We start from the raw sequence: 56,772 nt of genomic DNA, 5'->3' as shown, positions 1-56,772 counted from the left end.
CCGGCCCCCCGCCGGCACGGCCCCGACGATTTCCGAGCGGCCACTGACATGACCGTCGGGGAAGGTGACAACTGTCGAGTTCATCCGCCCATTCTGGCAGGGACGGGCTTGTTCACCGGCAGGGACTCGTCCTCGAGATACCGGTTGCGTCCCGCGTACAGCCCGGTGAGAAGCTGCACGACCAGCACCGCGAACATCAGCGCGTACGGCAGCGTCCACCCACCGGTCATCTGGTGCAGCACCCCCACGAGCAGCGGCCCCGCACCCGCGATCAGGTAGCCGGCGCTCTGCCCGAACGCCGACAGCGCGGCGGTGGTCTCCGGCGTACGCGTACGCAGGGCGAGCATCATCAGCGCCAGCGGGAACGACCCCATGCCGATCGCCACGAACGTCACCCAGACCGCCGCCGTCGAGATCGGCGCGAGCCACAGCCCGGCGAACCCGATGGCGTAGCAGGCGACGAGCCCGACGACGACCGGCCGCTGGTCGCGGAAGCGGGAGGCGAGGACGGGCACCAGGATCGAGACCGGGATGCTCAACGCGGTGAACACGCCGAGCAGGAGCCCGGCCTGGCCGGTGGTGTAGCCGCCGTCGGTGAGGATGGTGGCGAGCCAGCCGAACATGATGTAAGCGATCATGGACTGGGTGCCGAAGTAGATCGCGACCATCCAGGCCAGCTTGCTCCTGACGAGCCGGCGGATGCCCGCGTCCTCCTGGCCGATGCGCCGCTCCGGCTCACTGCGCAGGAGCGCAAGCCACGGAATGACGGCGACGGCGGCCAGGGCCGCCCACACGCCGAGCGCGATGTGCCAGTCACCTGACGCGCGCTCGATCGGCACGGTGGCCGCGGCGGCGAGCATGGTGCCGACGGCCAGCGCCACGGTGTAGACGGTGGTCATGACCCCGGTACGACCCGGGAAGTGACGCTTGATCAGCGTCGGGATGAGCACGTTGCCGACGGCCCCGCCCGACAGCGCGACCGCGCTGCTCAGCAGGAACACCGGCGCGGAGTCGACCAGCGAGCGTACGAGCAGGCCCACGCCGAGCGTGACGAGCGCGAGCAGCAGCAGCCGGTGCTCGCCGACGCGCCTGGCCAGCGTGGGCGTGACGGCGCCGACCGTCGCGAAGGCCAGCACGGGTAGCGTGGTGAGCAGTCCGGTGCCGACGCTCGACATGCCGAGCGCGCCGGCGAGCTGGTCGAGCAGTGGGCCCACGCTGGTGACGGCGGTACGCAGGTTGAGCGCCGCGAGAACGATTCCCAGCACGAGGAGCCAGACAAGGGATCTGCCTTTGGACTCTTGGTCGGTCTCTTGGACGAGCACGCTCATGCGGGGACGGTCCTCCACTCATCAAGTCATGGGATGAATCGCCATGTTAACAGGCCCGAAACCCGCATTTATTCCTAAACATGGCAAACCCCCGAGAACACCCGGGGGGTTTGCGGTAAAGCCATCACAGGATGGGGCGCGGCTCCTGCGGCGGCTCGTCACGCGGAGGCACCGGGCCGGGCGGGGGGCTCGGCACGGGGCCGGGCGGCGGGAGCGTGGCGCCGCCGGGGAACTCGCCGCCACCGCCGATGGTGCCGGGCGGCATCGGCCGATCACCACCACCGGGCGGCGTCGGCCGGTCCCCGGTCACGGGCGGTACCGGCTGGTCGCCCTGGTCGTAACCGGAGCCGCTCTGGTGCGGCCCGGGCACGTCGCCGCGCCAGCCGCCGGTCTCGCCGCCGCGCGCCTCGATGAACGACTTGAAGCGTTCCATGTCGTTCCTGATGCGCAGGCGGACGATCTGCAGCCAGTCGCCGACCGTCTCGACGAAGCCCTCAGGGTCGTACTCCATCTGGAGCGTGACCTTGGTCGTGTTCGGGTCGAGGTGGTGGAAGGTCACCACACCCGCCTGGTGCGGCCGGTCGACCGATCGCCAGGCGATCCGCTCGTCCGGGTGCTGCTCGGTGATGTCGGCCTCGAACTCGCGCTTGACTCCCGCGATCTCGGTGACCCATGCCGTACGTGTGTCGCTGAGCTGCTTGACTGATTCGACACCCTCCATGAACTCGGGGAAGCTCTCGAACTGCGTCCATTGGTTGTATGCCACCCTGACGGGGACCTGGACATCTACGGAGTGCTCGATCGTGCTCATGAGGGGCCCCTGCCCGAGCCCTCGGCCCGTTAACGCCTGCGCAGCAGCCAGTAGAGGCCGACGAACGGCAGGACCAGCGGGATGAACAGGTAACCCTTCCCGTAGACCGACCAGACGGTGGCCTCCGGGAAAGCGGCCGGATCGAGGACGCTGGCCGTGCCGATGAGCAGCACGCCCGCCAGCTCCACGCCGAGCGCCGCCAGCGCGAGGGTGCGCGCGCCACGGGCCAGCGCGACGGTGAGCAGGATGTAGACCAGCGCGGCGAGCGCCGACAACGTGTAGGCCAGCGGCGCCTCGCCGAACTTGGTGAGGATCTGCACGGTGGCCCGCGCGCCTGCGGCGAGCGCGAAGAGCCCGTAGACGGCGACGAGCGCCCGGCCCGGCCCGCTGCCGATCGCCGGCCCGCTCACGGGAGGCCCTGCCAGATCTGCATCAGCCGGCCCGTCATCACCGCGATCGCGAACCCGGCCACGACCAGGATCGCCGGCCCCCACCGGCTCCGCTCGGCCAGCGCGAGGAAGACGCCCGCCGGCGGGATGACCGCCTGGCCGGCGAGATAGCCGTAGAGCGTGCCCTTCTCGGCGGGGCCCTGGCCGCCGACCACTGCGGCGATCACGATGCCCGCCTGGACCAGCACCGCCACCTCCAGCACGGCGAACCCGACCAGCAGGATCATGCCCATGGACCGGTTGCGGATCGCGGCGATCAGGCTCGCCAGGGCGAGCAGCAGCGAGCCGACGATCACGATCGTGGCGACGGTGGTGTTCATCGGGAAAAGGCTATCGCCCGGGTAGGTCGCCCTCGATTCCGTCCAGCAGCCAGTTGAGACCTCGCTCGTAGGTGTCGTCGGCGCCCGCCACTCCGCCCTCGATCAGCGGCGCGAGCCGGGGGAACGCGCCGCTGGCGACCAGCTCCCGCATGTAGGGCTCGGCGAGGGCGGTCCGCTCGGCGTCGCTGACCCCCATCCGGCGGGGCGCGGCGCGTTCCAGCGACTCGCGGACGATGAAGCCCAGCGAGTAGTCGTCGATCGCGGCCAGGATCCGCCACTTGGCCAGCTGGTCGACCGCCAGCCCGTCGAGCGCGGCCAGCGACTGCTCGACATGACGCAGGCCGTTGGGGCCGACGGAGACGCGCTGGGAGACCAGGTCGACCCGCCACGGGTGCCGGAGCACCATCTCCCGCTCACGCCGGGCGATGGTCAGGATCGCCTCGCGCCAGTCCTCCGGCAGCGGCTCGTCGACCAGCACCTCCGCGGCGATCTCGTCGGCCATCAGGTCGAGGAGGTCTTCCTTGCGCTCGATGTAGGAGTAAAGGGTCATCGCGCGGGCGCCCAGCTCGGTGGCCACACGCCGGATCGAGACGGCCCCCAGCCCTTCGGCGTCGGCGATCGCGATCGCGGCGGCCACGATCGCCTCCCGGGTCAGCGCGGGGCGTCGCTGCGGCGCGGGCCGCGACCAGACGGAACTCACGAGCCCAGTCTAAGCGGGGCGATACGCCGTACGAGAAGTGTTACGGTGTACGTCATGCGATACAGCGTACGAGATCCCCTCAAAACGACCGGCCTGGTGGTCCTGCTGGGCGTGATCATGACGATTCTCGACACGACGATCATGAATGTGGCCGTCAACGTCCTGGCCCGCGACTTCCACACGACGCTCGCCACCATGCAGTGGGTGATCACCGGCTACCTGCTGGCCCTGTCCATGACCATCCCGATCACCGGCTGGGCGGTCGGCCGGTTCGGCACGAAGGCGGTCTGGCTGACCTCGCTGGTGCTGTTCGCCGGCGGCTCCGCCCTGAGCGCCACGGCCTGGTCGGTGGGCGCCCTGATCGCCTTCCGCGCGGTCCAGGGGCTGGGCGGCGGCCTGCTCATGCCGGTCGGCCAGGCGATGATGGCCCAGGTAGCGGGCCAGGACCGGATGGGCCGGGCGATGGCCATGATCTCGGTGCCCGCGATGCTGGCCCCGGTGCTCGGGCCCGTGCTCGGCGGCGTGATCGTGCGCGACCTCGACTGGCACTGGCTCTTCCTGATCAACCTGCCCGTCTGCGTCATCGCCCTGGTGGCCGCGATCAAGCTGCTGCCCGGCGGGCAGCCGACCGGCGGGAGCCGCCTCGACGTGCTCGGCCTGGCGCTGCTCTCCCCCGGCCTGGCCGCGCTGGTGTACGGCCTGTCGGAGGTGGGCAACGGCGCCTCGCTCGCCCATCCGGCGCTGTGGGGCGGGCTCGCGCTGGTGGCGGTGTTCGCGGTGCGGGCGGTACGGACGCCGGGCGGGCTGCTCGACCTGCGGCTGTTCGGCGACCGTACGTTCGCGGCCGCGGTGGTCGCGCTGATCTGCTACTCGGCGGCGCTGTTCGGCGTGACCGTGCTCGTCCCCCTCTACAGCCAGCTCGCCCAGGGCGGCGACGCGCTGGACGCGGGACTGCTGCTGGCGCCGATGGGAGTCGGCGCGGCCCTGACCATGCCGATCGCCGGCAAGCTCACCGACCGGAGCGGGCCGCGCGGGGTCGGTGCGGCGGGCGTGGCGCTGGCGACGCTCGGCGTGCTGGGGTTCGTGCTGTTCGGCGGGGTCGTCCCGATGTTCGTGCTGGGCCTCGGGCACGGGCTGGTCGCGCCCTCCGTGGCCGCCGCCGCGTTCAAGACGCTCGACCGGGCCGCCATGCCCGCCGCCTCCACGCTGAGCAACATCTCGGTACGGCTGGCGTCGTCGTTCGGCGTGGCGCTGCTGGCCGTACTCCTGCAGGTCTTCACCAGGGCAGGCGTCGCCGAGCCGTTCACCTACGCGTTCGGCTGCGCGATCGCGCTGGCCGCCGTCTCGCTGGTGCCGATCGCGCTCCTAAAATCGTCGGTATGGAGAGAGTCCTCGTCAGCGCCTGCCTGATGGGCCGGCGGGTGCGCTACGACGGCGGCGCCAAGACCAGCGCCGACGCCCGGCTCGCCGCCTGGCGCGAGGAGGGCCGCCTGGTGCCGTTCTGCCCCGAGGTGGAAGGCGGGCTGCCGACCCCGCGCCCGGCCGCCGAGATCGAGGGCGGGGTCAGCGGCGCAGCCGTGCTGTCGGGAGCCGCCCGCGTGCTCACCGCCGACGGGTCCGACGTCACGGCCGAGTTCCTGGCGGGCGCGCAGTCGGCGCTCGCCGTCGCCCGCTCCTTCGGCGTCCGGGTGGCGGTGCTTAAAGAGGGCAGCCCCTCGTGCGGCTCGCTGACCGTCTACGACGGCACGTTCCGGGGCCGCCGGACACCCGGCCAGGGCGTCACCACGGCGCTGCTGGAGCTCAACGGGATCCGCGTCTTCACCGAGGACCACATCGCCGAAGCCGATGCCTATCTGCGTACCCTCGACACGTAACCGGCGGCGGCCAGGCCCGCGATCAACAGTGCCGCCATCGTGCGGTGATACCAGGTGTTCAGTGCGGTCGTCTCGCCCGCGCCGAACGCCATCGCGAGTATCCCCATCAGCACCCCGGCCAGCGCGCCCGCGTGGGTGTGGAACAAGCCGTCCCACGCCCACGGCCGGCGGCTCAGCGCGCCGCGGGCGCCGACGAGCATGGCCAGGCCGCAGAGCGTCTCCACGATCGTCGCCGGCACGATCACGGGCTCGCGCAGCGGGCCGAGCGGAAGCCCGGTGTGCAGCAGCGCCGCGCAGAAGAAGATCAGCGCGTAGGCCGCCGAGAGGGCTCCCAGCGCTTTCCGCAGTGCGTCCATGCGGTCACGTTCGCACCTGGGGCAGCGCTGGGAATCGGCTGTACGGCTATGGCTCGGCTACTCCGTCCGTAGTAGTGAGCGCCATCAGTACTCCCAGGTGTCGGTGCGCTGCTCGCCACTGATGCACCAGACCCCCGAGCCGTGCTCGCCCTTGACCAGGTCCACCCTGATCCAGCCGGTGTTCCTGGCGACCTTGGTGGAGTAGCCGCTCCTGGGAGTGGCCGACACCAGGCGGCAGCCGTCGGGGCCCAGCGTGAACGCCACCTCGCCGCCCTTCACCGACACCACCCGCAGGTTCTTCGGGGTGCTGGTGGGTGCGGGCGCCTGCGTCTTCCGCGCCGCGGGCTTGGTGGGAGCCGCCGTCCTGGTAGGTGTGGGCGTCTTCGTGGGGGCAGGCGTCTTCGTGGGAGTGGGCGTCCTGGTGGGAGCGGACGTCTTGGCGGGAGCGGGCGCCTGGCCGGGCGTACGGTCGCCGTCCGCGACCGCCTGCGCCAGGAACGGCTCAACCTGGACATCGTCCACGAACTCGGTACGCAAGACACCGCGCACGCCGAACCACGACACTGAGACCGCGATCACGGTGGCTCCACACCAGACCACGATGTATCCGAGGGCTCGACGCATGGGACGAATTATGGACGGTTGGTGCGCATGGCGACGGTTCTTGTAGTCGAAGACGATGAATTCGTCCGATCGGCGATCATCCGCGAGCTGGCCGGCCGGCAGCACGCGGTGCGCAGCGCGGGCTGCGCCCTGGACGCGCTCCGGGAGATCTCGCAGAACCCGCCGGACGCCGTCATCCTCGACCTCGGCCTGCCCGACCTCGACGGCTCGGAGGCGCTGAAGATGGTGCGCGGCATCTCCGACGTACCGGTCATCGTGGCCACGGCCCGCGACGACGAGGCCGAGATCGTCAGGCTGCTGGAGGCGGGAGCCGACGACTACCTGGTCAAGCCGTTCTCCGGCGACCACCTGGGTGCCCGGCTGGACGCCGTACTGCGCCGGGCCAGGTCCGCGCCGCCGCCACAGGTGCTGCGCGTCGGCGGGCTGGTGGTCGACGTCAACCGGCGGACGGCCGCGCTGGACGGCGGGCCGCTCACGCTGACCAGGCGCGAGTTCGACCTGCTCGCCTACCTCGCCACGCGGGCCGACCGGGTCGTCAGCCGCAAGGAGTTGCTGACCGAGGTCTGGCACCAGGCGTACGGGGACGACCAGACCATCGACGTGCACCTGTCCTGGTTACGCCGCAAGCTCGGCGAAAGCGCCTCGAACCCCCGCTACCTGCATACCGTCCGGGGTGTCGGCTTCATGCTGTCAGCGCCCCGATGAGACGCGCGCTGGCCGTGCTGATGGTCGCCGTCACCTCGATGGTGGCGCTGGCCTTCCTGGTGCCGCTCGCCCTGATCGTCAAGGAGACGGCGCAGAGCCGGGCGGTCTCCGGTGCCGAACGCCAGGCGTCGGCGCTGGTCCCGGTGCTGGCCCTGACCACCAAGACAGACGACCTCGCGCACGCGATGGCGCGTACCGAGGCGGGCCGGCGCGGCCTGCTGGCCATCCACGTCAACGGCGGCCCGACCACGGGCACGTCCCGCGCCCCGGCCGCCGACGTGGCGCGGGCGGCGGCCCAGACCAGGGCCGACACCGTCGAGCTGCCTGCGGGCCAGGTGCTGCTCCGGCCGGTCGCGCTGGACGGTGACCGGGGCGCGGTGATCGAGGTCTTCGTGCCCGCCGACGACCTGAACCGGGGTGTCGGCACGTCGTGGGCGGTGCTGACGGGTGTGGCCGTGGTGCTCGTGCTCGGCTCGGTGCTCGTCGGCGACCGGCTGGGCGCGCGCGTGGTCCGCTCGGCCCGCCGGCTCGGTTCTGCGGCCACCGCGCTGGGCGCGGGCGATCTGAGCGAGCGCATCTACCCCGAGGGGCCGCCGGAGCTGGTCGCGGCGGCCACGGCGTTCAACGCGATGGCCAACCGGGTCACCCACCTGCTCGCCGCCGAACGCGAGCTGGCCGCCGACCTGTCACACCGCCTGCGTACGCCGCTCACGGCGCTCCGGCTCAGCCTCGACCAGCTCGGCACGCAGGCCGAGCCGAGCAGGCAGGCGCTGGCCCGGCTGGAGAGCGAGGTGGACACGATCATCTCCGCGGCCAGGCGGCCGTCACGCGCCGACCGGGTCTGCGACGCGGCGGAGGTGCTGCGCGACCGGCTGACGTTCTGGTCGGCGCTGGCGGAGGACCAGCAGCGGCCGTGGCAGCTCATCGGCGCGACGCTGCCGGTACGCGTGCCGGTGCCCGCGACCGAGCTGACCGCGGCGGTCGACGCGCTGCTGGGCAACGTGTTCCGGCACACGGCCGAGGGCACCGCGTTCAGCGTGTCCTTGCACGAGGGCAAGGACACGGTCGGCATCCTGATCTCCGACGCCGGTCCCGGCATCGCGGACCCGGAGGCGGCGCTGGAGCGGGGCACCAGCGGCGCCGGCTCGACCGGGCTCGGCCTGGACATCGCCCGCCGCCTGGCGGAGTCGTCCGGCGGGTCACTCCGGCTGGACCGCTCGTCGCTGGGCGGGGCGCAGGTCCAGGTCTGGATCCGCCGCACTGAAAAGGCACCTAAGTCAACCTTAAGAGCGGTTTAAAGAGCATTTTTCGCCCCTTTTCATGCTTCAACGTGATCTACATGCAGATCAAGCGCAAGGCGCTCGCCGCCGCCACCCTCACCGTTCCCACGCTGCTCGTCCTGACCGTCGCGCCCGGTGTCGCCAACGCCCACGGCACCATGAACAACCCGCCCAGCCGGACCCTGGTCTGCTACAACGAGAACCCGGAGAGCCCCAAGTCCGCCGCCTGCAAGAAGGCCGTGGAACTCGGCGGCACCCAGCCGCTCTACGACTGGAACGAGGTCAACCTGGCGAACGCCGCGGGCAGGCACCGCGAGCTCATCCCGGACGGCAAGCTGTGCAGCGCGGGCCGCGACAAGTACCGCGGCTTCGACCAGGCACGCGCCGACTGGCCCGCCACCAGCATGTCGAGCGGCGCCTCGTTCACCTTCCGCTACCGGTCGACCGCTCCGCACAAGGGCTCCTTCGAGCTGTACGTCACCAAGGACGGCTACGACCCGTCGAAGCCGCTCAAGTGGTCGGACCTGGAGTCGAAGCCGTTCCTCACCCAGCGCGATCCCGCGCTGACGGACGGCGCCTACAACCTCCAGGGCAAGCTGCCCGCCAAGCAGGGCCGCCACCTGATCTACTCCATCTGGCAGCGCAGCGACAGCCCCGAGGCGTTCTACTCCTGCTCGGACGTGACCTTCGGCGGCGGCACGACCACCCCGACCACCGCCCCCACCTCTGCCCCGACCAGCAAGCCCACCACGCAGCCGACCAGCGCTCCGCCGGCCCAGCAGCCCGGCGGCATCGCCCTGTCGGCGATCAACGCGGGTGCCGGGGTCAGCCCCGCCTCGGTCAGGGTGGGCGGGCAGGTGACGGTCACGGCGGTGTGCGGTGGGTCCAAGGTACGCGGCGTGGCCTCCGGCGCCTTCAGCCCGCGCCAGGCGTTCGCTCCGGCGTCGGCCGCCGCCTGGACGCCGTCGTTCAGGGCCGCCCGAGCAGGTACGTACCCGGTGATCGTCTACTGCCGGAACGGCGGCCAGGCCCGCACGGTCGTTTCCGTACGGGCCTGACACTCGCCCTCTGGCCGTCCCCATGTGAACTTCTGTGACAAATGGGTCTTCTCAGGATCAAGTCCGCTAGTTACGTTCAGGCAGCGCGGCTGTTTACGGGGCTGTCCGCGCCTGCCAAACATCCCAGAACGGGATCTAGCGACCTGACCTCTGTCCACCCCCCACGGAGGACCCCCGATGAAGCTCCTCGCGGCATTAGGCACTCTCGCGCTGGCCTTACCCCTGGCGCTCAGCGCGCCCACACCAGCGGCCGTCGCGGCGGCACCACCGAACATCTCCCTCACCAACGTCAAGGCCCACCTGACGCAGCTGCAGACGATCGCCACCAACAACGGCGGCACCCGCGCGCACGGCCGGCCCGGCTACCTGGCCTCGGCCAACTACGTGAAGGGCCAGCTCGACGCCGCCGGATACACCACGACGCTGCAGTCGTTCACCTACAACGGCGCCACCGGCTACAACGTGATCGCCGACTGGCCGGGCGGCGACCCCAACGACATCCTCATGATCGGCTCCCACCTCGACAGCGTCACCGCCGGACCCGGCATCAACGACAACGGCTCGGGCTCGGCGTCGATCCTGGAGGTCGCGCTGGAGGTCTCGCGCCAGGCGCTGCAGCCCACGAAGCACCTGCGCTTCGCCTGGTGGGGCGCCGAGGAGCTGGGGCTGCGCGGCTCGCAGTTCTACGTGAACAACCTGCCGGCCGCCGAACGTACCAAGATCAAGGCGTACCTGAACTTCGACATGGTCGGCTCCCCCAACCCCGGCTACTTCCTCTACGACGGCGACAACTCCGACGGCACCGGCTCCGGGCCGGGCCCGGCCGGATCGGCGCAGCTGGAACAGACCCTGGCGGCGTACTTCTCCTCCATCGGCGTCCCGACCCGCGGCACCGACTTCGACGGCCGCTCCGACTACGGCCCGTTCATCGCCGTCGGCATCGCGGCGGGCGGCACGTTCACCGGCGCCGAGGGGATCAAGTCGAGCGCGCAGGCGCAGCTCTGGGGCGGTACGGCGGGCCAGGCGTTCGACTCCTGCTACCACCGGTCCTGCGACACGACCGCCAACATCAACGACACCGCGCTCGACCGCAACGCCGACGCCATCGCCTACTCCGTCTGGACGATCGCCACCGCCACACCGCCCGTGACCGTCTGGTCGGACACGTTCGAGACCGCCAACGGCTGGGTCACCAACGCCGGCGGCACCGACACCGCGACCACCGGCCAGTGGGAGCGCGGCGACCCGGAGGCGACGACCTCCAGCGGCACCAAGCAGCTCGGCACCACGGTGAGCGGCACGAACGACCTGGTCACCGGCAGACTGGCCGGGGCCAGTGCGGGCGAGAACGATCTGGACGGCGGCACCACCTCGATCCAGTCACCAGCGATCACCCTGCCGACCGGCGGGACGCTCAAGCTGTCGCTCTCGTGGTATCTCGCGCACGGCAGCAACGCCTCCAGCGCCGACTTCTTCCGCGTCAGGGTGGTGGGGAACACTTCCAGCACGGTGTTCCAGCAGCTGGGGGCCGCGAGCAACCGCGACGCCGCCTGGAGTACGGCCACCGCCGACGTCTCCGCCTTCGCCGGGCAGAGCGTCCGCATCGTGATCGAGGCCGCCGACGCGTCAGGGGCCAGCCTGGTCGAGGCGGGCGTGGACGACGTCAAGATCACCCGGTAGGGAAATGACCCAATGAGCCCGGGCCGCGCGGGGCCTGGGCTCATTGCTGTCCGGAAGCCTGAAGGGTGGAGGCCGTACCGTCGAGCAGCCGCAGCGCCGTCTCGATCATCGTTTCGCGACTCAATCGGGGCCGCGTGGCCCTGTTCATCAATTATTAGCTTAGTTGCGCCAAACGGGCCGTCACCTGCGGTTCTCCGTTTCCAGTGGTACGCGATGGCACTACGGGGCACATGTGACTGCCGTCCGGCTTACTTCCGGTTTAGACCCGCCGGGATTGAATCGGAGCAACTCAGCTGGAGGACATAGTGACGCCAACGCGTTCTGACCACCCAAACGAGGACCTGTCGATCGGACCGGACGCGCCGCGCAGGCGCGTCCCACGGCCGCTGATCGTTGCCGCGACCATCGCCATGGTGGCGACGAGCGGGATCGGAGTGGCCGCCGCGGCGTCGGGAACGCCGACGGAGACGCCGACTCCCACGCCGACAATCAGCGAGACACCTACCGAGACCCCGACCGAGACACCCACAGAAACCCCCACAGCGACCGAGTTGCCGCCCATCAGCCCTTGGGGCTTCGTCGGTGCGATGCACGGCGAGTTCGCGGTGGCGACCAAGGACGGTTGCGGCGTCGTCACGCTGCTCGCCCAGACCGGGCAGGCGACCGCTGTCGCCGAGGACTCCATCACCGTGAAGAGCCAGGACGGCTTCGAGAAGGTGTACGCGATCAGCGAGTCCACCCGCACGATCGCGGGACGCCGTGGGACCAGCAAGGTCAAGGAGGGCGACTGGGTATCGGTGACCGCCACCGCCAATGAGGACACGGGCACAACGCCGCCCCCAGAAACACCCACAGAGACACCGACCGAAACACCGACCGAAACCCCAACAGAGACACCGACCCAAACGCCGACCGAAACGCCCGCCGAGACGCCGACCGTGACGCCCACAGTCACGGCGACATTGGCGCCCACCGAGACGACCGCACCAACAGCGACGGCGACAGCGACAGCCGCTTACGTCTTCGACCTGTCGAGGCCCACCAAGAACTTCTGGCGCGGCCACGGCTGGTGGCAGTCGAAGCAGTCGTGGATGAACCCGCCGACCTGGCGTACCCCGACCGCCTGCCCCACACCCACCGAAACCGTGACCCCACCCGAGACCCCCACAGACACCCCGACCATCGACCCGACCCCGACAACCTCCGAGACCCCGACCCCGACCCCGACCCCCACGCCCACCTCGAACTCGTGAGCATCCGGTAGCGGCGCGGCTCCTGTCCCGAGCAGCCCCCTCACCACCCCGGAAGTGCTCCGACCAGCCGCTCCACCCCTGAAGCGCGGTGGGGCGGCCCATGCGAGGCGGACCTCGCCGCCCATCTTCGGTCTCACCCGCGCGCCGCCTATCATCGGACGCCGGGGGTCTACATGTTGCGGGCGTTCTTCAAGACCGAGACCGGCAGCACCAGCGTGCTGCTGGCGGCCACCCTGCTTGCCCTGCTGTGGGCCAACTCCCCCTGGGGCGGCACGTACGAATCCTTCTGGCACACCAACATGGGCCTGTCGTTCGGCAGCGCCACGTTCGAGCTCGACCTGCGCCACTGGGTCAACGACGGCCTCATGACCATCTTCTTCTTCGTCATCGGCCTGGAGATCTCCTACGAGGCGCGGCTCGGCCAGTTGCGGGATCGGCGGCTGATCGCGGTGCCCGCGCTCGCGGCGCTGGGCGGGATGATGGTGCCCGCCGGTGTCTATCTCGCGCTGAACGCGGGTGGGCCCGCGGCCGGTGGGTGGGGGGTGCCGATCGCCACCGACACCGCGTTCGTGCTCGGCATGCTCGCCATCGTGGGAGCGCGGTGCCCGGAGCCGTTGCGGGTGTTCCTGCTGACGCTGGCGATCGTCGACGACGTGCTGGCGATCATCATCATCGCGCTCTTCTACACCGAGAGCCTGGACGTCATCGCCCTGGTGGTCGCGGCGGCGCTGCTGGCGGCGATCGTGACGCTGCGGTGGCTGAGGATCTGGCGGGCGCCCGCGTACATCGTGCTCGGGTTCGCGCTGTGGGTGGCCACGCTGGAGAGCGGCGTGCATCCGACGCTGATCGGCATCGCGCTGGGCATCCTGGTGTTCGTGTACGCGCCCAGCGACCGCAAGCTGCTCCGCGCCGACGAGGCCGTACACGAGTTCACCAGCGACCCGAGCCCCGAGGCGGCCAGGGTGGCGGCGCGCACGCTGCGGCGGGCCGTGTCCGTCAACGAGCGGCTGCAACTCCTGCTCCACCCCTGGAGCAGCTATGTGATCGTGCCGATCTTCGCGCTGGCCAACGCGGGTGTCCGGCTCGACGCCGAGACGCTGCGCACGGCCTTGACCTCGCCCATCACGATCGGAGTGGCGGCCGGGCTGCTGCTGGGGAAATTCGTCGGCATCTCGCTGGGCACCTGGCTGCCGCTGAAGTCCGGCTGGGGGATCCTGCCCGGCAACCTGGTCTGGGGACAGTTGCTGGGCGGGGCGGCGGTGTCCGGCATCGGGTTCACGGTGGCGCTGTTCATCGTGGACCTGGCCTTCGACGACCCGGCGGTGCAGAGCCAGGCGAAGATCGGCATCCTGGCCGGGTCGCTGCTGGCGGCGCTGATGGGCGGGGCGATCTTCCGGATGGCCTGGGACCGCGGCGGGGTGTGCGCGCCTCCTGACGCCGAGCCGGAGGAGGAGCTACCCGTGCTGCTGACCGAGCCCGTGGGACCCGACGACCACGTACGGGGGCCGGCGGACGCGCGGGTGACGATCGTGGAGTACGGCGACTTCGAGTGCCCCTACTGCGGAGCTCTCCATCCGGTCCTGAGCGAGCTGCTGCGGAAGTCCGCCGACGTGCGCCTGGTGTTCAGGCATTTCCCGCTGCGGACCATACATCCTCGGGCCTTCCCCGCCGCGGTGGTCGCCGAGGCCGCGGCGATGGAGGGCCGATTCTGGGAGATGCACGACACCCTCTTCGACAACCAGCGCTTCCTGACCGACACCGACCTGGCCCGCTACGCCGCCGAACTGGACGTCGAGCCGTGGCCCGACGTGCCCGCGCAGGCCGCGCGGGTCGACCGGGACGAGGAGTCGGGCCGCGCGAGCGGCGTCCGCGGGACGCCCACACTGTTCCTGAACGGCGTCCGCTACCAGGGCGACCTGGATCTCCGTTCGATCACCAGGGCGGTGGAAAGCGCGCGTCAATCCCCGTAACGTGATCGCGACTCGATAAGGGCGGAGTGAACAAAGTGGAGATAGCGTCGAGCTTCGGGGCTTTTGTCTTCGGACTGCTCATGGTCATCCTGTTGATCGTCGGCATCGTGCTGATGATCAGGGCAAGGGCTGAGCACGGCCGGGCTGCCATGCTGGGGATGTATGGGTGCATCGCGTTGCTGATCGGCGTGGTATTCGATGTCGCGCGCGGCCTCACATTGCCGTACCTGATCGACGCGTTCGCCATGCGGTCGATCGGCGTGGTGGTGCTGGTGGAGGGCTTGGTCAGCCTCATACTCAACGGCGGGGGCGTGGGGTTGCTGATCTGGGCCGTGGTCGCCCGCCGCACCCCGGCCCAGCCGCAGCAGACGCCGGGCTGGCAGCAACCCCAGCAGCCACAGGGCTGGCAGCAGCCTCAGCAGTCGGAGTGGCAGCGGCAGTCCCAGTCGCCGCCCGAGTGGCAGCCGCAGTCCCCGCCGCAGCCGCCCTCGGCCCCGCAGCCGGGCTGGCAGGACCCGGAGCGGCCCGGCTGGCAGAACCCGCAGGGCTAACCAGCCGCCCGATCGCCTAGGAATGTGACAATGTCTGGATAAAAGCTCTCTGCGCCGCGTCCGAGGGGATCATGACTCCAGAGCAGCCGGATCAGCCCGGCCCCGACCCCAACCGGACCATCAGGCACCGCTGGCCGCAACCCGAGCCACCCCGCCAGGAACCCGGCCAGAGCCCTTACACGCAGCGCCTGCCCTACACCCCCGACATGCTCCCCGACGTCCCCCAGTACGAGGCCAAGCCGCCGAAGTCGGGCTGGTGGTGGGTGATCGTGGTCGGCGGGGTGGCGGTCCTGGTGGTCGCCGTGGCCGTGGTCGCCCTCCTGTGGGCCCGGAGCACCGTCGAGCCGCCCGTCAAACCGGGCTCGCAGTCGTCCGTCAAATCGGGCCCCGCACGGATCACCGACACCAAGGCCCAGGTGTCCTACCTCATCCCGGAGGGCTGGGCGAAGGCCGACCGGCCGTCCTACACCTCGGGCATCGCCGCGGGCGGCGCGGTCGTGGTCGCCTTCCCGCAGCAGCAGGGCGGCATCGGCGGCGCCGCCACGTCCGAGCAGTTGCAGGCCAGGGCCGACGCCGTGGCGCTGGACACGGCCCGGCGGTTCCTGCCCGACCTGGGCAGCCGGGACGGCCTGCGCACCCAGGCGCTGGAGGTCGGCGGTCAGCCGGCGGCCACGGCGTCGTTCCGGGTGGTGTTCAAGAGCGCGACCAAGGATCCGGCTTATGTCCGCATCGTGGCGGTGCACACCGCCGATGGGGGCCTCTCCTACGTCTACGGCAGCACGGTGCCCGATGGCGACGCCGCCCGCCGGGCCCTCGACGGGGTGCTCGACAGCGTCACGCCCGCGTGAAGTCCATGGTCCAGTTGGTCTCCCAGGTCTGCCCGCCGTCCGCCGAGAAGGCCTGCTCCCACCGGCAGGAGTCCGGGCCGCGCACGGTCCAGATGAACCGGCAGCGCACCGGCGAGCCGTCGTGCTGTTCCTCGCCGTAGAACTCGCCCCGGTCACCGTCGAAGGCGCCGACCATGGGCGTTGTGTCGAGCGTTCCCCGGGAGGTGCTGGCCCAGTAGATCGACCACTGCTGTGTCGCGGGGTTGAAGATCCGGATGGTCAGCCCGGAGAATCCCCTGGCCGGGCACTTGATCTCGTCGAAACTCGCCGCGCCGTCGAAGTGGCGGCTGGCCACACTGATGCCGGGGAACTCATCCCACTCGTCACTACCTGTCAGCGGCTTGACGAGCCTGCGGTTGATGACGTTCCAGGAGCCGGAGAGGAAGTCGAAGTCGTTCATGCGGACGAACGTAGAGCAGGGTCACTGACAGGTAGTGTCAGTGAATGCGCGCCTCCCGGCTGGTCTCTCTCCTCCTGCTGCTGCAGACGCGCGGCCGCATGACCGCCCGGGAGCTGGCCGAGCGGCTCGAGGTCTCCGTACGGACGATCTACCGCGACGTCGAGTCGCTGCACACCGCGGGCATCCCGCTGTACGGCGACGCCGGGCCGAAAGGCGGCTACCAGCTCCTCGACGGCTACCGCACCCGGCTCACCGGGCTGACCACGGACGAGGCGGAGTCGTTGTTCCTCGCCGGGCTGCCGGGTCCTGCGGCCGAGCTGGGATTGGCCGCCGTGGTGACGGCCGCGCAGCTCAAGCTGATGGCCGCGCTGCCCGTCGAGCTGCGCGACCGGGCCGGGCGGATCCAGGAGCGCTTCCACCTGGACGCCCCGACCTGGTACCGCGACGCGCAGCCGGTGACGCACCTGCCGGCCGTGGCCGACGCTGTGTGGAACGAGCGCGTCCTGGAGGTCAGATACCGCCGCTGGCAGGCGCCCCAGGAGGTCGAGCGGCGGCTGGAGCCGTACGGGCTGGTGGTCAAGGCCGGGCGCTGGTATCTGGTGGCGCGGGCCGGTGAGCAGGTGCGTACCTACCGGGTGTCACAGATCCTCGGGCTGCACGCGCTGCCCGAGCGCTTCACCCGGCCCGACGACTTCGACCTGACCGCCTACTGGCAGGCGTACCTGGCCGAGTTCGAGGCCCGGCTGCGGTGGGGCGAGGCGGTGATCCGGCTGTCGCCGCAGGGGATGCGGCTGCTGGCCAACCTCATGACGCCCGGGGTCTCGGCGGCGGCGAAGGAAAGCGCGCAGCCGCCGGACGGCGAGGGCTGGACTCAGGTGACGGTCCCGATCGAGTCGATCGAGCACGCGGCGGGTGAGTTCCTGCGGCTCGGCACGGATGTCGAGGTCCTCGCTCCCGCCGAGCTCCGCGACCGCATTGCCACCACGGCCGCGGAGCTGACCCGCCGCTACCACGGGTGAGCCGACCTGACGGGAGCTCACCGCGTGAGCGCCGTCTCCTCGGCCTGCCGCTCGGGGATGGACAGGCGTGGGTGGCCGCGCTCCCCGAGCGTGAGGTGCAGCAGCGTCGCGCGGTCGCCGCGCAGGACGTGCTGGGCGAGCACGGCGCCCGCGGTCAGATCCAGGTCGCCCGCGTGGGCCCCGATGGCGAGCACATGGGTCACGCCGACCGCCTCATCACGTGGAAGCGCCTGGTCACCTCGTAGCCTGCTCTGCTGTAGAGGTGACCGGCCGGGCTCGCCTCGCCCGTCCACAGGAACCACGAGGAGTGCAGGGCTTCGGCCCGCATCATGGTCATGGTCAGGTGGAGGAGGATCTTGCCGAGCCCGGTGCCCCGCTCGCCTGGATCGACCCCGAACGGCCCGAACCTCTCAGGGATCCCCCGGTAAGCCCCGTATAACGCGAACCCGACTATTTCCGCGTTTTTCGCGATGATCATGCGTTTGGTGTCGCGGTGCTGCCTGATCGCCTCGCCCCAGTCCGGGTTGAAGACGTCGGCCGCGAACCGGATGAGCTCCGGTAACTCCCCTTCACGCGGGCTGCGGAACTCGTACCCCTCGCCCTCCCGCTTGGCCCGCAGCGCGTGCACCTCGTCGGGCGTCACGTAGCCGACCAGAGTGCGGTCCATCGCGACCGGCGAGTAGAGCGTCTCGAACCCCAGCCCTTCCAGCAGCCGGTACCCGTCGGGGTAGAGCGCGGCGTCGGCGCCCGGCAGCACGTAGTTGGGCGTGTAGGAGGAGAAGTCGATCCTGGTCCTGCCCCGGGCTTCGAGGAAGGCGACCGCCTCGCCGAGCAACCGCCGCCCGAGCCCGGCCCCCCGGTGCTCGGGCGCCACGAAGAAGAACGGGATCCAGCCCGTCTCCGGCTCCAGGTCGGTGCCCGGGGCGAGCGGGATCAGCCGGCGCACGGCGTACGCGCAGCCGGCCACCCGCCCGTCGATCACGGCGACCCGCAGCCCCTCGGGGTCGAAGTTGGGGTCGAGCAGCACGCAGTCACGGAACCAGCCGGAGGTCGTGGGGTCGCCTGGCATGCTCTGATTCCAGGCGTCTATGAGAGAGACCTCGTCCCCCGAGGCGAACGCGCGGACAGCGACCATGGAGGTCCTTTCACCCTGGGCTCTGCCTTCCCACCCTCCCCAGTGATGAAGAGCCAGGTCAAGAGGTATCAGGAAAAAATTTTCCCCGACAACGTAGCCCTAGAAACTTTCTTTCGCCTCCGGTAAGTATGGAACGTTGCCCCTGTCAGAGGACGCGGAACCAGAGGTTCGTCGCCTGCGGCGCGCTGGTCAGGCTCAGGCGTTCGAGCTTGACGTCGGCCCCGCCCGGCCGGTCGAACAGCCGGACCCCGTCGCCGAGCAGGACGGGCGCGATGAACACGAGGATCTCGTCGAGCACATCGGCCTCGAGGCACTGCCGGGCGGTGTCGGCGCCGAGGACGTTGACGTACTTGTCGCCCGCGGCGGCCTTGGCGGCGGCGACGGCGCCGTCCAGATCCCCGACGAAGGTGACACCCGGCACCGGCGTGTCCGGCGCGTGGTGGGTGAGCACGAACTGCGGTCCGGTCCATCCGCCGCCGAACGGCTTGCCCTCCTTGTCGGTGCCCCTGTGCGGATCGTCGCCGCGGAAGGTGCGGTTGCCGACGAGCAGGGCGCCGATCTTGCCGATGACGTCGTCCACCAGCGGATTGGGCCCGATGTGCTCGGTCAGCCAGGACATGTCACCGCCTGCCCCCGCGATGAACCCGTCCAGCGACATGGTGCACGAATACAGCAGCTTGCTCACGGCGTACCTCCATCAAAGCGGTTGACCCTTGATGAGACGGAGGTTCGGCCGAGAACTCATCGGTGCGCCGCCAGCGCCGCCACGACCGCGTCGCGTCCCTGGAACCACATGGGGTACGGCGGCATCGCCGTCCGCACATCCTCGGCCAGGAGCGCCGCGACCTGCCTGGCCGGCCAGCCGAGCACGTCACGCAAGATCAGCACCGCGCGCTGCCCGGGCGGAAGGTGCTGGATCGCGGCCAGGAACGCCAATTCGTCGCGATCCGATACAGCCAGGCGCGGAACGTCGAGCGCCCCTCGAACCCACGAAGGCTCTTCCAGGCCCGCAGGAACGTCTCCTGCACCAGATCCTCCGCCTCGTCGAAGAGCCCAGCATCCGGTAACAGTGCACCCGCAACTCCGCCCGATGACGCTCCACCAGCACCGCGAACGCGGCCCCGTCACCCGCCCGCGCGGCAGCCATCACCACATCATCGCGATCCGCGTCCACCGGCCGCCCCATCCGCGCGTACTCGACTCCCGGATGGAACGCTACGACAGCGCGGACGGAGCCGGCTCATTCCACCGGCCCGCGTCCGCCTGCGCTTTACCCCGCCGGCTACCCCGTGCCGGCGGTGAACACCACGTCCACCCAGTAGTTGCTGGCCTGGTAACTCTTCGTCGGGAAGCCGTTCGTCGCGCCGTACCGATAGACGCCGTTACCTCCTCCCGCCCCGCTCGCCAGCGCGAGGAGCGGATCGTTGTTGTACTGGGTGGCGAAATACTGCCGGTCCACCGCGTAGTTCCCCGAGGTCGTGAAGTACGAGACCACGTAGGTGGTGTTGGCGGCGATCGTGACTGGCGTGGCGAAGTTCATCCGCTGCCAGCCACTCGCCGTCTCATTGGTGAACGTCCCGGACGCCAGCAGCGCCCCGGCGCTGGTCCACAAGTACCCGGTATGGGTCCCAGTGTTCTGCGCCCCCTTGTAGAACCGGACCCCCAGGATCCTCCCGCTCGTCGTCGCCCTGAACTTCACGCCCAGCGCGACGGCCACCGGATCGTCCGCCGACGTCGTCGCCGGAACCGACGAGTCAGGCCACAGGCTGTTCGTTGGGGTCGGCGTCGGAGTCGGAGTGGGCGTCGGAGTGGGCGTGGGCGTCGGTGTTGGCGTGGGGCCGGAGGTGTTGAGGACGACGTCCACCCAGTAGTTGGTCGCCATGTACGTTTTGTTGGGGAAGATGCTGCTCCCCGCGTAGGTGTACACGCCGTTGCCGCCGCTGCTCGCGCTGTCCGGGGCGGTGAGAGGACCCCGCACGACTGCGTTCGAGAAGTACGAGACGTCCCTGGCGTATCCGCCGTTGGGCGCGAAGTACGAGGCCACATAGGTGGTGTTGGCGCTCACCGGGACCGGGGTCGAGAAGTTCACCTGCTGCCAGCCGGTCGCCGTCTCACCGGTGAACGTCGCCCTCCCCAGCAACTGGCCGCCGCTGGTCCACAGGCTCCCGACGTGGGTGCCGGTGTTGCCCGCGCCCTTGTAGAACCTGACCGCCGAGACGGTGCCCGCCGTCGAGGTCTGGAACTTCACCCCGACTTCGACCGGGCTCGTGTCATCGGCCGCGGGCACGGAGGGCACCGTGGACGACGTCCAGAGGCTGCAGGGGCAGTCCGTGGTCGAGTTGACCGTCCTCGTGGTGACGGGCGACTGGATGTTGCCGCTGTCGTCGACCGCCCTCACCATGATCGTCTTGGCACCGGTGCCTTGGATCGTCCATGCGTACTGCCAGGTGGTTCGGCCCGTCGCCTGGCGCCAGGTGGCGCCGCCGTCGACCGACACCTCCACGGCGCCCACCACGCCTCCGCCGGTGTCGGCCGCCGTTCCCAGGACCTGGATGGTTCCTGGGGTTACGTTCTCGCCGGCGGCCGGAGCCGTGATCGCCGAGGTCGGACGGGTGGTGTCGGTCGACGCCGTCGCCGCCACCAGCCCCGGTTGGAGGCTGGCCGGCTGGGCTTTCATGTCGGCCAGGATGTTGACCGTCGCCTGTTGCATCCGGACATCTGTGGGAGTGCCCGCCCGGTCATGGACGCTGTCCAGGCCCCACGCCCACTGGACCGTGCCGGCGCCGAAGACCAGCGCGCCACTCGGCGCCTTGGAGAACGTCAGATTGTGCGTCGCGGTCCCGGCACCGTAGGTGCTACCGAAGTCGAGCAGGTATTTGTTGGACGAGAACAGCGTCGTCTGGGCGAGCCGCACCGTCCCCGGCGGCTCGAAGTCGTTGTCCGGGGCCTCATCCCATTCGAACCCGAGCGTTCCCGCCGGGAACGTCGCCGTCTGCCCTGGTTGCAGGCTTGCCACGGACGTGTTGCGCCAGAACCGCAGCGGCCCGTACTCCGCCGGAACGGTCATCGCGTCGTTGACCGTACCGTTGATCCTGAAGAAGGTTCCGCTCACGCGGTTCTCCGGCCTGCCTCCGTCCGACGGCGGCGAGAAACGCGGGTCGCGCCACGTCCCGGTCCATTCCGGGCTGGGGTCGATCTTGGCGTTGGCGTGCGTCTCCTTGTAGCAGACGATCGTCCGGAAGGGCGTCATCGCACCGGTGATGCTCGGTTCCCATCTGGTCTTCCAGAAGATCTCGTTGCCGGAGAAGAAGGCCACGTTCACGCCGCTGTCGCGGGCGGTCTCCACGGTGTTGCGCATCTGGTTCGACCAGTACTCGTCATGCCCGACGGAGAGGAACGCCTTGTGCTCCAGCAATTCCTGACCGCGGGTGGCGCTGTCCACGCCGCTGAAATAGCTCACGTCATATCCGTTGGCCTCAAGCCATCGGACCATGGGGTATTCGGCGTTGAAGAAGAAGGTCTCCGGGGCGTCCATGGAGAAGGGGTCGCGCGTCTTGAACGGGCGGTTGTAACTCACCTTGTAGGCGCGGCCGACAGGATTGCCGAAGTAGAGGCTGTTCCCGCCGTACCTGTTGTACGCCTGCCAGGTCGTGTCGGAGGTCTGCACGAGAATGTCCGAGCCCCTGGTGTCGTCCCGGACGACGAAAATGATGTGGCTGGCACCGGTCGTTCCGTCCTCCCGGACCAGCTTCGCGATATAGACCCCCGAGACGGCATCGCTGGGCACCGCCCATGAGGCCGACACCGCCCAGTTCCCGCAGTCGATGAGCCCGGTCGACGTGTCCTCCGCGCATGCGGGTTGCGACTGGGGCAGGGGGGCGGACGGCTGGACCGTCGTTATCTTTCGCGCTCCCATTCCGCCGTAATAGCCGATGCGGTAGATGTCGAGGCGGTAATCGGTCGCCACGGTGTCGACCTTGAACAGCACGGTCTCCCCGTGGTTGACGCTCATCTGCGTCGCATAGCCCTGGATGGTGCCGCTGCCCGCCCCCGAGATGTCCCATTCGCTGGCGGGGTTGCCGGGCTTGTTGTTCTCTATGCAGATGACGGAGGTCGGCGGGCAGACAGCGGGCCTCCGAGCGCCGACCGGCACTCCCGAGCGGGTTTCCCGCGCCTGCCGACGGGTGCCTTCCGCGACACGGGCCGCGAAGTCCGACGCGCTCCGCGCCGGTTCCGCACGGCCCGTACCCGCCGATACCGTACTCACAGAAGCTGTACTCACAGAAGCTGTACTCGCAAAAGCTGTACTCGCAAAAGCTGTACCCGTACGGACCATGCGCGCCTCCGCGCTGGATCCTCCCCCAGCCCCGCAGACCAAGCCGGCCGCCATGGCGACGACCAGCCCGACGCAGGGCAGCCGACGCCTCCTCATGGCCTTCTTCTCACGCTCCGACATGTGCCACCCCCGGTCGCAGTACCCCACGCAAAAGAGCCGGGCAGAAGACGGCGACGCAGGCCGTCAAGATCATCGACTCAGTGAGGAATGCTATGGGCCGGACTGGTTACTCCTGGAGCGAGCGGTGATACGACAGCAGCTCTTATGAAATGGGCGTGTCGCCGCTTATAACGAGGAAAATCCCAGTAACCCGCGCCTCCATAGGAACGCGGCCAGGGCCGGGCTCGGCCGAATCAGACCTCGTACCACGCTCTGGCGACGTTGCAGCCGTACGGGTCGCCGGAGACCTCCGACACGAACCTGTCCGGCCCACTGCGCCGGTATATCCATGGTCCCCAGATGGTGGTCGTGCAGGGCCAGTGCCCGGAATTGCATTCGGCCCGCACCCGGAAGTTCCCGAACCCTGAGAGACACGTGGCCGAGGCCGTGTTGTAGGCGACGTCGATATAGGCGGAGCAATCCCAGACCGCGGCCTGTGCGAGTGAGGAACATCGTCGCGCCACGCCCTTTCGCCGCACTGTCGCGAGCAATGGAACGAGGAGAAAAGACCTTTTAGAATCCAGCTCTTGTCGCCCGGCCGAAGATCTCGACGAGTTCGTTCGCGCAGTGGTCCGGGTCAAGGCCGTCGACGATGCGCTCGGCCATCGCGTCGATCGACGCACGCAGGGCCGTACTCATCAGCACACTGTCGAACACCCGGAAAGCCCCCGTACGCTGCCCGTCCGTGAACAGCGCCACCAGCCTGGCGATCGCGGCGTCCCGCTCGTGGTCACCCGCGAACGCCTGGTTGTGCGCGATCTGCTGCACCGCGCGCACGTGTCCAGGATGGGTGGCGATGAAGGCGATGTTGGCCCGGATGAACGCCTCCAACTGCGCACCGGCTCCGGAGGCGGCGTCCAGTGTCGGACGCATGAAGGCGGCCGCGTCGGTGATGACCTGACGCACAACGGCCTCGAAAAGCTGCTCCTTGTTGGAGAAGTGATAGGAGATCAGCCTCTTGCTGCTGAGCCCGGCGTGCTCACAGATGGCCTCGAACGTGGTCTCCGCATAGCCGCGCTCGGCGAGCACGGCGATGGTGGCGGAGGCGATCTGGGCTCTGCGGGCCTCGGTGGCTTCGCGGCGAGTTCCGGAGGTCTGCATATCACCCCAGCTTGCCACGCTTCGGGTACGCCTCACGTACGGCACGACGGTTGACGATGACCGCGACGGCGGCGACCAGGACGCCGACCACCCCCTGCTCCGCCTTCATCCAGTCGGGATAGCCGCTGTCCGGCGCGAGGAGGATGAGCACGATTCCGATGGGCGCGGCGAAGGTGATGAAGCGGATGCGCAGGTAGGCCGATCGCTTGCCTCGTGCGGCCTGCCCCGCCAGAGCCACGAGCCAGACGGAGGCGGCGGCCACGGCGGCGCCGCGCAGCCAGACCACCCAGTTGCCACCGATGACGGCGGCCACCCCGAGCGTCGCGATCGAGATGACCAGCACGGCGACGAAGAGCGCCCGGACCAGATTCCACGGCTTCTTATCCATGCGTATAAATTTACACAGGCGGATAATGTTCTGCAAGAGCCCTGGTGGACCACAGAAGGAAACATTCATCCAAGACACCCAGGCCCGGAGCTTGTGATGCTCGACCTCGTGTCCGGAACGTCGATAGGAGAGGTAATGACGAAGACCGTGGACAGCGCGCCAGAGGTTCAGGTGTCGAGTGGCCGGCTGCAGGGCCGCCATGACCAGGGAGTGGCGGCGTTCCTCGGGATCCCGTACGCCGCCCCGCCCTTCGGGCCACGCCGCATGCGACCTCCCGAGCCGCCCGTGCGGTGGGAGGGCGAGCGCGACGCTACCGATTACGGGCCGACCTGCCCGAAAGACAACGACGACCCGGAGGGCGCCGCGCTGTTTCCGGAGGCCGTGATCCCTGGCGAGGACTGCCTCAATCTCAACGTGTGGACCCCCGATCCCCGCGCATCCGGATTGCCGGTACTGGTCTGGATCCACGGCGGCATGTTCACGAAGGGGTCCGGATCCATCGCCGGCTACCGCGGCACCTCCTTCGCCCGCGACGGGGTCGTATGCGTCACGATCAACTACCGGCTCGGTGCCGAGGGCTTTCTCTACCTGGATGACGGCACCGCCAACCTGGGGCTGCTGGACCAGATCGCCGCGCTCGAGTGGGTCCAGGACAACATCGCCGCCTTCGGCGGAGATCCGGGGAGGGTGACCGTCGCCGGCCAGTCCGCCGGGGCCATGAGCATCATCACCCTCATGGCCATGCCCCGTGCCCGAGGCCTGTTCCACCAGGCGATCACCCAGAGCGGGGCGGCCGCCCAGACACTCACGGCCGAGAGCGCCGCAGGCGTCGCCTCAAGGCTGGCTGAGTCGCTCGGGGTTGCCCCGACCCGCGAGGCCTTCAGCGAGGTGCCAGTCGAACGGCTCACGCGGGCGGCGTCCGCCCTCGTCAAGGAGGTCCAGAGCGTCGCGGATCCGACCAAGTGGGGCAGCCTCCCCTTCCGGTCATCGACGGCGACGCCCTCCCCGACCATCCGCTCGACGCGCTGAGAAGGGGCGCCGGCAGCGGCGTGCGGCTCCTGGCCGGGTGGAACCGCGACGACACCCGGATCGGCCTCGTCCCCACCGGCATGATCGACCTCGCCGACGAGCGCATCCTCTCCGCGGTCGTGGGCGCCTACGGCGGGCCCGACGGGACGATCGAGCTCTATCGGGCAGCCCGGCCGGGAGCGAGCGACGGGGACCTGCTCGCCGCCGTGACCACCGACTGCTTCATCCGGGTTCCGGTGATCCGGGTCGCCGAGGCACACCTTGAGGCCGGCGAGGCCGACACCTGGATGTACCGCTTCGACCACGAGTCGCCGAGCTTCGCCGGCCGCCTCGGCGCCGCCCACGCGGTAGAGCTCCCGTACGTGTTCGACCTCCTCGACGAGAAGTCCAGCCAGGTTCTCATCGGCGACGAACCACCACAGGTCGTCGCCGACACGGCTCACGGCGCCTGGGTCCGCTTCGTCGCCGAGGGCGACCCGGGCTGGCCCCGATACAACCTGGCCAACCGGTCCACCGCCCTGATCGACGAGCGGATCACCGTCGCCGACGACCCCGACGGCGCCGAACGCGAGGTGTGGACCAACCGGCCCTGACCGGCGGTGCTGAGCGCGGGGTGTGTGGAGCAGCCCGGCGCTGCCCGGGAGTTGCCATTCGGTGTCGACCGTGCGGCTCAGCGGTAGCAATCCGTTTCTCGCCACCACCGGCCTATGGTGCTGAGCCAGGACCCTTGCCGACCCCGGAGGCGCGTTGTGGCATTGCGACACCGCGAAGTGGCTCCTACCATGTCGGCTGTGCGATCAGCCGAGTCGGCTCGCGCTGGTGTGCCTCGATGGGAGATCACGGTTCCATCGCGTCCCGGCCGGCTGCCGGGGGTCACGATGGCCGGGTTCAGCGATCAAGCGAATGAGCTGCGCGACGTCGCGCTGGTCCCGCACCCCACGGTCATGGTGATCTTCGACCTCGGCGACCAGCCATTCGTCATCGAAGACGACTGTGGTTCGCGACAGCGAGAACGCGTCGTCGCCGGACTCGCCCCCCACAGGGCTCGAGGGCGGGGGTTCGCCAGCAGCTCCGAATGCCTCCAGCTGCGGCTCTCGCCGATGGTCGCACACGCGGTCTTGGGCGCCTCCTCGGAGCTGGGCGGGACGCTGGTCGCCCTCGACGACCTGTGGGGACGAGACGCCGTACGAACCCAAGAGCGATTGCGCGCCGCCAGGTCGTGGGAGGACCGATTCGCGATCGCGGAGGCCGCGCTGGCACGGCGGGCCGACGCGGGCCGAGCCCTCGACCCGGAAGTCACCTTCTCCTGGCGGCAGATGGTGGCCACCCGAGGGCGGATACGCGTCGAACGACTGGTCACCGAGATCGGCTGGAGCCGCAAACGCCTTTGGTCCCGGTTCCGCGCCCAGGTCGGCCTCACCCCCAAGCGCGTCGCCCAGCTCATCCGCTTCGACCACGCGGCCCACCGCCTGGCCGCCGACCATAGCGCCGCCTTGGTAGCGGCGGAGAGCGGCTACGCCGACCAGTCCCACCTTCACAGAGACGTCATGGCCTTCGCCGGGATGACGCCGGCAGCGGTCGCGGTCCAGCCGTTCCTCGCGATCGACGATGTCGCGTGGCCTCCCCAACACGCATCTGTCATGTGACGAGAGCGAGCGCTCCGGAGATTCCTGTCGCCTGACCACGAGGGTAGAACGTCTTTCCCTAGACATCCGGCGACGCGCTTGCGATGTCGGGCACGGCTCCCCAGGTGGGGTCCCACGCAGCAGTGGATCAACGATCCCGTTATGCGTTTCCGATGTGGGAGAACAGGGCTGATCGAGTGAGAAAGTACACGGCTCTGCCCAACGTCATCAGCAGCCCCCGACTCCCAGCCCCCCAAATGGCCACAAGCAGGCGAAGCGCCTAAATAAGAACGCCCGAGCGAAGCGAAGGCCCTACAGGGGTCGGGACCAGGCCCGACTGGAAGAAAACGCCTGAAGCCCCCAAGCGCGAAGCGCCAAAAGAGGCGAAGCCGATTGGAAAACCAAAAAAAGAAACAGCCCGGAGCGAAGCGAAGGCCGATTGGCCCGACGCTGGGGGTCCGGGGGTTATCCCCCGGGGTAAACAACGAGGTGGCCAAGGGGAGCAAAGCCCCCGTAGGGGGCGAGCGACCATACCAACCCCGCCAACGAGTGGAGCTATGGGGATTCGAACCCCAGACCCCCTCCATGCCATGGAGGTGCGCTACCAGCTGCGCTATAGCCCCTGGTCACCGTGACGAGCTGGCTCGTGACGGCGCTCCGAGAGCATATAGCCATCGCGGGGATTCGCCTAATCGCGCCGTCCATGCGCCGCACTGGCCACCAGTACGGCCAGCCCGTCCAGCTGGCGCCGCAGCCCGAACTCGAAGAGCGAGTCCAGGTCGAGGTCGAGTCCCGGCTGCACGATCACCCTGGCCATGGTCGGAAAGCCGCCGGAGGAGAGCGCCTCGGCCAGCTGCCCCTCCCTGACCGCCGCAAGCCCCTCATGGTCGGCCTCCGGGGCCGCCGCGACCCCTCGTACGAACCCGGCCAGCGACACGCTGGCGTGCAGCATGGCGTTGGGGGTGAGGCCGAGGCCGTCGAGGGCGCGCAGGATCCATTCGGTGTGCGCCATCGCGTTGCGGACGAACTCTGGCCTGGTGAGCGGGATGGCCTGGGACAGCCAGGGATGGCGGCGGTGGAGGCGCCATTGAAGCCGCAGCGATACCTCCAGCTGAGCGCGCCAACCGGGCGGCGGCTGTGCGGGCAGCGGAATCTCGCCGTAGGCGGCGTCCGCCATCAGGTGTACGAGCTCGTCCTTGCTCTGTACGTGCCGATGAAGCGACAGGACCGAAGCACCGAGCTCGGTGGCGAGCCGGTCCATGGAGGCGGCGGCAAGCCCTTCACTGTCAGCGATCTTGATGGCCACGCCGAGGACGCGCTGCTCGGTCTGGTCCGCGGGGGCGGACTCCAGCCCCCCACCGCCGTCAGCCGCCTCGGGCAGAGCGTCGACCCGGTAGACCACCACCGTGCCGATCCCGGGCACCGGGCGTACCAGCCCTTCGTCCCGAAGCGCGCCGATCACCTTGCTGGCCGTGGCCATCGCCACTCCCCAGTCACGCATGATCTGCCGGGTGGACGGGATCCTGTCCCCTGCCGCCAGCTCCCCTGCGGCGATCCGCCGCCGCAGCTCGCCGACGATCCGGAGGTAAGGCACCTCACCTCGGTCCACCGCGAAGTCTCCTCATCGCCCTAGCGCACTAAGACGAAATAACACCACATCCCCTCCGCCACCCGCACTAGAGCTACAAATCCGCTATCGCCGGAAGAATCCGCCCACGCAGCAGCCCCGGCTCACGCGACACGACTCGGACTCGACGCGACCCGGGCTCGACGCGGCAGACCGAGGGCCAGGCGTGGCTAGGCGTCCGGACGGTCGTCGCTGTTGACCGGCTCAGGCAGCGTACCCGCGTTGTGCTCGAGCAACCGCCACCCCTTACGTCCCTCCTGCAACACCGACCAGGAGCAGTTGCCGAGCCCGCCCAGCGCCGGCCAGAGCTCCTCAGGCAGCCCCAGCAGCTCACAGATGCCCAGCCGCAGCGCCGCCCCGTGTGAGGCCACGACCAGCAGGCCGTCGTCGTCGAGCCGGTCGGCCCAGCGGCGCATGGCGGCCGCCACCCGGCCGGCCACGTCGGCGACCGGTTCGCCGTCGGGGGCCTCCCAGGCCACGTACTCCTCCGGCCAGCGGGCGGCGATCTCGTCGCGGGTCAGGCCCTCCCACTGACCTCCGCCGCGTTCGCGGAGGTCCTTGTCGACGGAGACCTCGAGACCGACGATCCGGCCGAGCGCCAGGGCGGTGTCGTTGGCCCGCTGCAGGTCGGAGGAGACGATGACGGTGGGCCGCAGCGAGGCCAGCAGGGACGCGGCCCTGGCCGCCTGAGCGACACCGGTCTCGTCGAGTGGGATGTCGGAGTGGCCTTGGAAGCGACGCTCGACGTTCCACAGCGTCTGGCCATGCCTGAGGCAGACGATCCTCTTGCTCAAGTGCGAGCCCGCTGGATGTTGGCCTGCGCCACGCTCTCCGGGAGCGGGATGGCCGGGCAGTCCTTCCAGAGGCGCTCCAGCGCGTAGAAGGTGCGGTCCTCCTCGTGCTGCACGTGTACGACGATGTCGAGGTAGTCGAGGAGCACCCAACGGCCCTCGCGCTCACCCTCGCGGCGTACCGGCTTGGCGTCGGCCTCGATGCGCAGCCTGTCTTCGATCTCGTCGACGATGGCGCGGACCTGGCGGTCGTTCGTGGCGGAGCAGAGCAGGAACGCGTCGGTGATGACGAGTTGCTCGCTCACGTCGTAGGCGAGAATGTCATCGGCCAGCTTGTCGGCCGCGGCCTCGGCGGCGATCTGGACGAGCTGGACGGCTCTTTCGGATGCGGTCACGATGCGGGTCGGTCCTCCTGTGTCGGCAACATGCCCCTATGTTGAGGGTACCCGTTACGGCTCCGCAGCCCCACGTATGGCACGAGCACCTTCACCCCTCTGCGTGGTAAAGGCCGCGTTTGTTGATGTACTGCACGATTCCATCCGGCACCAGGTACCAGATCGGCTCACCCTTCTCCACCCGCTGCCTGCACTCCGACGAGGAGATGGCCAGGGCGGGGATCTCCAGCAAGGTCACCTTCCCCGGGGGCAGGCCCGGATCGTGCAGCGTGTGGCCGGGCCGCGTACATCCCACGAAATGGGCGAGTTCGAACAGTTCCTCGGCGTCCTGCCAGCTGAGGATCGCACCGAGGGCGTCGGCTCCGGTGATGAAGTAGAGCTGTGCCTCAGGTCCGTAGATCGCGGAGATCTCACGCAACGTGTCGATGGTGAAGGTGGGCCCGGGCCGGTCGACGTCCACCCGGCTCACCGAGAAGCGGGGGTTCGACGCGGTCGCGATCACGGTCATCAGATAGCGGTCCTCGGGCGCGGACACCTCGCGCTCCGACTTCTGGTACGGCCGGCCCGTAGGCACGAAGACGACCTCGTCGAGATTGAAGTGGTGAGCCACTTCGCTGGCGGCGACCAGGTGACCGTGGTGAATCGGGTCGAACGTCCCACCCATCACTCCCACGCGTCGCTTTCCCTGGACACTCGGCGCGTTCATCATGAAAGGACCCTACGCGTCGGCTATCCGACACCCACATGGCACCCCCCGCTGACCAAAGCGGTCACCAACCCCGTCACGAACCCAGGTGATGAACGCGCGCCGTCCCGGCTGCCGACGTAGCATGCCGGGCATGACGACCACCCCGGACCGCAACCGCGTCCAATTGCCCGGCATCTCGTCTCGTGCCTACGAACACCCCGCAGACCGGTCCGCGCTGGTCGCTCTGCGTAAGTTGAGTGGGTTCGACACGGTTCTCAAGCAGATGTCCGGCCTCATCAGCGAGCGCCGCCTGCGCCTGATGTACCTGGCGTCGGCCGTGCGTGTGAGCGAGACTCAGTTCCGCTCCCTCTACGACATGGGCCGCGACGCCGCCTACGTCCTCGACCTGCACCGGATCCCCGAGATCTACGTCCAGCAGGACCCGCAGGTCCAGGCCAAGGCCATCGGTTTCGACGACCCGTTCATCGTGGTGACCACCGGCCTGCTCAACCTCATGAACGAGGAGGAGCAGCGCTTCGTCATCGGTCACGAGACCTCGCACATCCTGTCGGGCCACGCCGTCTACCGGACGATGCTCGACATCCTCACCCGCCTGGCCACCCGCGTGGCCTGGATCCCGCTCGGCTACATCGGCCTGCGCGCGATCGTCGCGGGCCTGGAGGAGTGGTACCGCAAGTCGGAGCTCTCCTCCGACCGCGGCGGCCTGCTCACCGGCCAGGACCCGGACGCGGCCAAGCGCGCGCTGATGAAGCTGGCCGGCGGCGCCTACACCCACGAGATGAACATCGAGGCGTTCCTGGAGCAATACCAGGAATACGACACCGCTGGCGACCTGCGTGACGGCTTCCTCAAGGTGCTCAACCTGCTCGGCACCACCCACCCGTTCGCCGTGGTGCGCGTGGCCGAGCTCGACAAGTGGCACCGCGGCGGCGAGTACGAGCGCATCCTCGGCGGCGACTACCCGCGCAGGGAAGACGACGCCAGCGCCCGGGTCACCGAGGAGATCAAGGCCGCTGCCGAGTCCTACCGCGCGTCGTGGTCGCAGTCGCAGGATCCGTTCATCGGCGTACTGCGCGACGTGGCAGAGGGCGCGGTCAACGCGGGCGAGCGCATCTTCAACCGCTTCTCCCGCCGCGACGGCGGCCAGGGCTAACCCACAGCCGGTCACAGAAGCAGCGCGATAGCGCGCACCGCCGCCGCGCACAGGGCGACGAACCCGCCCAGCACGGCCAGTGCGCGCAGCCCTTCCCTGCGCAGATCCGGCAGATGAGCGCCGACCCGCTCGATCTCGCGTCCGGTGATGCCGCCACACAGCATCCCGAACACGACACCCGCGGCGGTGACCGGCGCGGGCTGCTGCCACCAGTCGGCATCGATCTGGCCGCCGCCGATCAGCCAGAGCGCGCCACCCGCCGCCACCGCGACGGGCACGCCCGGCCACACCACGGCGGTCGCGGTCGCACCGGTGAACGCGAACGGGAAGAGCACCACGCGCAGGGTCACCCTGACCCGGCGCGAGACCCGCTTCCTGACCATCCAGTGGCTCATCCAGAGCGTCCTGGTCAGCAGGACGAACGCGGCCGTGATCCCGATCGTCGCGATCGGCCAGATCACCGACGCCACCACACAGGGCACGGCCAGCACCGCGAGCAGCAACAGCGCGGCGTTGCCCGCGGGCAGCGTGGTGGAGCCCGACTCCGACCTGAGTCCGGTGTTGCGCGTGCCCGGCGTCCGGGGTTTCCCGGTCACGGCCTTCGTGCGGCTCCGTACGGGTGTGGCCTTGACGCCCTCGCCTGTGCGGAGCCGTGGCCCCGTGCCCTTTCCGTCCGTACTCGTGCGGCCGCGGGGTGCGGGCACCTTCCCGTCCGCACTCGTACGGCCGCGCGGCATGGGGACCTTCCCATCCGGGTTCGTCCGCGTCCGCGGCGCGGGCACCTTCCCGTCGTCCGCGATCCGGCCGCGCGGTGGCTTGGCCTCCTCACCGGTCCGGCTACGCGGCTTGGCCTCCTCCGCCGTACGGCTGCGGGCTTTCGCCTCCTCTGCCGTACGGCCGCGCGGCTTGGCCTCCTCACCGGCCCGGCCACGCACCGCGACGCCCTCCTCTGCCGCGGGCACGGCACGGGCGGCATCGGGCTCGGCGGGACTGGTCGCCTTGGCCAGCCGTGACAGGCGATCGGCCAGCAGCGCGGCCGTCGGGCGCTTGCCCGGCTCCCGATTCAGCGCGGCCCGCACCAGCGACAACAGCGCCACCGGCACGCCCTTGAGGTCGGCCTGCCCGTTGAGCACCGCGTACATCTGCGCCTCGGCCGTCCCCCGCCCGAACGTCGGCCGCCCGGTCGCCGCGAACGCCACCGTCGCCGCCCACGCGTGGATGTCGGCGGGCGAGTCGACGTGCTCATCGGCGAAGATCTCGGGCGCGGTGTAGCCGGGCGTGCCGAGAAAGGTGCCGGTCAGGGTGAGCCGGGTGGCGTCCAGCACCTGCGCGATGCCGAAGTCGATGAGGACCGGGCCCTCGGCGCCCATGATGATGTTCGCGGGCTTGAGATCGCGGTGCACCACGCCGGCCGCGTGGATGATCGCGAGCGCGGTGGCGATGCCCTGCGCCAGCTCCACCAGCTGCGCCATGTTGAGCGGGCCGCTGTGGCGCACCATGTCGAGCAGCGTGGCGCCCTCGATGTTCTCCATGACGAGGTACGGCCGGTCGCACGAGAGATCGGCGTCCAGCACCTTGGCCACGTACGGGCTCTCGACCCGGCGCAGCGCCCGGACCTCGCGTTCGAGCCTGACCCGCATGGAGTTGTCTTCTGCCAGGTCGTGCAGGACCTTGAGGGCGACCCGCTCGCCCCGGCGGGAGCTGGCGAGATAGACCTCGCCCATGCCGCCCCGACCGAGCCTCTCGAGCAGGGTGTACGGCCCGACCTTGCCGAGCTTGGTCACCGTCCCTCCCCGCCCGGCGCGCCCATAAGGGTCAACACCCTAGCGCTGGGACGCCTGATAGCGCGTGCGGCGCGCCGAAGCTTTATCGGCGGGATTGCTCGGACAGCATGCTGTCGAGCTCTGTCGTAAGCTCCGCCGACAGGTCCTTCCTGCCCTTCCCGCGCCAGTGGATGTGGCCGCGGCTCTCCATCCACAGCAGCAGCCGATCCGCGCCGGCCAGCACCACGGCCGCGAAGGCCAAGGCGATGACGATCTCCATGTAGACCAGTCAACCGAGCTCCTCCGCTGACCGGTCACGCCGACACGCCACCGCTGCCCAACCCCGTCAGGCGCCTGACCTTGGGATGACCGTGCCTGCTGATGTACGCAGATGCCCTTCGCCGGTATAGACCCATTTGGTGGACGTCAGCTCGGGCAGTCCCATCGGGCCGCGCGCGTGCAGCTTCTGGGTGGAGATGCCGATCTCCGCGCCGAAGCCGAACTCGCCGCCGTCGGTGAACCGGGTGGAGGCGTTGACCGCGACGGCCGCCGAGTCGACCAGCGACACGAACCTGCGCGCCGCCTGCTGCGACCGGGTGACGATGGCGTCGGTGTGGCCCGAGCCGTAGCGCCTGATGTGGGCGACGGCCTCCTCCAGCGAACCGACGACGGCGGCGGCGATGTCGAGCGAGAGGTATTCGGTGCGGAAGTCGTCCTCGGTGGCCGGCTCCACCTCGCCGTAGGCGGCGATCCGGTCGTCGCCGTGCACGGTCACGCCCGCGTCCTTGAGCGCCTGGAGCGCCCGGGGCACGAACGCGTCGGCCACCCCGGCGTGGACCAGGAACGTCTCAGCCGCGTTGCACACCGACGGCCGCTGCGCCTTGGCGTTGACCAGGATGTCGACGGCCAAGTCCAGATCGGCGTCGGCGTCGATGTAGACGTGGCAGTTGCCCACGCCGGTCTCGATCACCGGGACCGTCGACTCCTCGACCACCGAGTTGATCAGCGACGCGCCCCCACGCGGGATCAGCACGTCGACCAGGCCGCGGGCCCGCATCAGCTCCTTGACGGAGTCGCGCGTCAGGCCCGGCACCAGCTGCACCGCCCCGGAAGGCACCTCGGTGCCCTCCAGCGCGTCCTGCATCACCCGCACCAGCACGGTGTTGGAGGAGTAGGCACTGGACGAGCCCCTGAGCAGGGCCGCGTTGCCGCTCTTGAGGCAGAGCGCGGCGGCGTCGACGGTGACGTTGGGGCGACCCTCGTAGATGATGCCGATCACGCCCAGCGGCACCCTGAGCTGGCGCAGCTCCAGGCCGTTGGGCAGCGTGCTGCCCCGGATCACCTCGCCGACGGGGTCGGGCAGGTCGGCCACCTGGCGTACGGCCTCGGCGATGGCCTCGATCCTGGGCCCGTCGAGGCGCAGCCGGTCGATCATGGCCTCCGGCGTGCCCTGCTCCCGCGCCTGCGCGACGTCCTTGGCGTTGGCCTCGACGATCTCGGCGGTGTGGGCGACGAGGGCGTCGGCGACGGCGCGCAACGCCCGGTCCTTGGGCGCCCGCGGCAGCGGGGCCAGCTCGGCGGCGGCCTCTCGCGCCGCGCGGGCGACCTTCAGGAACTCCTCGGACATCACACGCTCCTCTGCCGACCGCCGGCGAGCCGGCTGCCTGCCTAATTGTGGCCTTCGGTATCCGGCCGCCTGGCTGCGGGCTTCCGGAGACCGATGGCCTGGTTGCTTTCGGTGACCGGTGACCGGTGGCCTGGCTGCGGGCTGCCGGTTTCCGGCTGTCTAGTTGTGGGCTTCCAGTATGACGATGTCGTCGCGGTGGATCAGCTCGCGCTCGTATTCGGGACCGAGCTCGTTGCCCAGGTCTCGCGTCGAGCGGCCGAGCAGTCCGGGGATCTCCACCGCGTCGAAGTTGACCAGCCCGCGCGCCACCACCCCGCCACGCGGCCCGCACAGGTCCACCGGGTCGCCGGCCGCGAAGTCGCCCTCCACCGAGGTGACCCCGGCGGGCAGCAGCGACTTGCGCCTGGCCACGATGGCCTCCACCGCGCCGTCGTCGAGCAGCAGCCGCCCGCGTCCGGTGGTCGCGTGGGCGAGCCAGAGCAGCCGGGTGCCGGGATGACGGCCGCCAGGGTGGAAATAGGTCCCGACATCGGCCCCGGCCAGCGCCTGGGCGGCGTGCGCGGCGGCGGTCAGCACGACGGGCACGCCGGCGCCGGTGGCGATCCTGGCGGCCTGCACCTTGGTGACCATGCCGCCGGTGCCGACCGCCGCGCCGTTCTTGCCGAGCTCGACGCCGACCAGGTCTTCTGGGCCGCGGATCTCGGCCAGCCGCCGGGACCCGCTGCGGCTCGGCGGCCCGTCGTAGAGGGCGTCGACGTCGGAGAGCAGGACCAGTGCGTCGCTGTGGATGAGATGGGCGACCAGGGCCGCCAGCCGGTCGTTGTCGCCGAAGCGGATCTCGTCGGTGGCGACGGTGTCGTTCTCGTTGACGATCGGCACGATGCCGAGCTCCAGCAGCCGGTTGAGGGTGCGCTGGGCGTTGGCGTGGTGGGCGCGGCGCATCATGTCGTCGGCGGTCAGCAGCACCTGGCCGACGCGCAGGCCGTAGCGGGCGAAGGAGGAGGTGTAGCGGGCGACGAGCACGCCCTGGCCGACGGAGGCGGCGGCCTGCTGGGTGGCGAGGTCGCGGGGGCGTGCGGTCAGCCCCAGCGGGCCCAGGCCCGCCGCGATCGCTCCCGAGGAGACCAGGACCAGCTGGGTCCCGGCGCGGCGGCGGGCGGCCAGCACGTCGACCAGGGCATCGACCCGGTCGACATCGATCATGCCTTGGGGGGTGGTGAGCGACGAAGAGCCGACCTTGACGACGACCTTCGACGCTGAGCTGATCTGTTCCCGCACGTTCGAAGCCTATCGGAGACCGGCGACCCGACCTTCCCGGCCGATGCTCCCGCCGTCGGCAACCGGCCGAGGACCGGGATGCCGCCGGGGCAGGCCACCCGGGACGGAAAGCCGGGGACGCCAGAGGGCGGGCCGGGCGACCTAGGACCGAAAGCCAAGGGCCGGGCGACCTAGGACCGAAAGCCGGGGGTCGGGCGCCGCTAGAACCGGTTGTCGGTGCCGCGCGGCCCCTGCCGTACGGACTCGGCGTTGAGCGTGGGCTGCCAGTCGAAGACGTAGCCACCCTCCATCGGCCCGATGACGACCTCCGCGCCCGCGGTGGCACCGGCCTTGACCAGCTGATCCTCGATGCCGAGCCGCTCCAGCCGGTCGGCCAGGTAACCGACGGCCTCGTCGTTGCTGAAGTCGGTCTGCCTGATCCAGCGCTCCGGCTTCTCGCCGGTGACCTGGAAGAGGTTGTCGTTGACCCGGCGGACGCTGAACCCGGCCTCGCCGAGCTGCTTGGGCCTGAGCACCAGCCGCGTGGGCTCCTCGACGGGCTTGGCGGCCCTGGCCGCGGCCACCCATTCGCCCATCGCGAACGTCAGCTCCCGCAGCCCGTCATGGGTGGCGGCCGAGATGGTGAAGACCCGCAGCCCCCGCTCCTCGAACTCTCCCCTGACCAGATCGGCCAGCTCCCGGGCGTCCGGCACGTCGGCCTTGTTCAGCACGACCATGCGGGGCCGGTCCTCAAGCTTGCCGTAGGCCTCCAGCTCGGCCTCGATCACCTCGTAGTCGCTGATCGGGTCGCGTCCCGGCTCCATGGTGGCGCAGTCGATGACGTGGATGAGCATGTCGCACCGCTCGACGTGGCGCAGGAACTCGTGCCCGAGCCCCTTGCCCTGCGACGCCCCCGGGATCAGCCCCGGCACGTCGGCGACGGTGAAGATGGTCTCGCCCGCGGTCACCACGCCCAGGTTGGGGATCAGGGTGGTGAACGGGTAGTCGGCGATCTTCGGCCGGGCCGCGGACAGGGCCGCGATCAGCGACGACTTCCCGGCGCTGGGGAAGCCGACGAGCGCCACATCGGCGACGCTCTTGAGCTCCAGCATGACGTCGAGCGCGTCCCCCGGCTCCCCGAGCAGCGCGAACCCGGGCGCCTTGCGCTTGGTGCTGGCCAGCGCCGCGTTGCCGAGCCCACCGAAACCGCCTTCGGCGATCACGTAGCGGGTGCCGACGCCCACCAGGTCGATGAGCACCTCACCGGTGGCGGCGTTCTTGACGACCGTCCCATTGGGCACCGGAAGGATGACGTCCCCGCCATTGGCCCCGTCGCGGTTGGACCCCTGGCCCTGCTTGCCGTTGTCGGCCTTGCGATGCGGCCGGTGGTGGTATTCGAGCAGTGTGGCGGTGTTGGGGCTCACCTCAAGGATCACCGCGCCGCCGCGCCCGCCGTTGCCGCCGTCGGGCCCGCCGAGCGGCTTGAACTTCTCCCGGTGCACGGACGCGCAGCCGTTGCCGCCGTCACCCGCCTTGAGGTGCAGCACCACTTGGTCCACAAAGTCAGCCATCCCGGCCCCTCCTCCTAGGCCGATCAAGGCCCGTCACATAACCCAGTCCACGGACCGGGGCCAAGAATGCGCACGTCACGGCGCGCGACCACGTCCACCGGAGGAGCGTGCCCCTGGACGGGCCCCGGCCCCGCACGGCGGGTGGGGCCCACCGCGCTGAGCCGTACACCATAAAAGCCATACAAACGCACTCAGGGACGGATCGAGAACCCGATCCGCCCCTGAGCAGGAAACTCTGAGAATCTACTCCGCCACCGGAACGATGCTCACCGCGCGGCGACCGCGCTTGAGACCGAACTGCACGTGGCCGGCGGCCAGCGCGAACAGCGTGTCGTCGCCGCCGCGGCCGACGTTGTCGCCGGGGTGGAAGTGGGTGCCACGCTGCCGGACGATGATCTCGCCCGCGTTGACCAGCTGGCCGCCGAAGCGCTTGACGCCCAGGCGCTGGGCGTTGGAGTCACGGCCGTTCCGGGTGGACGACGCGCCCTTCTTGTGTGCCATCTCTCTAACTCCCCGATCAGGCCTGGTCGATACCGGTGATCTTCACCTGGGTGTACCGCTGACGGTGACCCTGGCGCTTCTTGTAACCGGTCTTGTTCTTGTACTTCAGGATGCGGATCTTCGGCCCCTTGGTCTCACCGAGGATCTCGGCGCTCACCAGGAACTTGCCCGCCTCCGTGGTCACATCGCCGTCGTTGACGACGAGGACCGTCGGCAGCGAAACCGAAGTGCCGACCTCGCCGGCGACCTTGTCCACCTCGAGGACGTCACCGACGGAGACCTTCTGCTGCCTGCCGCCGCAACGAACGATCGCGTACACCGCGGAACCCTTCTACTGACTTCTGAATGCTGCGCCCGGCATTCGGTGCTGTCTGGAACCGACGAACCGAGTAGGCGCGCGAACAGGGCGCGCCGCTGGACGCACCGATTCTCAAGAGTACCGGATTAACGGTGCCCTGGTCGAACCGGACGGATCGTCGGGGCAGTCCGCCGAGGAGCGCTCCCTTGCGGGAGCGCCTGGCTACTCGGCTGACTTGGCTCGGCGAGAGCGTCGCCGCCCTCTGCCGGAAGTCTGGCCCGCCTGGTCGTCCTCAGCCGGGACGTCTTCAAGCGCATCGGTCACGGTATCACGGCTACCGGAGTCCTTGGCCGCGGACACCTTGTCCGAGACCGCCTTCTCGATGGCCATCTTGCCCTGAGTGCCGCGCGGCTCCGGCTTGGACTCGACCGGCTCCGTGGAGACGATCAGACCACGCCCGTTGCAGCAGTCACACGGCGTCGAGAAGGCCTCCAGGAGGCCCTGACCGACCCGCTTACGCGTCATCTGGACCAGACCCAGCGAGGTGACCTCAGCCACCTGGTGCTTGGTCCTGTCGCGCGCCAGGCATTCGAGCAGCCGCCGCAGCACCAGGTCGCGGTTGGACTCCAGCACCATGTCGATGAAGTCGATCACGATGATGCCGCCGATGTCGCGGAGCCTGAGCTGGCGGACGATCTCCTCGGCCGCCTCCAGGTTGTTGCGGGTGACGGTCTCTTCGAGGTTGCCGCCCTGCCCGGTGAACTTGCCGGTGTTGACGTCGACGACGCTCATCGCCTCGGTACGGTCGATCACCAGCGAGCCGCCGCTGGGCAGCCAGACCTTCCGCTCCATCGCCTTGCCGAGCTGCTCGTCGATCCGGTAGGACTCGAACACGTCGCCCTGCTCGGTGTCCCACTTGGACAGGCGCTCGCCGAGGTGCGGCGCGACATACTTGACGTACTCCTCGACCGTCTCCCACGCCTCCTCGCCCTGCACGACCAGCGAGGTGAAGTCCTCGTTGAAGACGTCGCGGACCACGCGGACGGTCAGGTCCGGCTCGGCCGAGAGCAGCTCGGGCGGGCTGGCCGACTTGGCCTTCTTCTGGATGTTCTCCCACTGCGCCGACAGGCGGGCCACGTCGCGGGCGAGTTCGTCCTCAGAAGCGCCCTCCGCGGCCGTGCGCACGATCACGCCGGCGTTCTCGGGCATGACCTTCTTCAGGATGCTCTTGAGCCGCGTGCGCTCCTTGTCGGGCAGCTTGCGGCTGATGCCGGTCATCGAGCCGTCGGGCACGTACACGAGGTAGCGGCCCGGCAGACTGATCTGCGACGTCAGGCGGGCGCCCTTGTGGCCGATCGGGTCCTTGGTGACCTGCACCAGCACCGACTGACCGGACTTCAGCGCCGCCTCGATGCGCTTGGGCTGGCCTTCCAGGCCCGCGGTGTCGAAGTTGACCTCACCGGCGTACAGGACGGCGTTGCGGCCCTTGCCGATGTCGACGAAGGCGGCCTCCATCGACGGCAGTACGTTCTGGACCTTGCCGAGGTAGACGTTGCCGACGTAGGACTGGCTGGCCTCGCGGTTGACGTAGTGCTCGACGAGCACGCCGTCCTCCAGCACCGCGATCTGGGTGCGGTCGCCCTGGCGGCGCACCACCATCATCCGGTCGACCGACTCGCGCCGAGCCAGGAACTCCGACTCGGTGATGATCGGCGGACGCCGGCGGCCCAGCTCGCGGCCTTCACGACGGCGCTGCTTCTTGGCCTCGAGCCTGGTGGAGCCGCGCACGCTCGTGACGCCGTCGGCGGAGATGTCATGGCCGGCGGCGCGGCCCGTGCGGGGCGCGCGGATGCGTACGACGGTGTTGGGCGGGTCGTCCCCGGCCGGCTCGGCGCCGTCGTCGGCACCACGGCGCCTGCGGCGGCGACGACGGCGGGAACTGGACGCCTCTTCTTCCTGAGGCTCCTCGCCCTGTTCGTCGTCGGACTCGTCGGACTCGTCGTCGGCGTCGTCACGCTCGCGTGTTTTGCCACGGCCCCTGCCGCCACGACGGCGGCGACGACGGCGGCTGCCGCCCTCCTCCTCCGTCTCGTCGGCGGTGTCGGCCTCCTCGTCGGTGACCGTCTCCTCGGGCTCCGGGGCCGCCTGCTCGGGCTGCGGTTGCGGTTGCGGCTGCGGCTCTGGGCGCCGGGTCGCGGCGGGCTTGGCCTGGGTCGGGTCCGGGGCCTGGAACAGCGGCGCGAAGATGGCGGCGGGGCGCTGGAACGCGGTCCCCTGCTGGCTCTGCGCCCGCGCGGACAGGCCGAACGGGTCGGCGAGCAGGCTCGGCCGGTCGACCTCGTCGAGGTCCTCGCCGGCGGGCTCGTCGTCCAGCGGCTCGTCCTCGGGCAGGAGCTCGGTGACGTCCTCTTCGGCGTCGGCGCTGCCGAGCCGCTCGGCGGCCGCCTCACCGACGCCCGCCGCGACCTCGGCGGACCGTCCCGGAGCCGTCTCGACGCTCTCAGCGGCCGCCTCAGGCTCTGTCTTCTTGCGAGTGCGGCGACGCTTGGCCGGGGCGGCCTCGACCGCCTGCTCGCCCCCCTCAGCCGCTTCCAGGGTGCTCACGGCCTCACCGCCGGTGCCGGTCACGCTCTCGGGGACCCCACCGCTGGTGTCCTGCGCGCTCTCCGGCGCCTCGTCCGCGGCCTTCTTGCTGGTACGGCGGCGCGTCGTCGTGGCCGTCGACCGCGTCCTCGCCGCCCTCTTGGGCTTCTCCTCAGCGACGATGTCGGCGGCCTGCGCCACAGCGTCATCCATGGCCTGCGCCACGGCGGCCTCAACCGGGCTCGCCGGCTCGACCGGGCTCGCGGGCTCAGTCGCAGCGGCCGCGACCGTGGTCGTGACCGTGGGCGACGGCTCCTCTGGCAGCTCGGGCGGCGGTCCCGCCGGCCGGCTCGCGGCACGGCGACGCTTTGTCACCTTGGACTGTTCAGTTGTCTCCCCGCCGGGGCCGTCGGCCCCGCCGTTGGGCTCGTTCTCGAGCATGCGGGCGCTCTCCCGTCAGCTCCCGGGCGCGTCGCCGCGCCGCGCAGGAGCTCTCGTGTCTCGTTGTCCGCCCGCGCCCCCGGAGGGGGGCGCAGGCGCCAAGTCCTGTCAGCGGTCGTACCCCGCTCGCGCAAGGCACGTCCTTAACCGTCGACCTGCTCACCCGCCGAAACCGCCTCGCCGCCGCGCGTAGTGTCGCGGTCCAGGCCGAGCGGATCGGCAAGCGCACCGGTGCTGACGTCGAGCGGCCCCTGCGCCAGCCTGGTCACCTCGGGGGGAACCGGCGGCGCGAAGTCGGCCACAAGGCGCAGCCCTGTGAGCACATCGTCGGGTCGTACGGCAGGAATCACGTGCCGAACAACCATGCGCAGTATGACACACGACTGTCCTGGCACCTGAGCTGCGGTTCTGTCTGCTCCCTCGGGCACCTCGAGCCTCAACACCGCCTCCCGGGCGTCGAAGCGTCGGGGGCCCTTCTTGGTGAGGCGTTCGACCTCCACGGTCTCGGCGGCGAGGAATTTCGCCACCGCCGTCTCCGCGAGCTCCCAGTCGGCGCCGGGCAACCGCACATCCCACTCAGATGCCTCCAAGCGGTCGGCCAGCCCACCAACGGTGGCCTCCACGACGTCGAGCACGTCGAGACCAGGCGGCAGAGAGCCGTCCAGGTCGACACGGATCCGTCCGGGTTCGCACGGTTTCGTGACGCCGATCTCGAGGTATTCGGCCTCGCTGGCGACGCCGGTCGGCGCCGCGCCCGCATAGGAGATCTTCGGATGGGGTGAGAAGCCCGCACTGAAGGCCACCGGAATGCCGGCACGGCGGACCGCTCTCTCGACGGCCCGCGAGATGTCGCGGTGGCTGGTGAAGCGCAGACGTCCGCGCTTGGCGTAGCGCACACGCAGGCGCTGCACCGTAGGCGCGGGCGGGGGCCCATCGGGAACAGGTTTCAGAGCTGGTCGTCCTTCCCGTGTAAGTGTTTCCTTCGTCTCAGGATATGCCGCTCCGGAGACTCAACGTCCCAGATCATGTACGGCGAGGTACGGGCCGCGCACTCAGCGCGGCTAGACCACCGTGAGAGGAAGAAGTTTCTTACCCGTCGGGCCGATCTGGATCTCCGTCCCCATGGTCGGGCAGACGCCGCAGTCGTAGCACGGAGTCCAGCGGCAGTCCTCGACCTCGCTCCCGGACACGGCTTCCTGCCAGTCCTGCCAGAGCCATTCGCGGTCGAGCCCGGCGTCGAGGTGGTCCCAGGGCAGGACCTCGTTCTCCTCGCGCTCGCGCACGGTGTACCAGTCGACGTCGACGCCGGCCTTCTCGGCCGCGGCCATCCAGCGCTCGTAGGAGAAATGCTCACTCCACCCGTCGAAGCGCCCGCCGTCCTCCCAGACGGCCCGGATCACCGCGCCGACCCGGCGGTCACCGCGCGACAGCAGGCCCTCCACGATCGACGGCTTGCCGTCGTGGTAGCGGAAGCCGATGGCCCGGCCGTAATTCTTGTCGCCACGCAGCGAGTCACGCAGCGCCTTGAGCCGCCGGTCGACGGTCTCGTGGTCGGCCTGGCCGGCCCACTGGAACGGCGTGTGCGGCTTGGGCACGAATCCGCCGATGGAGACCGTACAGCGGATGTCGCGCGAGCCGGTGATCTCGCGGCCCGCCTTGATGACCTTCTTGGCCAGGTCGGCGATGCCGAGCACGTCCTCGTCGGTCTCGGTGGGCAGCCCGCACATGAAGTAGAGCTTCACCTGCCGCCAGCCCTGGGAGTAGGCGGTGGTGACCGTGCGGATCAGGTCTTCCTCGGTGACCATCTTGTTGATCACCCTGCGCATGCGCTCGGACCCGCCCTCCGGGGCGAAGGTCAGACCGGAGCGCCGGCCGTTGCGGGAGAACTCGTTGGCCAGGTCGATGTTGAACGCGTCGACGCGGGTCGAGGGCAGCGACAGCGAGGTGTTGGTGCCCTCGTAGCGGTCGGCCAGGCCCTTGGCCACCTCGCCGATCTCCGAATGGTCGGCGGACGACAGCGACAGCAGACCGACCTCGTTGAAGCCGGACTCCTTGATGCCGTTCTCGACCATGGCGCCGATCGTCGTGATCGACCGCTCGCGGACCGGACGGGTGATCATCCCCGCCTGGCAGAAACGGCAGCCGCGCGTGCAGCCGCGGAAGATCTCCACGCTGAACCGCTCGTGCACGGTCTCGGCCAGCGGCACCAGCGGCTTCTTCGGATAGGGCCACTCGTCCAGGTCCATGACCGTGTGCTTGTGCACCCGCCACGGCACGTCGGGCCTGTTGGGCGCGACCCGCGTGATGCGGCCGTCGGGGTGGTAGTCGACGTCGTAGAACTTCGGCACGTAGACGCCGCCGGACTCGGCCAGCCGCATGAGCAGCTCGTCGCGCCCGCCGGGGCTGCCCTCGCCCTTCCACTCGCGGATGACCTCGGAGATGGCGATCGCGATCTGCTCGCCGTCGCCGAGCACGGCGGCGTCGAGGAAGTCGGCGATCGGCTCGGGGTTGAAGGCCGCGTGACCGCCCGCCAGCACGATCGGGTCGTCGTCGCCGCGCTCGACGGCCAGCAGCGGAATGCCGGCCAGGTCGAGCGCGGTCAGCATGTTGGTGTAGCCGAGCTCGGTGGAGAACGACAGGCCCAGCACGTCGAAGGCGCGCACCGGCCGATGGGCGTCCACGGTGAACTGCGGGATGCCCTCCGCGCGCATGAGGGCCTCAAGGTCGGGCCAGACGGCGTAGGTCCGCTCGGCCAGCGTGGCGGGCAGCTCGTTGAGGATCTCGTAGAGGATCGCGACGCCCTGGTTGGGCAGCCCGACCTCATAGGCGTCCGGATACATCAGCGCCCACCGCACGTCGGTGGAGTCCCAGTCCTTCACGGTCGAGTTGAGCTCACCCCCGACATACTGGATGGGCTTCTGCACCTTGGGCAGCAGCGCTTCCAGGCGGGGAAAAATCGACTCGACAGTCATGACACCCAGACTAGCGGCGCTCAGACTGTGGCAGGTCCCGGGATGTCGATGTCGTTGCCGCTGAGAACGATCAGTTTGTGTCCCTCGTAGCAGGTCAGCTCGATGGCGATGACCCCGCTGGCGAGGTTGTGCACGGCGGTGATGTGGCTGGCGGGCAGGAGGAAGCGCTCCTCGCACTCGTCGCAGTAGGCCAAGAACATACTGTCAATTAAACGACTGTTCGCGGATCCGGATCGACTGTAGAAGCCCAATCGAGATGAGATTGGCGAATGTGGCCGTGCCGCCGTACGAGACGAACGGCAGCGGCAGCCCGGTGATCGGCATGATGCCGATGGTCATGCCGATGTTGACGAACGTCTGGAACGCCAGCCAGCACACGATCGTCCCGGCCACGAGCGTGCCGAACCTGTCCTCGCACAGCCGGGCGATCCTCAGCCCGCGCACCAGCACCACACCGAGCAGCAGCACCACGGTGAGCGAGCCGAGAAACCCGAACTCCTCCCCCGCGACCGTGAAGATGAAGTCGGTGTGCTGCTCGGGCACGAACCGGCCGGTCGTCTGCCCGCCGTCGAAGAGCCCCTTGCCGAACAACTGCCCCGAGCCGATGGCGATCAGCGACTGCGTGCTGTTGTAGCCGACGCCGCGCGGATCGACGCGCGGATCGAGAAACGCGGTGAACCGCGCGACCTGGTACGGCTCCAGCATCCCGAACGCGAACACGCAGAACACCCCGACCCCGGCGATCAGCGTCAGCAGGATGATCCACCTCTTGCGCACTCCCGCGATCACCAGCCCGGCAGCCGTGATCACGGCCAGCACGAGCGTGGTGCCGAGGTCGGGCTGCAACATCACCAACCCCATCGTCAGCAGCGCGGCGAACAGCGCCAGCCAGACGTCGAGCCCGCGCGGCCGATCACTGCCCTCGCCGGGCTGGGCCAGCAGCATCGCGATGATGAGCAGCAGGCCGAGCTTGGCGAACTCCGACGGCTGCACGGCGAAGCCGCCGCCCAGCAGGATCCACGAGTGCGAGCCGTTGATCGTCGCACCCAGCGGCGTGATCACCAGTCCCAGGCCGACCAGCGAGAGCAGGAACGCCAGAGGCGCGTACGCCCGCATCGCCCGATGGTCGATGACGGTCACCGCCGCGCAGAGCAGCGTCCCGATGGAGAGGTTGAGTACGTGCTTCTTGACCAGCCCCGTGGAGCCGGGCGCCCAAGTGCGGGTCGACGACCAGACCAGCAGCGTGCCGATCACGCAGAGCGCGGCCACCGCGACCAGCATCACCCCGTCGAGCCGCCACATGGCCGACTGCGCGCCCACCGCCCGCCGGGCGAACGAGCGCCGCCCGCCCATCAGCGTGCGGTCCATCATCCTCCCGCCTCCGTGCCGCCCTCCTTTTTGGTGCCCTTGCTCTTGCCGTCCTCCCCTGTTCCGCCCGCCACGGTGCCACCCGTCCCCGCGTCACCTGTCTTCGCGCCACGTTTCCCCGCGCCGCGTTTCTCCGCGCCACGTTTCCCCGCGTCGTCTGTACCCGCGTCGTCTGTCCCCGCGCCGCTCTTCCCCGCGTCGTCCGCCCCCGCGCCGTCTGTCCCGGGGCCGTCTATCCTGGGGCCGCTCGTGCCCGCGCCGCCCGCCACCGCGCCATCGGACCCGTCGGCCACCGCGCCATCAGACGTCCCGCCGTCGGCCACCGTGCCATCGGCCGAGATCTTCGGCAGCTTGGACACCGGCCGGCCCGCGGGCAACGCGGGCTTGTTCTTGGCGAAACCGAAGATGCCCTCGTAGATCTCGCGTGCGGCGGGCGCGGCGGTGGAGGCGCCCATCCCGCCCTGCGAGACCATGACGACCACGACGAAGTGCGGGTCGTTCGCCGGTGCGAACGAGGCGAACCAGGAGGTGTCCTCCTTGCCCCACACCTCCGCGGTGCCGGTCTTTCCGCCGATCCGCACCTTGTCCATCGGGAACCCGGCGAACGCCCCCGCCGCGGTGCCGTCAGAGGGCACGTCGCTGAGCGCGTCCTTGATGTAGAGGCGCTCCTTCTTCGACAGCGGCAGCTTGCCGACCACCGGTACGTCGATCCGCCTGACCAACGCGCCGTCGGGCCGGACCGTGGCCCAGCCGATGCGCGGGCTGCGCAGCTTCCCGTCGCTCACCAGCGCCGCGTACGCCCTGGCCAGCTGGAGCGGCGTCACCAGCACGTCGCCCTGGCCGATCGAGAAGTTGGCCGAGTCACCCGCCCGCAACAGGAAGCCTTCGAGGCAGTTCTCGTTGGCCAGCCGCTTGAGGAACTCCGCCCGCGACTTGTCGGCCACCTCCGGATAGCCGCTCTTGGCGCGCCGGCAACTGGTGCCGCTCGTCTGGGCCCACATGTTCTTCTTCCAGGTGCGGTCCGGGATGCGCCCGGCCGACTCGCCCGGCAGGTCGATGCCCGTCGGCTTGCCGAACCCGAACGCCTTGGCCGTGTTGGCGAACACCTCCTTCGGCGCCTTCTTCGGATTGAGCCCGCCGTCCTTCAGCCACTGGTCGTAGCCCGCCCGGTAGAAGATCGTGTCGCATGACTTGACCAGGGCGGTGTGCAGGTTCATGGAGCCGAGGCCGATGCCGTGGAAGTTGTGGAAGGCCCGGTCGCCCACCATGACCGCCCCCGGGCAGTCGTACGTGCCGTTCAGCGGATAGCCCGCCCGCAGCATCGACGTCACCGACGACACCTTGAACGTCGAACCGGGCGCGAACATCCCGTTCAGCGCCCGCGACACCAGCGGCTTGCCCGTGGCGTCCGACAGCAGCCGCTGGTAGCCGCGGTCGGAGATCCCGCCCGCCCAGACGGCCGGGTCGTAGCCGGGCATGCTGGCCAGCGCGATCACCCGGCCGGTGTCGGGTTCGAGCACGACCGCCGCGGCGCCGTCCGCCTTGGGGGCGTTCTTCATCGCGTGCTGCAACGCCTGCTCGGCCAGGTCCTGCACGCGGGCGTCGATGCTGGTGACCAGGTTGTCGCCGCTGACGGGCGCCACCTGCTCCTCCACCCCGATGGCCTTGCCCATCCGGTCGACCTGCACCCGCCGCAGCCCGGCCTTGCCGCGCAGCTCGTCGTCGTAGATGTACTCGAGGCCGTCGCGCCCGACCAGGTCGACGCCGGAGAAGGCGGCCTTCAGCCCTTCGCGCTTGGCCAGCTCGGCCTCGGTGACCGGCTGCAGGTAGCCGAGCATCTGCGCGCCGGCCTTGCCTCCTGGGTACTGCCTGACGGACTGGATCTCGGCGGAGATGCCGGGAAACTCCTCCTGCCGCTCCAGGATCTGCAGCGCCTGACGGGTGTCGGCCCGCTCCTCCACCGGGATCGGCTGGTACGGCGAGCCGGTCCAGCAGGGCTTGGTCACCCCGGGCCCGCACGGCGTGATGCGCTTCTGCAACTGCTTGACCGGCTGTCCCAGCACCTCGCTGAGCTTGCGCAGCACCGGGACCCCCTGCTCGGGCATCCTGATCAGCCCGGTCCGGTCGACCGAGACGACCAGCGAGGTCTGGTTGCGCACCAGCGGCCGCCCGGAGGAGTCGAGTATCTGCCCGCGCACGGCCGGCACGATCACCGACCGCGTCCTGGTCTCCGTGGCCCTGGTGACCAGCTCCTGCCCCCGCACCACCTGCACCTGCCAGAGCCGCAGGCTGAGCACCGCCAGCACGCCCATCACGATCACCTGCAGCACGACCAGCCGGGTCCGCATCCTGATCATTGCGGGAACCTCGGGTGCGGCCTTTCACGGGTGACCAGCCAGATCGCCAGCGGCGAGAGGATCAACGTGTAGACGACGGTCACCGGCACCTGCTCGGTCAGCGTCGAGAGCGTCACCCGCGGATCGGCGATCAGCCCGCCGAGCGCCGCCGACACCAGCGGCGCCATCAGCACACACAGGACGACAGTGGTGGCCGGACCGCCGACGCCCCGCCCGGCCACGTAGCCGACCAGCGCGAACACGAACGCGTACTGGCCCACCAGATGCGCCGTGGGCGGCACGATGTCGACCAGCAGTCCCGCGCAGAACCCGATGATCGCCCCGGCCGCCGGCCCGCGCAGCAGCGCCATCGCCACCACGACGAGCAGCACCACGTCGGGCGCTCCCCCGGCCGGCAGCGGCAGCCGGTTGATGAGCATGACCTGCAACAACACCGCCGCCAGCACGCACAGCCCAACGATCATCGCGGCTCCTCCTTGGGTGGTAGCACGGCGTCTCTCGGATCCTTCGCCGGCGCCCCCACCACCACGCCGACCACGTCGAGCGCGGTCAGATCCGCGTACGGCCTGGCGTACGCGATACGGGTCAGCTCGCCCGGCGTCGCCTCCACCCGCTCGATCACCCCGATCGGCACCCCGGCGACGTACGGCGCGCCGCGCTGGGAGCCGAAGCTGACGATGCGACTCCCACGAGTGATCGCCGCCGTCGAGTCCAGCAGCCGGAACCGCACAAGCCGCCCGTTCTCCCCCACCCCGTGCACGACGCCGATCTCCTGGCCGCCTTCGAGCCGGGCACCGGCGGCCGAGCCCGGGTCGCTGATCAGCACCACGGTCGAGCTGTCGGCGGACGCCTGGATGACCCGGCCGACCAGCCCTTCACCGTTGAGCACGGTCATCTCGGGGCGTACGCCGTCGGAGGTGCCGACGTCGATCTCGATGGCGTCCTCGAAGCCGGGCTGGCCGCGCCTGGCGACCACGTTCGCCGTCACGATCTTGTAGCCGCCGAGCCCCGCCACGCCGAGCAACCGCTTCAGCTCCGCGGCGCGCGCGGCGTCGAGCCGGCCCGCGGCCAGACCGGCCCGCAGCCTGACATTCTCCGCCTTGACCCGGTCGAGCTCGGCCTGGGCGGCGGGGGCGTTGACGATGGCGTGGAAGAAGCCGCCGACCGGGCGGACCACGGAGCCGCCGACCTGCTCGACCGTACCGAAAAACCACGAACCGGCCGTGCGCAGTGGCCACAGCGGCGAGGCCGCGCCGGCGCGGTGGTCGACGGTCAGGATGACCAGCGCCACCGTGAGCAGCGTCCCCAGGATCAGCCGGGCGTGGCGGGAGTCTCTCATCAGCGACGTGATTCCGGTACTAGCACCTGGTGCAGCGCCTCGAACTCCTCGACGCACTTGCCCGAGCCGAGCGCCACCGAGTCGAGAGGGTTCTCGACGAGGTGGACGGGCATGCCGGTCTCGGTCTTGATGCGTTCGTCCATGCCCTTGAGCAGCGCGCCCCCGCCGGTGAGCGCGATGCCACGGTCCATCAGGTCGCCGGACAGCTCGGGCGGGCACTTGTCGAGCGTGACCTTGACGGCGTCGACGATGGTGTTGACCGACTCCTCCGTCGCCCTGCGGATCTCATCGCCGGACACCACGACCGTCTTCGGCAGGCCGCTCACCAGGTCACGGCCGCGGATCTCGGCGTGCAGGTCCTCACCAATGGGACACGCCGAGCCGATGGCCATCTTGATCTCCTCCGCGGTGCGCTCGCCGAGCATGATCGAGAACTCCTTCTTCGCGAAGGTGATCACCGCCTGGTCGAGCTCGTCGCCGCCGACCCTGATGGACTGGCTGGTCACCACACCACCCATGGAGATGATGGCCACCTCGGTGGTGCCGCCGCCGATGTCGACGACCATGTTGCCCGTCGGCTCGTGCACCGGCAGCCCCGCGCCGATCGCCGCGGCCATCGGCTCTTCGACGATGTAGACCTTGCGGGCCCCGGCCTGGTATCCGGCCTCCTTCACCGCCCGCTGCTCCACCCCGGTGATGCCGCTGGGCACGGCGATGATGATGCGCGGCTTGGCGAAGTGCCGCCTCTTGTGCACCCGCTGGATGAAATAGCGCAGCATCCGCTCAGTGACGTCGAAATCGGCGATCACACCGTCCTTGAGCGGCCGGACGGCCACGATGTTGCCCGGCGTTCGGCCGATCATGCGTTTGGCCTCGATGCCGACCGCGACGATCTTCCCGGTGGCAGTGTTGATCGCGACGACCGACGGCTCATTGAGCACGATGCCCCGGCCGCGCACGTAGACCAGCGTGTTGGCGGTGCCGAGGTCGACCGCCATATCACGGCCGAGAAACGCGAGCTTGCTGCCCATGGGGAACGGAGCCTTCCGTAACGTCGTTCGCGAATGACTACGGATCGAATTCGAATCGTAACGTGACGTTACCCACCAGGGCGCGCAATGAGCCCCCTGTGCCCCACAAATTCTTCAGCCCATCCGGGAGCCCCGATGTCGCCGCAGGCGAAGGACAACATTGGGCCTCCGTCTTGCACCGTTTTGACCCACCCACCGTCAGCGGCCGATCATCGGGCACCTGGGGATCTAACTCCTCTGTACCGTGGCCGGCCCAATCCACGGAAGACGGCCCACAGCGCGCACGTCACGGCGCCCGGCCACCTCCACCGGAGGAGCGTGCCCCTGGACAGGCGCCGGCCCCGTGCGGCGGGTGGGGTGCACCGGGCTTGCCGTACAAGATCGCAAAAAGCCTGTCATATCTCCGACGCGCGCTGCCGCGCACGGCCGGGTGGACCGGACAAAATTTGCGCAAAAAAAGCGCCCGCCATCATGGCGGGCGCTCGGCACCTCAGAGACGTCAGAGCAAGCAGAGACCTCAGAGAGGGCAGGAGAAGCGGGAGAGACTAGAACCGGTCGGGGAAGAAGATCTTGATCTCCCGCGCGGCCGACTCGGGCGAGTCGGAGCCGTGGACGATGTTCTCGCCGATCTCCAGCGCGTGGTCGCCGCGGATCGTGCCGGGCGCCGACTTGACCGGGTCCGTGAGCCCCGCCAGCGCGCGGAACGCCTCGACGGCGCGCGGCCCCTCCAGCACCAGCGCGACCAGCGGCCCCGAGGTGATGAACTCGACGAGCTCGCCGAAGAACGGGCGCTCGGAGTGCTCGGCGTAGTGGGCCTTGGCGGTGTCGACGTCAAGAGTGCGCAGGTCCATCGCAGCGACCTTCAGGCCCTTGCGCTCCACGCGGGCGATCACGTCACCGATGAGGCCACGCTTCACTCCGTCGGGCTTGATCAGGACAAGAGTGCGCTCGGACACTTGAGGTTCTCCTTCGAACAGGGTGTGGTTCGGGGCTGCGGCCACATGCACCGGCTTGGCTCCACGGGGAATCGGCCCGGGGGCGCAGGCCCTCGCGTCGAGGTGGCTGCGGCTCAGCTTACCGCCCACGACGGCTCCCCCGTTTCGCCGCGACCGAGCCCATCAACGCCGCACACACCGGCACGCCTCGCGCCAGCCACACCTGTACAGGCCTCGCTCGGCAACGCACCATCGACCAACGGCCTGGGAGGTGGCCGTCCACGGAACCCACTCCTACGGGCCGGTCCCCCAGGGCGGTCGCCCTACGCGGGGCCCTACGGACCGGTCCGGCGGGCCAGCGCAACCCGGTGGTCCAATGGGCCGGTGCTACGGCTGGGCCGGTGCTATGGAGTGGTGTCCTCGGGCGATTGAGCCTGCGGCGGGACAGGTGGGACAGGACCGGTCACCTCACCCACCCCCTCCACACTCGCGACATTCCGGTCAGCCGCGCCGGAGGAGTCGGGCGACCCGGGGATGCGCGGTATCGCCCCGGCAGGCCGATCCTCTGCCCCGGCTGCCGGCTGGGCGGGCACCTCCAGGGCGTCCACCGCCATGGTCGGCCCGCGGCGCTCAGACCGGCGGCTCCTCACCGTAGGGACCGCCGCCTCAGCGGCTGAGCCTTCCCCCGCCCCCTCCGCGACCACGTCCGCGCCCGTGGAAGTCCCCGAAGAGGCCGAAGACGCCGAATGACCGTCTGCATCCGGCGAAGACACCAAAGACGGCGAAGGCGCCGAATCACCGCCCGTCGGCTCGGCCGCTTCATCTGCCTCAGATGCTTCATCGGCCGGAGCCGCGCGCCGCGAGAGCAGCTCCGCCAGGACGATGACCGCGACCACCAGGAACCCGCCGATCAGCGACCACAGATGCAACGTGCCCACAAACCGGTCCACCAGTTGCTGCGCCACCGTGACCCCGCGCAGCATCATCAACTGCACCCCGGTAGCCAGCAGATAACCGGCCAGCACACCGGGAAAACAGAGCGCCAGGCCGAACAGCGCCGCCCCGATGCCCGACTGGCTGAGCGCGGACGTGAGCGCCACCGCCGCGCCCGCCGCCAGCAGAGTGAACGGGATCACCAACACGAGCCCATCGGCGGCCGGCACCAGGACGCGCACCGAGCACAGACCGACCACCATCGCCAGCAACCCCATCGGCGCGAGCCACCGCGCTCCGGCGAACAGCCGCACCGCGATGGCGGAGGCCAGCCCCAGCACACCCGCCACCACGAACGGGATCCACAGCCCGGTCATGCCCGGACCGCCGAGGCCACGCATCTCCACGTAGGTGATCTGGGCCAGGCTCGGGAGCAGCACGATGCCGACCGCGACCATGACGTACGCCAGTGTGCGGCCCTCACGGCTGCCGAAGGAGGCCATCACGAGCAGCGCGACGACCGCCAGCACGGCCAGCAGGATGACCAGGCCGGGCCCCCACTCCTCGCTCGCGGTGCTAATGGCCACCACCGAGATGCCCACCGCGGGCACGCTCGCGAGCAGCAAGCGGCTGCGTTCGGCGGCCCGTGGCGAGGGCATCGGCGGCTGGCCCTGCAGCAGCCAGACGACGAAGTAGACCGCTGCCAGCGCGAGCGCGATGCCCGTCAGCAGCGGGTACGGCTGGAGCGTGATCTTCCAGTCGCTCACCTGATCGAGCGGCCACAAGGCGAGCGCCTGGGCGGCGAGCAGGCTGAACGCGAGCATGCCGGTCCAGATCGCCCGCAATGCCATGGAACGCTCCCAGGCCGCGACCAGCGTGGCCGGGATGAGCAGGCCCGCGCCGATCCCGTGCAGCACGCGCAGCGTCGCCACCAGGAACGTCGAGCCCGCGAATCCGCCCGCGACGTCGGCCAGCGCGAGCACCGTGAGCCCGCCGAGCAGCATGTGGGGGACCTTGACGTGACGCAGCGCCACCGCGGCGAGCGGCACCGTGAGGATCATCGCCGGGAGCGCCAGCCCGTGCGCGCGCATCAGCGCGAGCTTGTCGAAGCCCTCGGGCAGCAGACCCGAGACCACGGACACGGTGTTGGGGATCGCGAGCATCGCCAGTGGCAACGCGACGATGATGAGCAGCCCGAGCACCGAGTCGAGCAACCATGGGAACCTGACGCGTGCGGTGGGTCCCGCGCTGTGTGCGTTCGGGGACCGCTGGATCGGGGGGACGGCCATGTTCGCCGACTTTAGCGGGAAGTCACGCCCTCGACACGGCGAGCGACGAATATCGCGGTAATCCATAGCGCCGCGAAGATCACCCCTAGGAAGAACATCGTCGGCACGAGGAACCCCGTGCCGATGGCCAGGACCTGCAGGATAGTGCCTGCGACGTACGCGAAGGGCCGCTTGAGCAGCCCGGCGACGATCACGCACAGCACCGCCAGCCCGATACCGACAGTGACCGCCACCGCCGTCTGAACGCCGCTGTTGATCGCCACCGGCGTAATCAGCGCGGCGACGATGGCCTCCATGCCGAGGACGCTGGCGCCGAGCCGGCGCATGCCCGGGGTGACCTGGAAGTTCATCACACACTCCCCGCCTTGAGCAGGTGACGCGCGTCCCCGGCCGTCACGACCGAGCCGGTGATGAGCACACCCGTGCCGCTGAACTCACCCTGGGCATCGGCGATGCCGATGCCCATGTCGATGGCCTCGTCGAGGCGTTCGACGACCCGCACCCTGTCCTCTCCGAACAGCGGTATGGCCACCTCCGCCAGCTCGGCGGGCGACATCGACCGAGGCGAGGAGTTACGGGTGACGACGATCTCGTCGAGAATCGGCTCCAGCAGGTCGAGCAGGGTAGCCACATCCTTGTCGCGCATCACCGCGACGACGCCCACGACCTTGGCGAAGTCGAACGCCTCTTGCATGCCCTCGAGCGACGCCTGCATGCCGCCGGGGTTGTGCGCCGCGTCGACGACGACCGTGGGATTGCGGCGCAGGATCTCCAGCCGGCCCGGTGAGGACGCCCCCGCGAACGCCTGGCGTACGAGCTCCACATCGAGCGGATCGTCGCCCCCCGTCAGAGCCTCCACAGCGGCCAGTGCGCAGGCCGCGTTGCTCGCCTGGTGCTCGCCATAGAGAGGCAGGTAGACCTCCTCGTAGACGCCCTTGAGGCCCCGCAGGGTGAGCAGTTGTCCGCCCATCGCCACCTCGCGGGCGAGCACACCGAACTCGAGCCCTTCGCGGGCGACCACCGCGCCGACATCGACGGCCCGGCGCATCAGCACCTCGGCGGCCTCGAGCTGCTGCTGGGCGAGTATGGCCGTGGCACCGGGCTTGATGATGCCCGCCTTCTCCCCGGCGATGCTCGGGATGTCGGGCCCGAGCCGGTCGGTATGGTCGAGCGAGATCGGGGTGACGACGGCGACGGTGCCGTCCGCGACGTTCGTCGCGTCCCAGGAGCCGCCCATGCCGGCCTCGACGACCGCCACGTCCACCGGAGTGTCGGCGAAGGCGGCGAAGGCCATGGCCGTGAGCAACTCGAAGAACTGGATCCGCCGCCCCTGCGTGTCGGCGAGCTCAACGTAAGGGGCGATCTCCTCATATACCTGGGCGAACCGCTCTTCGCTCAGCGACTCGCCGTCAACGGTGATGCGCTCGCGCACCGAGACGAGATGCGGGCTCGTGAACCGGCCCACACGCAGATTGCGCTCCTTGAGCAGCGCCTCGGTCAAGCGCGCCGTGCTCGTCTTACCGTTCGTGCCCGCTATGTGTACGACAGGGTATGCCTGCTGCGGCGAGCCGAGCAGGTCCATGAGAGCCGCGATCCGGTCCAGCGTCGGCTCGAAGTCCCACTCGACGCCTCGCTCCATGATCGCGCGTTCAACCGCACGAAAGTCCACCCCTCAACCCTACTGACCGTACGGAGCGCTCTCCCACGCCACCACCTGATGATCAGCGGTTTCGGTGCCCGGCTTTGCCGGCAATGGGCTGGCAACTCGCGGTACGCGACCCGCACGGCCGACGGCTTGCGTCGTTGATGCCGGCCGTCTGCCGGACGGTCGCCCACCCGTGACACTCCATGGCCGGTCGTCCAGCCGTGACACTCCATGGCCGTTTGACGGATGGTCACCCACCCGCGGTACTCCGGCATTACCGTCCCCGTCAGCTCCCCGTCGATCTGAATCTGCGTGCCGCGAACCGGAGGGCGGGTCACGGGCATTTCCTCCACGACATCGCTCCGCACGCTCGAAGACACTGCAGAGGACAAGGGAAACCACGATGACGAGACCGTGGATTACCGCTCTCAGACGTCAGCCGCAAATCCCGGCGGCCTATCTGAAGTTCGCCATGCCGAACCGACGCAGGAAGACGGTCGTCCAGTAACCACGCCGCACGGTTCCGGCTCGCGCCATCCTCGTCCAACCCGCTTGAGGTCCCCGTCGAAGTCGCCTGTGGTGTGGGACCTCATCCGCGGGATGCTCCGTTGCCGCCGGCAAAGGCCTCTCGTCTCCGACGAGCGCTTCCAAAGGTGCAGGAACACAAAAATGGTCCCCACGCGCCAAGCCGTCCTTCCAGCTCCTTCGACGCGGCTCCAGCAGGCCGCCTCCAGGCCGCCTCGTGCGGGCCGAGCCCTCCAGGCCCGAGGACGGCGCGAGGCCCGGAACGCAGAAAAGCCTGGGAACAGCGCCTGACCCCGAAACGCAAAAGTGGACCCCCGCGCCAAGCCGTCTCCCTCCCGCCTTCGCCATCCCACCAGCAGGCCGCCTCATGCGGGCCAAGCCCTCCAGGCTCCGAGAGCGGCGCGAGGCCCGGGAACGCAGAAATGCCCGGGAATGGCAATGGCCAGGAACGGCGCCTGACCCATAACGCAAAAAAGGGCCCCACGCACAAGACGTGAAACCCATCACCGCAAACGAGCCGAACGCTCTAGCGCCCGTAAGCCCTGACCGAGCCCAGCGCGCCACCACCCTCCCGCACAACCCTTCCGCCCCCGACCCCCCGGGAACGACCCGTACCGACCCGTA

54 protein-coding genes, 1 tRNA gene and 1 pseudogene (1 of these 56 only partly in view) are annotated in these 56,772 nt (G+C 69.7%); 15 read left to right on the top strand and 41 right to left on the bottom strand.

Annotation, left to right across the window (positions count from 1 at the left end; translation table 11 throughout):
• The 6 genes from ACGFJ2_RS36860 to ACGFJ2_RS36835 form a co-directional block, all read right to left on the bottom strand.
• Positions 1 to 84, bottom strand: the 5' portion of a protein-coding gene (locus ACGFJ2_RS36860) for a metal-dependent hydrolase (RefSeq protein ID WP_357939868.1). It extends 738 nt beyond the left edge of the window; only the first 84 of its 822 coding nucleotides appear in the window; its start codon is at positions 82 to 84; the stop codon falls past the left edge of the window.
• Entirely contained in the window at positions 81 to 1,328 is a 1,248-nt protein-coding gene (locus tag ACGFJ2_RS36855; RefSeq protein WP_393476404.1) for a CynX/NimT family MFS transporter, read from the bottom strand. The genes ACGFJ2_RS36860 and ACGFJ2_RS36855 overlap by 4 nt, the downstream gene beginning before the upstream one ends.
• A 124-nt stretch (positions 1,329 to 1,452) precedes the next feature.
• Positions 1,453 to 2,139, bottom strand: coding sequence for an SRPBCC family protein (locus tag ACGFJ2_RS36850; protein WP_357939865.1), 687 nt, complete (start codon positions 2,137 to 2,139; stop codon positions 1,453 to 1,455).
• Between the two features lie 29 nt (positions 2,140 to 2,168).
• Positions 2,169 to 2,549: a hypothetical protein gene (locus tag ACGFJ2_RS36845; RefSeq protein WP_357939863.1), complete on the bottom strand. Its 381-nt coding sequence runs from the start codon at positions 2,547 to 2,549 to the stop codon at positions 2,169 to 2,171.
• On the bottom strand, positions 2,546 to 2,908 hold the full coding sequence (locus ACGFJ2_RS36840; protein ID WP_357939861.1) for a hypothetical protein: 363 nt from the start codon (positions 2,906 to 2,908) through the stop codon (positions 2,546 to 2,548). Before ACGFJ2_RS36840 ends, ACGFJ2_RS36845 begins: the two co-directional genes overlap by 4 nt.
• A gap of 10 nt (positions 2,909 to 2,918) precedes the next feature.
• Positions 2,919 to 3,608, bottom strand: coding sequence for a TetR/AcrR family transcriptional regulator (locus ACGFJ2_RS36835; protein ID WP_357939859.1), 690 nt, complete (start codon positions 3,606 to 3,608; stop codon positions 2,919 to 2,921).
• A 54-nt stretch (positions 3,609 to 3,662) separates the two neighbouring features.
• Between ACGFJ2_RS36835 and ACGFJ2_RS36830 the strand changes: the two genes are divergently transcribed.
• Both ACGFJ2_RS36830 and ACGFJ2_RS36825 read left to right on the top strand, forming a co-directional pair.
• A complete protein-coding gene (locus tag ACGFJ2_RS36830; RefSeq protein ID WP_357939857.1) occupies positions 3,663 to 5,018 on the top strand; it encodes an MDR family MFS transporter in 1,356 nt (451 codons plus the stop codon).
• Complete coding sequence (locus ACGFJ2_RS36825) at positions 4,988 to 5,482, top strand: DUF523 domain-containing protein (RefSeq protein ID WP_358555047.1); 495 nt, start codon at positions 4,988 to 4,990, stop codon at positions 5,480 to 5,482. The genes ACGFJ2_RS36830 and ACGFJ2_RS36825 overlap by 31 nt, the downstream gene beginning before the upstream one ends.
• Here ACGFJ2_RS36825 and ACGFJ2_RS36820 read toward each other — a convergent pair.
• Positions 5,458 to 5,838: a hypothetical protein gene (locus tag ACGFJ2_RS36820; protein WP_357939853.1), complete on the bottom strand. Its 381-nt coding sequence runs from the start codon at positions 5,836 to 5,838 to the stop codon at positions 5,458 to 5,460. The two genes, ACGFJ2_RS36825 and ACGFJ2_RS36820, sit on opposite strands and share 25 nt — an antisense overlap.
• Before the next feature lie 84 nt (positions 5,839 to 5,922).
• Entirely contained in the window at positions 5,923 to 6,462 is a 540-nt protein-coding gene (locus ACGFJ2_RS36815) for a hypothetical protein (RefSeq protein WP_357939851.1), read from the bottom strand.
• Between the two features lie 27 nt (positions 6,463 to 6,489).
• Between ACGFJ2_RS36815 and ACGFJ2_RS36810 the strand changes: the two genes are divergently transcribed.
• From ACGFJ2_RS36810 to ACGFJ2_RS36775, 8 genes are all read left to right on the top strand, one after another.
• Positions 6,490 to 7,167, top strand: coding sequence for a response regulator transcription factor (locus ACGFJ2_RS36810; RefSeq protein ID WP_393476396.1), 678 nt, complete (start codon positions 6,490 to 6,492; stop codon positions 7,165 to 7,167).
• Positions 7,164 to 8,465: a sensor histidine kinase gene (locus ACGFJ2_RS36805; RefSeq protein WP_393476393.1), complete on the top strand. Its 1,302-nt coding sequence runs from the start codon at positions 7,164 to 7,166 to the stop codon at positions 8,463 to 8,465. Before ACGFJ2_RS36810 ends, ACGFJ2_RS36805 begins: the two co-directional genes overlap by 4 nt.
• A gap of 41 nt (positions 8,466 to 8,506) precedes the next feature.
• Positions 8,507 to 9,505, top strand: a complete 999-nt coding sequence (locus tag ACGFJ2_RS36800; RefSeq protein WP_357941454.1) for a lytic polysaccharide monooxygenase — start codon at positions 8,507 to 8,509, stop codon at positions 9,503 to 9,505.
• A 177-nt stretch (positions 9,506 to 9,682) separates the two neighbouring features.
• Positions 9,683 to 11,185: a M28 family metallopeptidase gene (locus ACGFJ2_RS36795; protein WP_358181282.1), complete on the top strand. Its 1,503-nt coding sequence runs from the start codon at positions 9,683 to 9,685 to the stop codon at positions 11,183 to 11,185.
• Between the two features lie 305 nt (positions 11,186 to 11,490).
• Positions 11,491 to 12,438, top strand: coding sequence for a hypothetical protein (locus ACGFJ2_RS36790; RefSeq protein ID WP_393476390.1), 948 nt, complete (start codon positions 11,491 to 11,493; stop codon positions 12,436 to 12,438).
• 173 nt (positions 12,439 to 12,611) lie between these two features.
• A complete protein-coding gene (gene nhaA / locus ACGFJ2_RS36785; protein WP_357939841.1) occupies positions 12,612 to 14,408 on the top strand; it encodes a Na+/H+ antiporter NhaA in 1,797 nt (598 codons plus the stop codon).
• Positions 14,409 to 14,434: 26 nt separating this feature from the next.
• Entirely contained in the window at positions 14,435 to 14,959 is a 525-nt protein-coding gene (locus ACGFJ2_RS36780; protein WP_393476387.1) for a hypothetical protein, read from the top strand.
• 71 nt (positions 14,960 to 15,030) lie between these two features.
• Positions 15,031 to 15,807: a hypothetical protein gene (locus tag ACGFJ2_RS36775; RefSeq protein WP_393476384.1), complete on the top strand. Its 777-nt coding sequence runs from the start codon at positions 15,031 to 15,033 to the stop codon at positions 15,805 to 15,807.
• Here ACGFJ2_RS36775 and ACGFJ2_RS36770 read toward each other — a convergent pair.
• Positions 15,794 to 16,246 carry a hypothetical protein gene (locus ACGFJ2_RS36770; RefSeq protein WP_393476381.1) on the bottom strand — a complete coding sequence of 151 codons (453 nt, stop codon included), beginning with the start codon at positions 16,244 to 16,246 and terminating at the stop codon, positions 15,794 to 15,796. The two genes, ACGFJ2_RS36775 and ACGFJ2_RS36770, sit on opposite strands and share 14 nt — an antisense overlap.
• Before the next feature lie 44 nt (positions 16,247 to 16,290).
• On the opposite strand from ACGFJ2_RS36770, the gene ACGFJ2_RS36765 reads away from it, so the two are divergent.
• Positions 16,291 to 17,265, top strand: coding sequence for a helix-turn-helix transcriptional regulator (locus tag ACGFJ2_RS36765; protein WP_393476376.1), 975 nt, complete (start codon positions 16,291 to 16,293; stop codon positions 17,263 to 17,265).
• A 17-nt stretch (positions 17,266 to 17,282) separates the two neighbouring features.
• On the opposite strand, the gene ACGFJ2_RS36760 is transcribed toward ACGFJ2_RS36765, so the two are convergent.
• The 7 genes and pseudogenes from ACGFJ2_RS36760 to ACGFJ2_RS36730 form a co-directional block, all read right to left on the bottom strand.
• The gene (locus ACGFJ2_RS36760) at positions 17,283 to 17,468 is read right to left on the bottom strand and encodes a hypothetical protein (protein WP_357939831.1); all 186 of its coding nucleotides are present in this window, start codon (positions 17,466 to 17,468) and stop codon (positions 17,283 to 17,285) included.
• The gene (locus ACGFJ2_RS36755; RefSeq protein ID WP_357939829.1) at positions 17,465 to 18,400 is read right to left on the bottom strand and encodes a GNAT family N-acetyltransferase; all 936 of its coding nucleotides are present in this window, start codon (positions 18,398 to 18,400) and stop codon (positions 17,465 to 17,467) included. Before ACGFJ2_RS36755 ends, ACGFJ2_RS36760 begins: the two co-directional genes overlap by 4 nt.
• Positions 18,401 to 18,545: 145 nt before the next feature.
• Positions 18,546 to 19,085, bottom strand: a complete 540-nt coding sequence (locus ACGFJ2_RS36750) for a dihydrofolate reductase family protein (protein WP_393476369.1) — start codon at positions 19,083 to 19,085, stop codon at positions 18,546 to 18,548.
• A gap of 146 nt (positions 19,086 to 19,231) precedes the next feature.
• Positions 19,232 to 19,547 (bottom strand): annotated as a pseudogene (locus ACGFJ2_RS36745) (sigma-70 family RNA polymerase sigma factor); the annotation flags it as partial.
• Positions 19,548 to 19,682: 135 nt separating this feature from the next.
• Positions 19,683 to 22,667, bottom strand: coding sequence for a DUF4082 domain-containing protein (locus tag ACGFJ2_RS36740; protein ID WP_393476366.1), 2,985 nt, complete (start codon positions 22,665 to 22,667; stop codon positions 19,683 to 19,685).
• A gap of 741 nt (positions 22,668 to 23,408) precedes the next feature.
• Positions 23,409 to 23,996: a TetR/AcrR family transcriptional regulator gene (locus ACGFJ2_RS36735; RefSeq protein WP_357939823.1), complete on the bottom strand. Its 588-nt coding sequence runs from the start codon at positions 23,994 to 23,996 to the stop codon at positions 23,409 to 23,411.
• Position 23,997: 1 nt separating this feature from the next.
• Positions 23,998 to 24,384: a hypothetical protein gene (locus ACGFJ2_RS36730; protein WP_393476363.1), complete on the bottom strand. Its 387-nt coding sequence runs from the start codon at positions 24,382 to 24,384 to the stop codon at positions 23,998 to 24,000.
• A 135-nt stretch (positions 24,385 to 24,519) separates the two neighbouring features.
• Between ACGFJ2_RS36730 and ACGFJ2_RS36725 the strand changes: the two genes are divergently transcribed.
• The 3 genes from ACGFJ2_RS36725 to ACGFJ2_RS36715 all read left to right on the top strand — a co-directional run bounded on the left by ACGFJ2_RS36725 (position 24,520) and on the right by ACGFJ2_RS36715 (position 27,059).
• Complete coding sequence (locus tag ACGFJ2_RS36725) at positions 24,520 to 25,413, top strand: carboxylesterase family protein (RefSeq protein ID WP_393476360.1); 894 nt, start codon at positions 24,520 to 24,522, stop codon at positions 25,411 to 25,413.
• Positions 25,347 to 26,006: a carboxylesterase family protein gene (locus tag ACGFJ2_RS36720; protein ID WP_393476357.1), complete on the top strand. Its 660-nt coding sequence runs from the start codon at positions 25,347 to 25,349 to the stop codon at positions 26,004 to 26,006. Before ACGFJ2_RS36725 ends, ACGFJ2_RS36720 begins: the two co-directional genes overlap by 67 nt.
• Positions 26,007 to 26,204: 198 nt before the next feature.
• On the top strand, positions 26,205 to 27,059 hold the full coding sequence (locus ACGFJ2_RS36715) for a helix-turn-helix domain-containing protein (protein WP_393476354.1): 855 nt from the start codon (positions 26,205 to 26,207) through the stop codon (positions 27,057 to 27,059).
• A 529-nt stretch (positions 27,060 to 27,588) separates the two neighbouring features.
• On the opposite strand, the gene ACGFJ2_RS36710 is transcribed toward ACGFJ2_RS36715, so the two are convergent.
• The 5 genes from ACGFJ2_RS36710 to nadD form a co-directional block, all read right to left on the bottom strand.
• Positions 27,589 to 27,661 (bottom strand) — tRNA-Ala (locus ACGFJ2_RS36710).
• Between the two features lie 65 nt (positions 27,662 to 27,726).
• Positions 27,727 to 28,647, bottom strand: a complete 921-nt coding sequence (locus ACGFJ2_RS36705; protein WP_357939811.1) for a TetR/AcrR family transcriptional regulator C-terminal domain-containing protein — start codon at positions 28,645 to 28,647, stop codon at positions 27,727 to 27,729.
• A gap of 188 nt (positions 28,648 to 28,835) precedes the next feature.
• Complete coding sequence (locus ACGFJ2_RS36700; protein ID WP_357939809.1) at positions 28,836 to 29,459, bottom strand: histidine phosphatase family protein; 624 nt, start codon at positions 29,457 to 29,459, stop codon at positions 28,836 to 28,838.
• Entirely contained in the window at positions 29,456 to 29,851 is a 396-nt protein-coding gene (gene rsfS / locus ACGFJ2_RS36695) for a ribosome silencing factor (protein ID WP_357648089.1), read from the bottom strand. The genes ACGFJ2_RS36700 and rsfS overlap by 4 nt, the downstream gene beginning before the upstream one ends.
• A 91-nt stretch (positions 29,852 to 29,942) precedes the next feature.
• A complete protein-coding gene (gene nadD, locus ACGFJ2_RS36690) occupies positions 29,943 to 30,560 on the bottom strand; it encodes a nicotinate-nucleotide adenylyltransferase (RefSeq protein ID WP_357648087.1) in 618 nt (205 codons plus the stop codon).
• 121 nt (positions 30,561 to 30,681) lie between these two features.
• Here nadD and ACGFJ2_RS36685 point away from each other — a divergent pair, with 121 nt between their 5' ends.
• Entirely contained in the window at positions 30,682 to 31,713 is a 1,032-nt protein-coding gene (locus ACGFJ2_RS36685; protein ID WP_357939807.1) for a M48 family metallopeptidase, read from the top strand.
• Between the two features lie 11 nt (positions 31,714 to 31,724).
• Here ACGFJ2_RS36685 and ACGFJ2_RS36680 read toward each other — a convergent pair whose 3' ends face one another.
• From ACGFJ2_RS36680 to ACGFJ2_RS36585, 20 genes are all read right to left on the bottom strand, one after another.
• Positions 31,725 to 33,497, bottom strand: a complete 1,773-nt coding sequence (locus tag ACGFJ2_RS36680; protein ID WP_357939805.1) for a protein kinase — start codon at positions 33,495 to 33,497, stop codon at positions 31,725 to 31,727.
• A gap of 82 nt (positions 33,498 to 33,579) precedes the next feature.
• Entirely contained in the window at positions 33,580 to 33,756 is a 177-nt protein-coding gene (locus tag ACGFJ2_RS36675; protein WP_357939803.1) for a hypothetical protein, read from the bottom strand.
• A gap of 66 nt (positions 33,757 to 33,822) precedes the next feature.
• Positions 33,823 to 35,103, bottom strand: coding sequence for a glutamate-5-semialdehyde dehydrogenase (locus tag ACGFJ2_RS36670; RefSeq protein ID WP_358181243.1), 1,281 nt, complete (start codon positions 35,101 to 35,103; stop codon positions 33,823 to 33,825).
• A gap of 159 nt (positions 35,104 to 35,262) precedes the next feature.
• A complete protein-coding gene (gene proB / locus ACGFJ2_RS36665) occupies positions 35,263 to 36,381 on the bottom strand; it encodes a glutamate 5-kinase (protein WP_357939799.1) in 1,119 nt (372 codons plus the stop codon).
• Between the two features lie 200 nt (positions 36,382 to 36,581).
• Entirely contained in the window at positions 36,582 to 37,931 is a 1,350-nt protein-coding gene (obgE, locus tag ACGFJ2_RS36660) for a GTPase ObgE (protein WP_393476345.1), read from the bottom strand.
• Between the two features lie 243 nt (positions 37,932 to 38,174).
• The gene (rpmA, locus tag ACGFJ2_RS36655; RefSeq protein ID WP_090773491.1) at positions 38,175 to 38,432 is read right to left on the bottom strand and encodes a 50S ribosomal protein L27; all 258 of its coding nucleotides are present in this window, start codon (positions 38,430 to 38,432) and stop codon (positions 38,175 to 38,177) included.
• Positions 38,433 to 38,448: 16 nt separating this feature from the next.
• Entirely contained in the window at positions 38,449 to 38,751 is a 303-nt protein-coding gene (rplU, locus tag ACGFJ2_RS36650) for a 50S ribosomal protein L21 (protein ID WP_357939795.1), read from the bottom strand.
• A 201-nt stretch (positions 38,752 to 38,952) separates the two neighbouring features.
• Positions 38,953 to 41,754, bottom strand: coding sequence for a ribonuclease E/G (locus tag ACGFJ2_RS36645; protein ID WP_393476340.1), 2,802 nt, complete (start codon positions 41,752 to 41,754; stop codon positions 38,953 to 38,955).
• A 143-nt stretch (positions 41,755 to 41,897) separates the two neighbouring features.
• Positions 41,898 to 42,650, bottom strand: a complete 753-nt coding sequence (locus ACGFJ2_RS36640; RefSeq protein WP_357939790.1) for a TIGR03936 family radical SAM-associated protein — start codon at positions 42,648 to 42,650, stop codon at positions 41,898 to 41,900.
• A 165-nt stretch (positions 42,651 to 42,815) separates the two neighbouring features.
• On the bottom strand, positions 42,816 to 44,726 hold the full coding sequence (locus ACGFJ2_RS36635) for a TIGR03960 family B12-binding radical SAM protein (RefSeq protein WP_358181240.1): 1,911 nt from the start codon (positions 44,724 to 44,726) through the stop codon (positions 42,816 to 42,818).
• Positions 44,727 to 44,746: 20 nt separating this feature from the next.
• The gene (locus tag ACGFJ2_RS36630) at positions 44,747 to 44,926 is read right to left on the bottom strand and encodes a hypothetical protein (RefSeq protein WP_357648066.1); all 180 of its coding nucleotides are present in this window, start codon (positions 44,924 to 44,926) and stop codon (positions 44,747 to 44,749) included.
• Between the two features lie 4 nt (positions 44,927 to 44,930).
• Positions 44,931 to 46,097 (bottom strand): rod shape-determining protein RodA, encoded by a 1,167-nt coding sequence (rodA, locus tag ACGFJ2_RS36625; RefSeq protein ID WP_357939786.1) that lies wholly within the window; start codon positions 46,095 to 46,097, stop codon positions 44,931 to 44,933.
• Entirely contained in the window at positions 46,094 to 48,451 is a 2,358-nt protein-coding gene (gene mrdA / locus ACGFJ2_RS36620; protein WP_393476335.1) for a penicillin-binding protein 2, read from the bottom strand. The genes rodA and mrdA overlap by 4 nt, the downstream gene beginning before the upstream one ends.
• Entirely contained in the window at positions 48,448 to 48,915 is a 468-nt protein-coding gene (mreD, locus tag ACGFJ2_RS36615; protein WP_357939781.1) for a rod shape-determining protein MreD, read from the bottom strand. The genes mrdA and mreD overlap by 4 nt, the downstream gene beginning before the upstream one ends.
• On the bottom strand, positions 48,912 to 49,790 hold the full coding sequence (gene mreC / locus ACGFJ2_RS36610; protein WP_357939779.1) for a rod shape-determining protein MreC: 879 nt from the start codon (positions 49,788 to 49,790) through the stop codon (positions 48,912 to 48,914). The genes mreD and mreC overlap by 4 nt, the downstream gene beginning before the upstream one ends.
• Entirely contained in the window at positions 49,790 to 50,821 is a 1,032-nt protein-coding gene (locus ACGFJ2_RS36605) for a rod shape-determining protein (RefSeq protein WP_357939777.1), read from the bottom strand. Before ACGFJ2_RS36605 ends, mreC begins: the two co-directional genes overlap by 1 nt.
• Positions 50,822 to 51,366: 545 nt before the next feature.
• Positions 51,367 to 51,777: a nucleoside-diphosphate kinase gene (gene ndk / locus ACGFJ2_RS36600; RefSeq protein WP_214642928.1), complete on the bottom strand. Its 411-nt coding sequence runs from the start codon at positions 51,775 to 51,777 to the stop codon at positions 51,367 to 51,369.
• A gap of 383 nt (positions 51,778 to 52,160) precedes the next feature.
• On the bottom strand, positions 52,161 to 53,978 hold the full coding sequence (locus tag ACGFJ2_RS36595; RefSeq protein ID WP_393476330.1) for a hypothetical protein: 1,818 nt from the start codon (positions 53,976 to 53,978) through the stop codon (positions 52,161 to 52,163).
• 11 nt (positions 53,979 to 53,989) lie between these two features.
• A complete protein-coding gene (locus ACGFJ2_RS36590) occupies positions 53,990 to 54,328 on the bottom strand; it encodes a DUF4233 domain-containing protein (protein ID WP_357648052.1) in 339 nt (112 codons plus the stop codon).
• Positions 54,328 to 55,617 carry a folylpolyglutamate synthase/dihydrofolate synthase family protein gene (locus ACGFJ2_RS36585; RefSeq protein ID WP_357941452.1) on the bottom strand — a complete coding sequence of 430 codons (1,290 nt, stop codon included), beginning with the start codon at positions 55,615 to 55,617 and terminating at the stop codon, positions 54,328 to 54,330. Before ACGFJ2_RS36585 ends, ACGFJ2_RS36590 begins: the two co-directional genes overlap by 1 nt.
• Between the last annotated feature and the right edge of the window lie 1,155 nt (positions 55,618 to 56,772).

The organism is Nonomuraea sp. NPDC049028, from assembly GCF_043197735.1.
GTDB lineage: Bacteria > Actinomycetota > Actinomycetes > Streptosporangiales > Streptosporangiaceae > Nonomuraea.
The sequence above is the reverse complement of the archived record's forward strand: the minus strand, read 5'-3'. Positions and strand labels throughout refer to the sequence as shown.

Coding starts and splice junctions, on each gene's coding strand:
- ACGFJ2_RS36855 (WP_393476404.1), bottom strand. CDS start 1,328: ATGAGCGTGCTCGTCCAAGAGACCGACCAAGAGTCCAAAGGCAGATCC.
- ACGFJ2_RS36850 (WP_357939865.1), bottom strand. CDS start 2,139: ATGAGCACGATCGAGCACTCCGTAGATGTCCAGGTCCCCGTCAGGGTG.
- ACGFJ2_RS36840 (WP_357939861.1), bottom strand. CDS start 2,908: ATGAACACCACCGTCGCCACGATCGTGATCGTCGGCTCGCTGCTGCTC.
- ACGFJ2_RS36830 (WP_357939857.1), top strand. CDS start 3,663: ATGCGATACAGCGTACGAGATCCCCTCAAAACGACCGGCCTGGTGGTC.
- ACGFJ2_RS36825 (WP_358555047.1), top strand. CDS start 4,988: ATGGAGAGAGTCCTCGTCAGCGCCTGCCTGATGGGCCGGCGGGTGCGC.
- ACGFJ2_RS36820 (WP_357939853.1), bottom strand. CDS start 5,838: ATGGACGCACTGCGGAAAGCGCTGGGAGCCCTCTCGGCGGCCTACGCG.
- ACGFJ2_RS36815 (WP_357939851.1), bottom strand. CDS start 6,462: ATGCGTCGAGCCCTCGGATACATCGTGGTCTGGTGTGGAGCCACCGTG.
- ACGFJ2_RS36810 (WP_393476396.1), top strand. CDS start 6,490: ATGGCGACGGTTCTTGTAGTCGAAGACGATGAATTCGTCCGATCGGCG.
- ACGFJ2_RS36805 (WP_393476393.1), top strand. CDS start 7,164: ATGAGACGCGCGCTGGCCGTGCTGATGGTCGCCGTCACCTCGATGGTG.
- ACGFJ2_RS36800 (WP_357941454.1), top strand. CDS start 8,507: ATGCAGATCAAGCGCAAGGCGCTCGCCGCCGCCACCCTCACCGTTCCC.
- ACGFJ2_RS36795 (WP_358181282.1), top strand. CDS start 9,683: ATGAAGCTCCTCGCGGCATTAGGCACTCTCGCGCTGGCCTTACCCCTG.
- nhaA (WP_357939841.1), top strand. CDS start 12,612: ATGTTGCGGGCGTTCTTCAAGACCGAGACCGGCAGCACCAGCGTGCTG.
- ACGFJ2_RS36775 (WP_393476384.1), top strand. CDS start 15,031: ATGACTCCAGAGCAGCCGGATCAGCCCGGCCCCGACCCCAACCGGACC.
- ACGFJ2_RS36770 (WP_393476381.1), bottom strand. CDS start 16,246: ATGAACGACTTCGACTTCCTCTCCGGCTCCTGGAACGTCATCAACCGC.
- ACGFJ2_RS36765 (WP_393476376.1), top strand. CDS start 16,291: ATGCGCGCCTCCCGGCTGGTCTCTCTCCTCCTGCTGCTGCAGACGCGC.
- ACGFJ2_RS36755 (WP_357939829.1), bottom strand. CDS start 18,400: ATGGTCGCTGTCCGCGCGTTCGCCTCGGGGGACGAGGTCTCTCTCATA.
- ACGFJ2_RS36735 (WP_357939823.1), bottom strand. CDS start 23,996: ATGCAGACCTCCGGAACTCGCCGCGAAGCCACCGAGGCCCGCAGAGCC.
- ACGFJ2_RS36730 (WP_393476363.1), bottom strand. CDS start 24,384: ATGGATAAGAAGCCGTGGAATCTGGTCCGGGCGCTCTTCGTCGCCGTG.
- ACGFJ2_RS36725 (WP_393476360.1), top strand. CDS start 24,520: ATGACGAAGACCGTGGACAGCGCGCCAGAGGTTCAGGTGTCGAGTGGC.
- nadD (WP_357648087.1), bottom strand. CDS start 30,560: ATGATGAACGCGCCGAGTGTCCAGGGAAAGCGACGCGTGGGAGTGATG.
- ACGFJ2_RS36685 (WP_357939807.1), top strand. CDS start 30,682: ATGCCGGGCATGACGACCACCCCGGACCGCAACCGCGTCCAATTGCCC.
- ACGFJ2_RS36675 (WP_357939803.1), bottom strand. CDS start 33,756: ATGGAGATCGTCATCGCCTTGGCCTTCGCGGCCGTGGTGCTGGCCGGC.
- ACGFJ2_RS36670 (WP_358181243.1), bottom strand. CDS start 35,103: ATGTCCGAGGAGTTCCTGAAGGTCGCCCGCGCGGCGCGAGAGGCCGCC.
- obgE (WP_393476345.1), bottom strand. CDS start 37,931: ATGGCTGACTTTGTGGACCAAGTGGTGCTGCACCTCAAGGCGGGTGAC.
- rpmA (WP_090773491.1), bottom strand. CDS start 38,432: ATGGCACACAAGAAGGGCGCGTCGTCCACCCGGAACGGCCGTGACTCC.
- ACGFJ2_RS36645 (WP_393476340.1), bottom strand. CDS start 41,754: ATGCTCGAGAACGAGCCCAACGGCGGGGCCGACGGCCCCGGCGGGGAG.
- ACGFJ2_RS36635 (WP_358181240.1), bottom strand. CDS start 44,726: ATGACTGTCGAGTCGATTTTTCCCCGCCTGGAAGCGCTGCTGCCCAAG.
- ACGFJ2_RS36630 (WP_357648066.1), bottom strand. CDS start 44,926: ATGTTCTTGGCCTACTGCGACGAGTGCGAGGAGCGCTTCCTCCTGCCC.
- rodA (WP_357939786.1), bottom strand. CDS start 46,097: ATGATGGACCGCACGCTGATGGGCGGGCGGCGCTCGTTCGCCCGGCGG.
- mrdA (WP_393476335.1), bottom strand. CDS start 48,451: ATGATCAGGATGCGGACCCGGCTGGTCGTGCTGCAGGTGATCGTGATG.
- mreD (WP_357939781.1), bottom strand. CDS start 48,915: ATGATCGTTGGGCTGTGCGTGCTGGCGGCGGTGTTGTTGCAGGTCATG.
- mreC (WP_357939779.1), bottom strand. CDS start 49,790: ATGAGAGACTCCCGCCACGCCCGGCTGATCCTGGGGACGCTGCTCACG.
- ACGFJ2_RS36605 (WP_357939777.1), bottom strand. CDS start 50,821: ATGGGCAGCAAGCTCGCGTTTCTCGGCCGTGATATGGCGGTCGACCTC.
- ACGFJ2_RS36595 (WP_393476330.1), bottom strand. CDS start 53,978: ATGGCCGTCCCCCCGATCCAGCGGTCCCCGAACGCACACAGCGCGGGA.
- ACGFJ2_RS36590 (WP_357648052.1), bottom strand. CDS start 54,328: ATGAACTTCCAGGTCACCCCGGGCATGCGCCGGCTCGGCGCCAGCGTC.
- ACGFJ2_RS36585 (WP_357941452.1), bottom strand. CDS start 55,617: ATGGAGCGAGGCGTCGAGTGGGACTTCGAGCCGACGCTGGACCGGATC.